The organism is Streptomyces sp. CNT372 (genome assembly GCF_000377145.1).
On sequence record NZ_KB897792.1, the window covers coordinates 57,672 to 115,342 of the forward strand.

Here is a 57,671-nt window from a genome sequence, read left to right on the forward strand (position 1 = left end):
AGACGCCGACCGTGCCCCGCCAGCACCACGGCACTCTCGACGACGCCCTCCCGCACCGCGCGGACCCCGCCCGGGACGCGGTCCCGGAGACCTCGGCCGACCGGGACCCGGCTCCGGAGCCCGCCGGCGACCACCTCGACGCCCCCGACCCCTACCGCGCGGCCGACGGCGCCGCCGTGGAGAGCCTGCTGCGCTGCTGGGTCCGGGAGACCGACCTGCCCCGCCCCGCCGGCGACACCCTGAGCATCCCCCTGACCGCCAGCGGGACCGTGCTCCTGGTGCCGGTGCGCTACTGGTCGCCGACCGGCTGGCACCGCTTCGGGCCGCCCGTCCTCGCCGGGGCGCCGGCCGGGTCCGGGCCCGCCGACGCCGTCACCGTCGCCGCCCTACTCCACCGGGAGGCGGGCGCGGCCGAGGGCGCCGAACTCGTCGGGCGGGTGGCCGACTCCGTCCGCCGCACCGCCGCGTTCGTCGCGGTGCGACGGGAACGGCCCGAAAGCCCGCACGGCACGGACCTGTTCCTCGCCGCCGAGCAGTCCCTCCTCCTCGGCCACCCCCTGCACCCGACGCCCAAGAGCCGGGAGGGCCTCTCCGAGAGCGAGGCGGAGCGCTACTCGCCCGAGACCCACGGCTCCTTCCCGCTCCACTGGATGGCCGCCGACCCCTCCGTTCTCGCCGCCGACTCCGCCTGGACCGAGCAGGGCCGCCCGCTGCCCGCCGCCCGGCTCGCCGCCCGGCTGGCCGGGGACGCTGTCGCGGGCCGGGCCCCCGAGGGCTGGGCCGTCCTGCCGCTGCACCCCTGGCAGGCACGCGAGCTGAGCCACCGCCCCGCCGTCGCCGCCCTTGTCGATGCCGGACTGGTGCGCGCCCTCGGCCCCGGGGGCGCGCCCTGGCACCCCACCTCCTCCGTACGGACCGTGTACCGGCCCGGCGCGCCCGCGATGCTCAAGCTCTCCCTCGGGCTGCGGATCACCAACTCCCGGCGGGAGAACCTGCGCAAGGAACTCCACCGGGGCGTCGAGGTCCACCGTCTGCTCCGCACCGGCCTCTCGGCCCGCTGGCGGGCCGCACACCCCGGCTTCGACATCGTCCGCGACCCGGCCTGGCTCGCCGTGGACACCCTGGACGGCGCACCGGTGACCGGGCTGGACGCCGTCCTGCGCCACAACCCCTTCGGCCCCGGTGACGACGCCGTGTGCGTCGCCGCCCTCACCTCGCCCCGGCCCTGGCCGGGCCACGACCGGATGCGCTCCCGTCTGGCCGACGTGATCGGGCAGCTCGCCGCCCGCACGGGCCGCCCGGCGCCCGCCGTCGCCGCCGAGTGGTTCCTGCGCTATCTGGACCAGGTGGTCCGCCCGGTGCTCTGGCTCGACGCGCACGCGGGCATCGCCCTGGAGGCCCACCAGCAGAACACGCTGGTCCTGCTGGACCGGGAGGGCTGGCCGGCCGGCGGGCGCTACCGCGACAACCAGGGCTACTACTTCCGGGAGTCCCGCCGCGAGGAGCTGAACCGGCGGCTGCCCGGAATCGGTGAGACGAGCGACACCTTCGTCCCCGACGCGGTCACCGACGAGCGCTTCGCCTACTACCTAGGCATCAACAACGTCCTCGGCCTGGTCGGCGCGTTCGGCGCGCAGGGGCTTGCGGACGAACGCGTGCTGCTCGCCGCGCTGCGGCGCTTCCTCGCCGCGGAGGCCGCCGCCGGGGGTTCACCGCTGCCCGGGCAGCTCCTGGCGGCGCCGGTGCTCCGCTCCAAGGCGAACCTGCTCACCCGGCTGCACGGCCTGGACGAACTCATCGGCCCGGTCGACACCCAGTCCGTCTACGTCACCGTCGCCAATCCGCTGCACGCGTGAGCGGCCGGCGGTCCGCACCGGGACCGCCGACCGCCGACGACCGGGACGACATCAGGAGGAGGGGCCGGTGGCCGCACCGCAGAGCACCGGGGCCGGGGCAAGGACCGGGGCCGGGACTCGCTTACGGGCCGGGGACGGGGCCGGTCCGCGCGCCGGGAGTGGTACCGGCCCGCCGTCCGGGCTTCTCGACGCGCCCGGCAGCTGGCGCCCCGCGCGCACGCCCTTCGGCGACCTGCGCCTGCGGCCCGTCGACGCCGGGCGCGACCTCGCGCTGATCACGGGCTGGATGAACGACCCGGCCGTCGCCGCGTTCTGGGAGCTGGCCGGGCCCGAGAGCGTCACCCTCGCCCATCTGCGGCCCCAACTCGACGGCGACGGGCGGAGCGTGCCCTGTCTCGCCCTCCTCGACGGCACCCCCGTGGGCTACCTCGAGCTCTACCGTGCCGATCTCGACCCGCTGGCCCGCCACTACCCGGCGCGCCCGCAGGACACCGGGGTCCATGTCCTCGTCGGGCGCGGCGCCGACCGGGGCCGGGGCCTCGGGACCGCCCTGCTGCGCGCCGTCGGGGACCTCGTGCTCGACCACCGCCCGCGCTGCGAGCGGGTCGTCGCCGAACCCGACGTGCGCAACGCGCCCTCCGTCGCCGCTTTCCGCAGGGCCGGCTTCCGCCTCCAGGAGGAGATCGACCTGCCCGGCAAGCGGGCCGCGCTGATGGTCCGCGACCGTGCCACCGGGAGCCGTCCGTGAAGCAGCCGCCGCCCTCCATACCCCGTGCGCCCCGCGCCGATTCACTCCGAGGAGTCCCCGTGCCGAACACCTCCGTGCCCGCCGCCCCCGCCCGCGGCGGCCCCCGCCCCGAAGCGCCCGGACTGCGCACGCCCCCGGGGCTGACCGGGCCGAACTGGGACCGGGCGGCGGGCCGGCTGCTCGCCAAGATGCTCGGTGAGTTCGCGTACGAGGAGATCGTCTCGCCCCGTCCGCTCCGGAGGACCGACCGGGGCCCGGGGGAGTTGGGTGCCGACCGGGGCCCCGGGGAGTCCGGTGCCGGCCCGGACCGGGCGCGCGTCGCCGCGTACGCCCTCGATCTCGGGGACGAGGGACGTCTCACCTTCAGGGCCCGGCGCGGCGCGTACGGGAGCTGGCGCGTCGAGGCCGGATCGACCGCCTGGGACGGGAAGCCGTTCGCCGACCCCCTCGCCTTCCTCGCCCGCGCACGGGACGCCCTCGGCCTCGACGGCGCCACCCTCGGCCACCTCCTGCGCGAGCTGTCGCTCACCCTGACAGCCGACACCGCCCTCGACCACACCGCCCGCACCGCCGCCGAACTGGCGGACCTCGGCTACGCCGAACTGGAGGGCCACCAGACCGGCCACCCCTGGCTGGTCCTCAACAAGGGCCGCATCGGATTCTCGGCCTCCGACACCGCCCGCTGGGCCCCCGAGTCCCGCCGAGCGACCGCCCTGCCCTGGCTCGCGGTCTCCACCCGGATCGCCGCCTACCGGGGCACCGGACCCGTCGGCACCCCGGCCGACCTCTACCGCCGTGAACTGGGCGACGGCACCCGCGCCCGCTTCGAGGCCGTCCTGCGCGACCAGGGCCTGGACCCCGCCCGGTATCTGCTGCTGCCCATTCACCCCTGGCAGTGGGACGAGACCGTCCTCCCGCTCTACGCCCCGGCCGTCGCGCGCCGTGAGATCGTGCCCCTGCCCAGCGACGGCGACCTGCGCCTGCCCCAGCAGTCCATCCGCACCTTCGTGAACACCGACCGGCCCGACCGGCACATGGTCAAGCTGCCGCTCTCGATCCTCAACACCCTCGTCTGGCGCGGCCTGCCCACCGAACGCACCCTCGCCGCCCCGGCCGTCACCGCCTGGGTGCAGGGCCTGCGCGACGCGGACCCCTTCCTGCGCGACGAGACCCGGGTGATCCTCCTCGGCGAGGTCGCCTCCGTCACCGTCGAACACCCCCTGTACGACCGGCTCGACGATGTGCCCTACCAGTACCGGGAACTCCTCGGCGCGATCTGGCGCGAACCTCTCCAGCCCCGGCTGGACCCCGGCGAGCGCGCCCGCACCCTCGCCGCCCTGCTGCACACCGACCCGGCCGGCCGCGCGTTCGCCGCCGAACTGGTCGAACGGTCCGGACTCGCCCCGGAGGTGTGGCTGCGCCGCCTGCTCACGGCCCTCCTCCCGCCCCTGCTGCACTTCCTGTACCGCTACGGCACGGTGTTCTCGCCGCACGGGGAGAACGCGATCGTCGTGTACGACGAGCACGACGTCCCCGTCCGCCTGGCGATCAAGGACTTCGTGGACGACGTCAACGTCAGCGCCCGGCCCGTCCCCGAACTCGACGCCATGCCCGAGGAGGTGCGGCGGGTACTGCTCACCGAGGAACCCGGCTTTCTGACCCAGTTCATCCACTCGGGGCTCTTCACCGGGGTGTTCCGCTACCTGGCGCCGCTCTTCGAGGACCAGCTCGGCGTCCCCGAGGACCGGTTCTTCGCTCTCGTACGCGCCGAGATCCTGGCCCACCAGGCGCGGTTCCCCGAGCTGAAGGAGCGCTACGAGCTGTTCGACCTGCTCACGGACCGTATCGAGCGGCTCTGTCTGAACCGCAACCGGCTGCACCTGGACGGCTACCGGGACCGCCCGCACCGGCCGCACGCGGCGAAGCACGGGTCCGTCGCCAACCCGCTGGCGACGGAAGGATGACGGGCCCGGGTGGGTCCGGCCGCCCGTCCCGTGAGCACGAGGTGACGGCGGTGTCGGTGGCGCCCCGTAGGCTGGGCGGGCTATGACGAAGCCACCCCTCTCCGAGCTCCTGCACGCCGCCGTCACCGCTGTCGGCGGGGTGGAAAGACCTGGCCAGGCCGCCATGGCCGAGGCCGTCGCGGAGGCCGTCGACGACGGCTCCCACCTGCTGGTGCAGGCCGGCACCGGCACCGGAAAGTCACTCGGCTATCTGGTGCCCGCGCTGGCCCAGGGCGAGCGGGTGGTGGTCGCCACGGCGACCCTGGCGCTCCAGCGCCAGCTCGTCGAGCGCGACCTCCCGCGCACGGTGGACGCACTGCATCCGCTGCTGCGGCGGCGGCCCGAGTTCGCCATGCTCAAGGGGCGCTCCAACTACCTCTGCCTGCACCGGCTGCACGAGGGGGCGCCGCAGGACGAGGAGGAGGGACTCTTCGACCAGTTCGAGGCCGCCGCGCCCACCAGCAAGCTCGGTGCGGACCTGCTGCGGCTGCGGGACTGGTCGGACGAGACCGAGACGGGCGACCGGGACGACCTCACCCCGGGCGTCTCGGACCGCGCCTGGGGCCAGGTCTCGGTCTCCTCGCGGGAGTGCCTGGGCGCGTCCAAGTGCGCCTACGGAGCGGAGTGCTTCGCCGAGATGGCCCGGGAGCGGGCCAAGCTCGCCGATGTCGTGGTCACCAACCACGCGCTGCTGGCGATCGACGCGATCGAGGGCGCGCCGGTCCTGCCCCAGCACGAGGTGCTGATCGTGGACGAAGCCCATGAACTCGTCTCCCGGGTGACGGGGGTCGCCACGGGCGAACTCACTCCCGGGCAGGTCGGCCGGGCGGTCCGGCGGGCCGCCAAGCTGGTCAACGAGAAGGCGGCGGACGCCCTGCAGACCGCCTCGGAGACCTTCGAGCGCGTGATGGAACTGGCTCTGCCGGGCCGGCTGGAGGAGATCCCGGAGGACCTGGGCTATGCGCTGATGGCGCTGCGGGACGCCTCCCGCACGGTGATCAGCGCCATCGGCGCCACCCGCGACTCGTCGGTCCAGGACGAGGACGCGGTGCGCAAGCAGGCGCTGGCCTCCGTGGAGAGCGTCCACGCGGTCGCCGAACGCATCACGCACGGCTCGGAGTTCGACGTCGTCTGGTACGAGCGGCACGACCGCTTCGGGGCCTCGCTGCGGGTCGCGCCGCTGTCCGTCTCGGGGCTTCTGCGCGAGAAGCTGTTCACCGAGCGGTCGGTGGTGCTGACCTCCGCCACCCTCAAGCTGGGGGGTGACTTCAACGGAGTGGGCGCCTCGCTCGGGCTGGCCCCGGAGGGCACCGGCGGGGAGGACCTCCCGCAGTGGAAGGGCCTCGACGTCGGCTCGCCGTTCGACTACCCGAAGCAGGGCATCCTCTACGTGGCCCGGCATCTGGCCACCCCCGGCCGTGAGGGCTCGCGCGGCGACATGATGGACGAGCTGGCCGAGCTGATGGAGGCGGCGGGCGGTCGCACCCTCGGCCTCTTCTCCTCGATGCGCGCGGCGAAGGCGGCGGCGGAGGAGCTGCGCGGCCGGACGGAGAAGCCGGTCCTGCTCCAGGGCGAGGAGACCCTGGGCGAGCTGATCAAGCGCTTCGCGGCCGACCCGGAGACCTGTCTGTTCGGCACGCTCTCCCTGTGGCAGGGCGTGGACGTCCCCGGCCCGAGCTGCCAGCTCGTGGTCATGGACCGGATCCCCTTCCCGCGCCCGGACGACCCGCTGATGAGCGCCCGCCAGAAGGCCGTGGAGGAGGCGGGCGGCAACGGCTTCATGGCCGTCGCGGCGACCCACGCCGCCCTCCTTATGGCCCAGGGCGCGGGCCGCCTGGTCCGCGCCACCGGCGACCGGGGCGTCGTCGCCGTTCTCGACCCACGCCTGGCGAACGCGCGCTACGGCAGCTACTTGCGGGCCTCCCTCCCGGACTTCTGGTACACGGTCGACCGCAACCAGGCCCGCCGCTCCCTGGCCGCGATCGACGCGGCGGCCAGGGCCGAGGGCCGCTGACTCAAGGGCGGCCTGGCGTCCAGCCCGGGCGTGGCCCCGGCGGGAGCGGGCCGGCCGGAGGCACGTGACTCGCCCGGGCCGCGTCCGGCTTCACGCTTGCTCGGGCGGGCTGCGCCCGGGCTGGTCGCGGGCAGGACCCCCGGGCGGGGCTGCCTACGGTGGTGGCTGCTCTCGACCCGGGGGTGCGGGGCGTCGGCCCGGATCGGGGCCGGGTTCGCTGCGTCTTGCGGGCCCGGACTGCCACGGTCGCTGCCCCGGGCGGGGCCCACCACGGGCGCGTAGCTCGCCCGCGTGGTCCGGGCGCGGCAGCGCCGCTCCCGCCGGAGGCCCTGGTGGGCCCGCGGCCCCGGTCGGGGCGGGCGAGCGCGGGCCCGGCGGGCCGGCGGGGGCGCGCCTACGCTGGGAGGACGTGTTCCCGCCCCGCCGTACCGCGGCGGACGGAGGTGTCGGTCGTGGACGAGACCCTTCAGGACGCGAACGGGGCGCGCACCGCACCCCGCGGGGTGATGGGCGCCGGGTACGGCCGGCACGCGGAGGCCCAGCGTGCCGGGGCGGACGCCGCCCTGGACCTGCTGGACCGCGCGGTCGCCGCCATGGCCCCACCCGCCGACCACCCCCGTCGCTTCCGCCTCGCGGACCTTGGCTGCGCCGACGGAGCGAACTCCCTCTCACCCATGCACCGCGCCGTCAGCGGCCTGCGCCGCGCCCACGAGGGCGCGGACATCCTCGTCACGCACACCGACATCCCCGGCAACGACTTCAACGCGCTGTTCGAGCGCCTCGCCGGCCCCGGTTCCTACATCGCGCTGCCCGGCGTGTATGCCGCCGCCCGGTGCGGGTCGTTCTACGACCGCCTCTTCCCGGCTTCGGAGATCGATCTCGCCTGGAGCAGCATCGCCGTCCACTGGCTCTCCCGGCTGCCCGGCCCCCTGACCGGCCACATCTACGGGCCGCGCGCCTCGGGCCCGGTCCGGGCCGAACTGGCGCGCCGCGCAAGGGAGGACTGGCACGCCTTCCTTAGCCACCGGGCCGTGGAACTCGCTCCCGGCGGACAGCTCGTGGTCGTCGGCGGTGCGGCTGCCGAGGACGGTTCCAGCGGTGCCGAGGGAATCATGGACATGGCCGCCGACGAGCTGGAGACCATGCTCCGCCGGGGGCTTCTGTCCCAGGACAGCTGGGCGGAGATGGCGATTCCGACGTGGAACCGCACCGAGAGCGAGTACCTGGACGCGTTCACCGCGCCCGGCGTCGGCGGCCTCCTGACGCTGGAGGAGTCCGACTTCCTCGCTCTCCCCGACGCCGCGCACGAGCGCTTTCTCCGGAACGGGGACCCCGAGGTGTACGGGCAGGAGGTCGCGGCTTCCTTCCTCGTCGCGTTCGGGCCGTCGCTGTTCGGCTCGGGTGCCCGGCACGTGGCCGAGCGGTTCGGGACGGGCCTTGCGGAGCGGGTGCGCCGTGACCCCCAGGCCGCGGAGACCCACTGGCGTATCCGGCTGATCCGCGCCGCGCGGACGGACGCCCCGTCCCCGAGGCCCGTCTGATCGGGGTGCTCGCCGCGACGCACAGCCGGACCCCGGGACCGGCGCAGTGGATCCCGGGGTCCGGTCGGTGCCGGCAGGTGGTGGGTGGTCACACGCGCCGCAGGACCGCCACCACCTTGCCGAGGATCGTGGCGTCGTCGCCCGGGATGGGCTGGTAGGCCGCGTTGTGCGGGAGGAGCCAGACGTGGCCGTTCTCGCGCTTGAAGCGCTTGACCGTGGCCTCGCCGTCGAGCATCGCGGCGACGATGTCGCCGTTCTCCGCGACGGGCTGACGGCGGACGGTGACCCAGTCTCCGTCACAGATCGCGGCCTCGATCATGGAGTCGCCGACGACCTTGAGGACGAAGAGCTCACCGTCGCCGACGAGCTGCCGGGGGAGGGGGAAGACGTCCTCGACCGACTCCTCCGCGAGGATCGGGCCACCGGCGGCGATCCGGCCGACGAGCGGTACGTAGGAGGCGGCGGGCTTGCCCGTGGTGTCGGTGGGCTGGCTGCTGGGCTGGTCCGAGCCGCGGACCTCGTATGCACGGGGCCGGTGCGGGTCCCGCCGCAGGAAGCCCTTGCGCTCCAGGGCCATGAGCTGATGGGCGACCGACGAGGTGCTGGACAGGCCGACCGCCTGGCCGATCTCGCGCATCGACGGCGGGTATCCCCGGCGCTGCACGGAGTCGCGGATCACCTCGATGACCCGCCGCTGCCGGTCCGTCAGCCCGGAGCTGTCGGCCCTGATGCCCGGAGGTCGGCCGGGCAGGGAGCGGGCGGGCTTGGGCCCCTCCGGGCTCGTGAGTGCGTCATTCATGGCATGCACCGGCTCGTATCGGTTCTGGGAGCGGTCCTGGGCAGTGATGGCGGCACTGTCAGCGGTGGTGGTCACGTCGGCCCCTCTCGAATGGTCTCCCTAGCTGGACAACGGTAGTTGGTTTCGAAAGGTTGCGCCAAACACACGTTCGAGTGAAAATTCGCGGTTTTCCTCGCTCGTCCACCCGGCCGGGTGTATGCGCGTGTGTTCGGCGGGCGGTGGACCACCCGGTGAGGGCCTCCACCGTAGCGCCGCCGCCGGGCGCGGCCCCGGGGGCGTGGTGCGCCGGGCCCCGTCGTGTCGCAGGCACCCCGCGTGTGCGCGCGCCCGGCGTCCGCCACGAGTGGGAGACTGCCCGGCGTCGCGCACCGCCCCGGCCGGCCGTCCCCCGTCCGCCGCGCGCCCGCGCCGGACGCAGCCGCCCGCGACACGCCCGCCCGACACGCAGAGGGCACCCCAGTGGGACTCAACCCCACATGTAGTGGTTGGATGTTCCGCGTCGCCCAGAAGTTGTGGTCCCCGGGTCACTTGGGGCGTGAGTATCGCCTATGCTTGGGGATGCTTCCGGGGCTCAGCGAGCCTTTTGGGGCTATCTCGTCGTGCTGTGTAAGGAGGGGTTGGGAGCCATGCACTGTCCCTTCTGCAGGCACCCCGACAGCCGGGTCGTCGACAGCCGGACCACCGACGACGGGACGTCCATCCGACGCCGCCGCCAGTGCCCCGACTGCTCCCGTCGTTTCACGACGGTGGAGACCGCGTCGCTGATGGTGATCAAGCGCAGCGGCGTCACGGAACCCTTCAGCCGTACCAAGGTCATCTCCGGCGTGCGCAAGGCGTGCCAGGGGCGGCCGGTCACCGAGGACGCCCTCGCCAAGCTCGGCCAGCGGGTCGAGGAGGCGGTGCGCGCCACCGGCAGCGCCGAGCTGACCACCCACGACGTGGGTCTGGCCATACTCGGCCCCCTGCAGGAACTCGACCTCGTCGCGTACCTGCGGTTCGCGTCCGTCTACCGCGCGTTCGACTCGCTGGAAGACTTCGAGGCCGCCATCGCGGAACTCCGCGAACAACGGCCTCCCGCGCAGGAGGGCGGAAGTACGGGCGCCGTCGGGCTGCCCGTGCCCGCCACCACCGCCGACTGACCGGCGGTACCCGCAGGAGGAGCCCGGTTCCGGGCGGCCTCCGGTCCGCCGTGGGCGGCAACGACCTGTTCCGGGCGCTGTGAGCGACGCCCGGGACGACAGAAACACATGTGCCCAGGGAAGACATGGGCACTCCAGGGCGTTTTCGCCCGTATATGGGAGGCGGCATGACCGAGACGACGAGCGGCCCGGCACGAGGGGCCCGCACCAAGGGTGCCAAGGCGAACAAGGGGCTGCGCATCGAGCGCGTGCACACCACCCCCGGCGTGCACCCGTACGACGAGGTCGCCTGGGAGCGCCGTGACGTCGTCATGACCAACTGGCGCGACGGCTCGGTCAACTTCGAGCAGCGCGGCGTCGAGTTCCCCGACTTCTGGTCGGTCAACGCGGTCAACATCGTCACCAGCAAGTACTTCCGCGGAGCCGTCGGCACCCCGCAGCGCGAGACCGGTCTCAAGCAGCTGATCGACCGGATCGTGAAGACCTACCGCAAGGGCGGCGAGGACCACGGCTACTTCGCCTCCCCGGCGGACGCCGAGATCTTCGAGCACGAGCTCGCCTACGCCCTCCTGCACCAGATCTTCAGCTTCAACTCCCCGGTGTGGTTCAACGTCGGCACGCCCCAGCCACAGCAGGTGTCCGCCTGCTTCATCCTCTCCGTCGACGACTCCATGGAGTCGATCCTCGACTGGTACAAGGAAGAGGGCATGATCTTCAAGGGCGGCTCCGGCGCCGGCCTGAACCTCTCCCGCATCCGTTCCTCCAAGGAACTGCTCTCCTCCGGCGGCAACGCCTCCGGCCCGGTCTCCTTCATGCGCGGCGCCGACGCCTCCGCGGGGACGATCAAGTCCGGTGGCGCCACCCGCCGCGCGGCCAAGATGGTCATCCTGGACGTCGACCACCCCGACATCGAGGCCTTCATCGAGACCAAGGTGAAGGAGGAGGAGAAGATCCGCGCCCTGCGCGACGCGGGCTTCGACATGGACCTGGGCGGCGACGACATCACGTCCGTCCAGTACCAGAACGCCAACAACTCCGTCCGTGTGAACGACGCGTTCATGAAGGCCGTCGAGTCGGGCGGGAAGTTCGGTCTGACCTCCCGGATGACGGGCGACGTGATCGAGGAGGTCGACGCCAAGGCCCTCTTCCGCAAGATGGCCGAGGCCGCCTGGGCCTGCGCCGACCCGGGCATCCAGTACGACGACACGATCAACCACTGGCACACCTGCCCCGAGTCCGGCCGCATCAACGGCTCGAACCCGTGCAGCGAGTACATGCACCTGGACAACACCTCGTGCAACCTGGCCTCGCTGAACCTGATGAAGTTCCTCAAGGACGACGGCGAGGGCAACCAGTCCTTCGAGGTCGAGCGCTTCGCCAAGGTCGTCGAACTGGTCATCACCGCGATGGACATCTCCATCTCCTTCGCGGACTTCCCCACCCGGAAGATCGGCGAGAACACCCGCGCCTTCCGCCAGCTCGGCATCGGCTACGCCAACCTCGGCGCCCTGCTGATGGCGACCGGCCACGCCTACGACTCCGACGGGGGCCGCGCGCTGGCCGGCGCGATCACCTCGCTGATGACCGGCACCTCCTACCGCCGCTCCGCCGAACTGGCCGCGGTCGTCGGCCCGTACGACGGCTACGCCAAGAACGCCACGCCGCACAAGCGGGTCATGAAGCAGCACGCCGACGCCAACGCCGCGGCCGTCCGCATGGACGACCTCGACACCCCGGTGTGGGCCGCGGCCACGGAGGCCTGGCAGGACGTGATCCGCCTCGGCGAGAAGAACGGCTTCCGCAACTCCCAGGCGTCCGTCATCGCCCCGACCGGCACCATCGGTCTCGCGATGTCCTGCGACACCACCGGCCTGGAGCCCGACCTCGCGCTGGTCAAGTTCAAGAAGCTGGTCGGCGGCGGCTCGATGCAGATCGTCAACGGCACCGTGCCGCAGGCCCTGCGCCGTCTCGGCTACCAGCCGGAGCAGATCGAGGCGATCGTCGCCCACATCGCCGACCACGGCAACGTGATCGACGCCCCGGGCCTGAAGACCGAGCACTACGAGGTCTTCGACTGCGCCATGGGCGAGCGCTCCATCTCCGCGATGGGCCACGTCCGCATGATGGCCGCCATCCAGCCGTGGATCTCGGGCGCCCTCTCCAAGACGGTCAACATGCCCGAGTCGGCCACCGTCGAAGAGGTCGAGGAGATCTACTTCGAGGCGTGGAAGATGGGCGTCAAGGCGCTCGCGATCTACCGCGACAACTGCAAGGTCGGCCAGCCCCTCTCCGCCAAGACCAAGGAGAAGGAGAAGGAGAAGGCCGAGATCACCGAGAAGGCCGAGGACACGATCCGCGCCGCGGTCGAGAAGGTCGTCGAGTACCGTCCGGTCCGCAAGCGCCTCCCCAAGGGCCGCCCGGGCATCACGACCTCCTTCACCGTCGGCGGCGCCGAGGGCTACATGACGGCCAACTCCTACCCGGACGACGGCCTGGGCGAGGTCTTCCTCAAGATGTCCAAGCAGGGCTCGACCCTCGCGGGCATGATGGACGCCTTCTCGATCGCCGTCTCCGTCGGCCTCCAGTACGGGGTTCCGCTGGAGACCTACGTCTCGAAGTTCACCAACATGCGCTTCGAGCCGGCCGGTATGACGGACGACCCGGACGTGCGGATGGCCCAGTCGATCGTCGACTACATCTTCCGCCGCCTGGCGCTCGACTTCCTGCCCTTCGAGACGCGCTCCGCGCTCGGCATCCACTCCGCCGAGGAGCGCCGCCGCCACCTGGAGACCGGCTCCTACGAGCCGGCCGACGACGAGGTCGACGTCGAGAGCCTGGCCCAGTCCGCGCCCGTCCAGCAGCGGGAGGCCCAGGCGGTCGCCACGCCGTCCGCCGCGGTCCCGGCCCCGCAGCAGGCCCACACCTCGGCCGAACTGGTCGAGATGCAGCTCGGTATCAGCGCCGACGCCCCGCTCTGCTTCTCCTGCGGCACCAAGATGCAGCGCGCCGGCTCCTGCTACATCTGCGAGGGCTGCGGCTCGACCAGCGGCTGCAGCTGACGCACCCCGACCCCGGGTGGCGCCCGGCCGTGAGTGAGGCCGGGTGACGGACGGCGGGAGGCGGGGAGGTCCCTGGGACCTCCCCGCCTCCGTGTATCCGGGCGGCGCTCCGTGTGTCGTCCGGTGCGACGGTGTCCGCGCGCGCCTGGAGGCGTTCAGCGGCCCATCAGACCGCTGAACGCCTCCAGGTCGGTGTCGAAGCCCCGCAGGCCGCCGTGGAAGACCCAGGCGCCCGCCTCGTCCCTGCGGAAGGAGCAGAGGACCGCTGCCGTGCTGTCCGCCACCTCGCCCAGGTCGTAGGAGGCCAGCTCGGTGTACCCCTCGGTCACCTTCACCCCGGTCCCGGCGACGTCGCCGAAGACCAGGCGCCCGTGCCGCTGCTGGGCGACCACGCCCACGATCACCCGGTCGTAGCGGTCGGCCAGCCGGTCGCACTCGACCGTCAGCACCTCGTCCGCCCCGAAGCCCTGCCCGGTTCCGCTCTGGCGCGCCAGGATGATCGTCCCGTCCGGCGACCTGCTGTCGAAATGGACCACGTAGGCGGGGTCGCTCGCGCCCTGCTCGTAGGCCGCCGCCACCAGGTCGAGGTCGTGGGGCGCCTCGCCCAGCGGGCTCGGGTCCCACTTCAGTGCCACTTCGGCCTTGTGCACGCCCTTGCTGAGGCTGCTCACCCGGTTTCCCCCTCCGTAACTGCGCGAATTCCTTTCAGGGTTGACCGTATCGGCTCCACGCGGCGCGTGGCGGGGTGATCGCGGACGGGACGGTGGGCGGGAGGTGCGCGGGCGGGGCGCGTGACCGGATCACGGCCGGGTGTGACCGGATCCGGTGCACGCACCGGCGCACCGGAGCACGCGCGGACGCAACCGGGCGGAGCGTGACCGGGGCCACGTTCCGCGCCGTACGATGGCGCGGTGCTGGTCAAGTGGATTCGCTGCACCGTGGTGGACCGTCGGGGGTTCGAGCGGGGGCAGCGGAAGTGGGCGGGATTGCCGGGGGAGCCGGGCTTCCGGGGGCAGGGCGGCGGCTGGAGCCGCCTGCGCCCGAACGTCGCGCATGTCGTCGCGTTCTGGGAGAGCCGTCCCTTCTACGACTCGTTCATGGCGCGCTCGCACGACCGGCTTGCCGCGGGCCAGGCCGGCACCTACAAGGATGCCCAGGTCACGCTGTTCGAGCACCGCTTCGACGTGCGGACCGGCTTCGAGCCCAGGTTCACGGACGCCGATGTGCTGCGTGTGGCGCACTGCCGGGTGAGGGCCGAGCGGGTCGAGCACTTCTCGCTGATGCAGGAGAAGGTCTGGAACCCGGCCATGGCGGGCTCCCCGGGGATGGTCCGCGGACTGTTCGGCGAGGCCCCGGGCAACGAGTTCCTGGTGCTCTCGATGTGGCAGTCCGCCGCCGAGCACGGCAAGTACCGGCAGGAGCGGATAGAACGCCTGCTGCTGCGCGCCCGGACCGAGGCGGACATAGCGGCCCTGGCGGGGGACGTGGTGGAGCTGGAGCCGTCCTGGACCGTCTGAGCCGGGCCGGCACCTGGACCGGAGCCCGGCCGGGACCTGGACCGTCTGAGCCGGGCCGGGACCTGGACCGGAGCCGGTCCGGCACTACCGGGACGGCATGCGGGTCCGCGTGCGCGGGCGGCCGTAGGGTCGTGTCATGGCACGACCGCGACGCATCGTCCTCGTCCGGCACGGGGAGTCGACCGGGAACGTCGACGACACCGTCTACGAGCGGGAACCCGATCACGCCCTCCGGCTGACCGACCGCGGGCTCGGCCAGGCCGAGGAGACCGGCGAACGGCTGCGCGCGCTCATGGGCCGGGAGCACGTCAGCGTCTACATCTCCCCCTACCGCCGCACCCACGACACCTTCCGCGCCTTCCGGCTCGACCCCGGCCTGGTGCGCGTTCGGGAGGAGCCGAGGCTGCGCGAGCAGGACTGGGGCAACTGGCAGGACCGCGACGACGTACGCGTCCAGAAGGCCAACCGCGACGCCTACGGGCACTTCTTCTACCGCTTCGCCCAGGGTGAGTCCGGGGCGGACGTCTACGACCGCGTCGGTGCCTTCCTGGAGAGCCTGCACCGCAGCTTCGCGGATCCGGACCACCCGGAGAACGTCCTGCTGGTGACGCACGGGCTGACCATGCGGCTGTTCTGCATGCGCTGGTTCCACTGGTCGGTGGCGGAGTTCGAGTCGCTCTCCAATCCGGGCAACGGGGAGATCCGGGTCCTGGAGCTGTGCGAGGACGGCCGCTACCGTCTTGACCGGCCGTTCGACCGGTGGCGGACCCCACAGCCGTACGGCGTCACCGGATAGAGTGGCGGGAAGATGACCGCAGAATCCTCTCGCGAGAGGCGCTTCGCACGCGCCCTGGACAGCCTGCGCGGACTGTCCGTGGGAGACGCCTTGGGCTCCCAGTTCTTCGTACCTTCCCACTACCCCCTGCTGAAGCGGCGCGAGCTGCCGCCGGCCGACTGGCAGTGGACCGACGACACCGAGATGGCCTGCTCGGTCCTGGCCGTCCTGGCCCGGCACGACCGGGTGGACCAGGACGCCCTGGCCCGCTCCTTCGCCGAGCACCACGACTTCGACCGCGGGTACGGCCCCGCCGTCAACCGCCTGCTGCGCCTGGTCCGGGAGGGCGGCGACTGGCGCGAGCTGTCCTCCGCCCTCTTCAAAGGCCAGGGTTCCTGGGGCAACGGCTCCGCGATGCGGATCGCGCCGCTGGGCGCCTGGTACGCGGACGACCCGGAGCAGGCCACCCACCAGGCCGAGATCTCCTCGTACCCCACCCACCAGCACCGCGAGGCGGTCGTCGGCGCGATGGCCGTGGCCGCCGCGGCCGCACTCGTCGCCGATCCCGCCGGCCCGCCGTCGCCGGAGGACCTGCTGGACGGCGTGGTCGCCCTGGTGCCCCGCAGCGCCGTCGGCGCGGGGCTGCGCCGGGCCCGGGACATGCTCGACTACGGCGACGCCGGGACCGTGGCCGCCGTCCTGGGCAGCGGACGCCGCACCAGCGCGCACGACACGGTGCCGTTCGCTCTCTGGTCGGCCGCGCGGTCGCTGGACGACTTCGAGCGGGCCTTCTGGACCACCGCCCAGGTCGGCGGGGACGTGGACACCACGTGCGCGATCGCCTGCGGTGTGGTCGCCGCGGGGCGGGCCGGACAGCCGCCCGAGGGCTGGCTGGAGCGCACCGAAGCCCTGCCGGAGTGGCTGCCGGACGCGCCCCTGGCGTGAGCCCGCCAAGTCGTGACCTGATCCGGGTGTCGCGCGGCGCGGGCGGCGGCGTACGCTTGCTGGCGCCATGCCGTACGAAGCACCCACCCACACAGTCGAGCGATCGATCCGGGCGACCACCGGAGCCAGGATCGTCGCTGGTGTCGACGAAGTGGGCCGGGGGGCGTGGGCGGGGCCGGTGACCGTCTGCGCGGCGATCACCGGACTGCGCCGGCCGCCCGACGGGCTCACCGACTCCAAGCTGATCACCCCGAGGCGCCGTACCGAGCTCGCGGGCCTGCTGGAGTCCTGGGTCACGGCTCACGCGCTCGGGCACGCGTCGCCCGAGGAGATAGACGAGCTGGGCATGACGGCGGCTCTCCGGCTCGCCGCCGTGCGGGCGTTGGACGGGCTGCCGGTACGTCCCGACGCCGTCATCCTCGACGGCAAGCACGACTATCTCGGCGTGCCGTGGCAGGTCCGCACGGTCATCAAGGGGGACCGGTCGTGCGTGGCCGTGGCCGCCGCCTCGGTGATCGCCAAGGTTCGCAGGGACGCCATGATGGCCGAACTGCACCAGGACTACGGAGACTTCGCCTTCGGGGAGAACGCCGGCTACCCCTCGCCCGTCCACAAGGCGGCACTCGCGGAACTCGGCCCCACCCCGCACCACCGGCTGAGCTGGGCCTACCTCGATGCGTTGCCCCGGTGGCGGCATCTGAAGAAGGTCCGGCAGACGCCGGAAACGGCCGCACCGGAAGGCGGAGGCCAGCTCGGCTTCGACTTCTGAACCGCGCCCGGCGCGCGGCGGTTCGCACTTTTGTGCCTACCCGCTGATGCCATGCGCACCGACATTTGATAGACATCCACCCATGCCTCTCATCCCCGAGGAGCCTCAGATTCACGAGAGTGCCCAGGGTCCCCGCGTCACTCCGGCCGCAGGCCGCACCGCGCCGACCCCTCGCCCCGTACCCGGTCCGCGTTCCGCGGCCTCGCCGCGTCCCGGACACCCGGGGCCCGGTCCGGCCCGGCCCGCTCCGTCCGGACAGCGCCCGGTCGCTGCCCGGAAGTCCCCGCCGCCCGCGCCCGCCGCGCAGGGCAACCGCCCCGGGCCGCAGATCCAGTTGATCCCCGCCCCGGTGAGCGGCGCGCTCGACGCCGCGGACGAGGCCGTCGACCTGCTGCTCGACACCGGTCGCGCGCCGGGCGACGTCCTGGTCCTGACCACCGGTGACCGGCACCCGTGGGCGGAGCACGAGCTCTCCTTCGGCGAGCTGTCCTACTGGGCGCAGCACGACGCGGGGGATGACGTGTTCCACGCCGCCGCCTCCGCCGTGGACCGCACGGCCACCCGGCCCGTGGTGGTCGTCGCGGTCAACGGCGGCTCCGACCAGGCCGCGGCGACCGCGCTGCCCGCCGCCATGGCCAAGGCGTCGGCGCTGTTGATCGTCTGCGGCGACCCGCAGACGATCAACACGGTCCTGGGCTCTCCGGCCGGCTGACCGCCCCGGCGCTCACACCGAGGGCCGGCGCCGGGCCCGGCCCACCGCGGGCCGGGTCAGCGGGCCGCGGTGCGCCGGAGGACGTCCGGCGCACCGCCCGCGGTGCGGAGCGGCATCGGGGCGCGGTCGAGCACGGTGTCGGTCAGACGCCCCGGCGTGGACGTGGAGTTGGGCTGCCGCCCGCCGCGCCCCTCGCCGAGGACCTGCCAGCCGCCGCGTGTCAGCGTGATGTACGCGCCGCAGCGCAGCCCGTGCAGCGTGCACGCGTCACGCAGCCCCCACATCCAGGCCCCGTCCTCCTCCGTCCAGCGTTCGTCGCCGTCGCGGCAGTACAGCAGTACCGCCGTCCGCGCCGGGGCGCGGCGGCGGAGGTCGTGCGGGATCACACGGCGCAGGTGGTCCAGCAGCGCGTTGCGGAAGTCCCAGCCGTCCACGGGGTCGGAGCGGCGGGAGAACGACGCGCTGGCGGCCAGCCGTTCCTCGTGGTCGAGCACGGCGACGACGGCCGTCGCCGGCACGGGGCGATGGCGCGCGTGCAGCCCACTGACCACCTCGCGCGGGTTGCGCAGCAGCGGGATTCCGGCTGCCGCCCACTCGGCGGGTTCGAGCATCCGGGCGAGGCGGCTGGCCGCGTTGGCCGACGCGGTGATCGTAGAGGCTGCGGACGAAGCGAATCCGAAGGTCACGGTCCTCCCTTCGCATACGCGCCCACAGAGCGGGCAGGGTCGGGTGAGGGCGCACCACGGCAGGGCCCATCAAGGCCGAATCGGGCCCGAGCGGGGAGCAGTTCAATTCTTCCTGTCGCGTGACCGTGCGGCAACGAGCAATTTGGCGCTACGGACGGGAATCAGCGGGTATGTGGCTCATATCCCTGCCCACTGGACGCCAGTTCACTCACGCGGAGCGACCGGAGGGCGCTCGGGAGGCCCGCGCGAGCCCCCTGGTGCCCCCACCCCGGGAACGGGCCCCCGCTCCCGCATCACCCCGGCCCGTGCCCGGCGATCACGACTGGATGGCGAGGACCAGCGGAAACACCCCCTTCGCACCCGCTCTGACCAGCAGACGTGAGGCGACGGCGAGCGTCCAGCCGGTGTCCGCGTAGTCGTCGACCAGCAGCACCGGCCCCTCGGCTCCTGCGAGCGCCTGCTGCAACCCGGCCGGCACCGTGAACGCCTCGTGCAGGGCCCGGACCCGCTGGGCGCTGTTCGTCCGGGAGACATGCGCGTCCGCCGACTCCGGAACGTAGTCGACCGATCCGAGCAGCGGCATACGGCCGACCTCCGCGATCCGTTCCCCGAGCGAGCCGACCAGCGCCGGCCGCGACCTGGACGCGATGGTGACGACACCGGCTGGGCGGGGCGGGGCGTCCGCCGCGCCCGACGCCCAACCGCCGGGCCCTCTGGCCCAGTCGGACAGGACCGTGACAACGGCGCCGAGCATGTCGTCCGGCACCGGGCCGTCCGGGGCCTGGGGGGCGACCATCGGACGGAGCCGGTTGCCCCAGCCGATGTCCGACAGGCGGCCGAGCGCCCTCCCGGGGAAGGACTGCTCGCCCTCCGGGATGCGGCCCTTGAGGTTGACGCCGACCGCCGCCAGACCCGTCGGCCACATCTTCCTCGGCTCCAGGTCCACTCCCGGGCGGCCCAGTTCACCCCGTGCCGCGTCCAGTGCCGCGGCGGACACCTTGTCGCTGAACCGGGCCCCGGCGCAGTTGTCGCAGCGGCCGCAGGGTGCGGCCTCCTCGTCGTCCAGCCGCAGGCGGAGGAACTCCATCCGGCAGGCCGTCGTGCTCGCGTAGTCCCGCATGGCCTGCTGCTCGGCCTCGCGCTGCCGGGCCACCCACGCGTACCGCTCGGAGTCGTACGTCCATGGCCGGCCGGTCGCCGTCCAGCCGCCCTTGACACGGTGCACCGCACCGTCGACGTCGAGGACCTTGAGCATCGTCTCCAGGCGGGTGCGGCGGAGTTCCACAAGAGGTTCCAGCGCCGGGAGCGACAACGGCCGGTCCGCCTGCGCCAGCACGTCCAGGGTGCGCCGGACCAGTTCCTCGGGAGGGAAGGCGACCGAGGCGAAGTACTTCCAGATCGCCTCGTCCTCCCTGCCCGGCAGCAGCAGCACCTCCGCGTGCTCCACCCCGCGGCCCGCACGGCCCACCTGCTGGTAGTAGGCGATGGGGGAGGAGGGGGAGCCGAGGTGGACCACGAAGCCCAGGTCGGGCTTGTCGAAGCCCATGCCGAGCGCCGAGGTCGCCACCAGTGCCTTCACACGGTTGGCGAGGAGATCGTCCTCCGCCTGCTGGCGGTCCGCGTTCTCCGTGCGGCCCGTGTAGGAGGACACGGTGTGACCGCACTGGCGCAGATAGGCGGTCACCTCCTCGGCCGCGGCGACCGTGAGGGTGTAGACGATCCCGGACCCGGGCAGCTCGCCGAGATGGTCGGCCAGCCAGGCGAGCCGGTGAGCCGCGTCGGGGAGTTGCAGCACGCCCAGGCTGAGACTCTCCCGGTCCAGGGGGCCACGCAGCACGAGAGCGTCGGTGCCCGCCCCCGTGCCGAGCTGCTCCGCGACATCGGCGGTGACGCGGGCGTTCGCCGTGGCCGTCGTGGCGAGCACCGGAACACCGGGAGGCAGGTCCGCCAGCATGGTGCGCAGCCTGCGGTAGTCCGGGCGGAAGTCGTGGCCCCAGTCGGAGATGCAGTGGGCCTCGTCGACGACCAGCAGCCCGGTGGCGGCCGCCAGACTGGGCAGGACCTGATCGCGGAAGTCGGGGTTGTTCAGGCGCTCGGGGGAGACGAGCAGCACGTCGACCTCGCCGTCCGCGACCTCCGCCTGGACCGTCTCCCACTCCTCCGTGTTGGCCGAGTTGATGGTCCGGGCGCGGATCCCGGCCCGCGCCGCCGCCTCGACCTGGTTGCGCATGAGCGCGAGGAGGGGCGAGACGATGACCGTCGGGCCGCTGCCCTGCGCCCGGAGCAGCGAGGTCGCGACGAAGTACACGGCCGACTTGCCCCAGCCCGTGCGCTGGACGACCAGAGCCCGGCGTCTGTCGGCCACGAGCGCCTCGATCGCGCGCCACTGGTCCTCCCGAAGCCGGGCGGTGCCCGTGGGGTCGGCCACGAGTCGGGCGAGGACGGAATCGGCGGCGGCTCGGAGCTCCGCACGGTCTGCGTTGGTCATGCCCCCATGCAACCCGATGGGACCGACAGAGCGCGAACGAGGCCGCCGGCCTGTGGACAACTTGTCCACAGGGGGTCGCGGGCCGGGAAAAGCCGCGAGACGGTCATGCCATGAACAAGCACTATTCATCCGGACCCCGGCTCACGGGAGACCGTCAGATCACCCTGCGCAGCCCGGCCGAACTGGTCGACGCGCTGCCCTACATGATGGGTTTCCACCCGAACGACTCGATCGTGCTCGTGACCCTCCACGGCAGTGAGGGCAGGTTCGGCGGCCGGCTCCGGGTCGGCATCCCCCGGTCGCCCGACGAGTGGGAGCCCGTGGCGGACCAGGTCGCCGAGTGCCTGATCCGCGGCAGCCGACGCCGGGGCGCGCACCCCGACGGCATGATCGTCTTCCTCTGCCGGGACCCGGCGCCGGGGGAGGGCGGAGCCCAGGTCGTGGAGCGGCTCCGACCGCTGGCCCAGTACCTGCGCGTCGCCTGCGGCGCCCTGGAGGTGCCGGTGTACGAGGCGCTGTGCGTCTCCGGCGGCCGCTTCTGGTCGTACTGCTGTCCCGACGCCCGCTGCTGCCCGGCCGACGGGACACCGCTCCCGCTGAACGGCACCTCGGTGATGGCGGCGGCCGCGGCCCGCGCGGGACTTCAGGTCCGCGGCACGCAGAAGGAGATGGAGGCCAGGCTGGTTCCGGCGTACACACCCCGGGCCATGGCGCAGGCCGTGGAGCTGGACGCCGTGGGGGCGGCGCTCGTCGCCCGGGCCGTCGAGGAAGGGGGACGCAGGCAACTGGCCGCCGAGACCCTGGCACTGGCCCGCGACGCGCTGGAGCGGTTCGCGGCCGCACCCGGCGGCGGCACGGGTCCAGGGACGGACGCCGAGGACGACCTGCTCCTCACGGACCGCGAGGCCGCCGAGCTGATCATCGGCCTCCAGGACCGCCGGACCCGGGACCGGGCGGCCCAGTGGATGGAAGGGCGGGACGCGGGGCCGGCGCTGCGCCTGTGGCGTGCCCTGGCCCGGCGCTGCGTGGCCGTGCACCAGGGATACGCGGCGGCTCCGCTCACCCTGGCGGGATGGGTTTCCTGGTCGATGGGGGACGAGCCCTCGGCGCGTGTGGCGCTCGGTCTCGCCCTGCAGGCCGATCCCGACTACGTCTTCGCGCAACTCCTCCACCAGGCGTGCAACGAGGGCCTGGACTTGGAGACGCTCCGGCGCTGTCTGCGCCACGACCAGGACTGGCCCGCCGCGCCGCCGGGGCCGGGGGAATCGACGGCGGCCGGGCCGGCCGCGCCTGCCCTGTCGGCCGAGCCTCCCCTGCCGGCCGATCAGGCCGACTCCCCGCCCGCTGTCCCTCGATCAGGTGATGGAAATCCTGGGCCCCGCGATGCGGAGCAGACGCGTACCGGCCGGCCCGGCGAGGCGACCCGACCGGAGGCGGAGGCGGGCCCGGCACCGGAGGAGACGGCCGACGCCCCCGTACTGCCGAAGCGGGGCGCCCGCCGTGCCCGCCGCCGTCTACGCCCGCCGGCCCGTACCCCCCGGGGCACGGGGGCGCCGTCCGCCTCGCGCCGCGCCACGGCGCCCGGCGGAGAGAGGAGCGGCGGTCGATGACGCGTTCAGGACGAGGCGCCGCGCCCCGTGCGCCGCCCCCGCGGTTACGGGCCGCACTGCGCACACCGGAGCCAGCCGGAAACCGTCGCCGCCCGTGCGGAAGGCTGTCTTTATCGTCAGGCAGACGACTATGATCGCCACATGTCTCCCTACGACCCGTCGGCCTTCCCTCCCTTCGCCGTCACCGTCGACCTGGTCGTGCTCACCGTGCGCCGTCACGCGCTCTGCGCGCTCGTCGTGCGCCGCGGGGAGCCGCCGTACCAGGGTCGTTGGGCACTGCCCGGCGGCTTTGTGCGGGACGACGAGGATCTCGGCGCCGCCGCGGCACGCGAGCTCGCCGAGGAGACCGGGCTCAGCGCGCACGACCCCGCGTCGCCCGCCTCCGGGAACGGTGCCCACCTGGAGCAACTCGCCACCTACGGGGCTCCGGACCGGGACCCGCGCATGCGGGTCGTCAGCGTCGCCCACCTGGTGCTGGCGCCCGACCTGCCGGCCCCCCGGGCCGGCGGCGACGCCAACCTCGCGCGCTGGGCGCCGGTCGACGAACTGCTGGGACCGGAGACAGAGGCCGCCCGGCAGGACGGCCCCCCGGCACCGCTCGCCTTCGACCACGCGCTGATCCTGTCGGACGGTGTCGAGCGCGCCCGGTCGAAGATCGAGTACTCGTCACTGGCGACGGCCTTCTGCCCTCCGGAGTTCACCGTCGGGGAACTCAGGAGGGTCTACGAAGCCGTGTGGGGGGTGGCGCTCGACCCGCGCAACTTCCACCGAAAGGTGACCGGTACGCCGGGATTCCTCGTCCCGGCGGGGGGCACCACCACGCGCCAGGGCGGTCGCCCCGCCCAGTTGTTCCGTGCCGGGGGTGCGACGCTGCTCAATCCGCCGATGCTGCGCCCGGAGGTCTGAGCGCCGGAGGGCTGAGGGTTTGGAGGTCCGGGGGCCGCACCGTGCCGCCGTCCGGGACATCCGGCTCGGCTCGGTGCCACCCGGGCGGGATTCGGTGCGCGGATTGCCCGAAATGTCGCGTTATCTTGCTGCGGTACCCGTGCTGCCGCTGAGCGGTCTCACCTTCCGTGAAAGAGGCGAGAGAAGCGATGCTTCAGGCCGTCGGACTCACCAGTGCCGCCCGCAAGGACGGCCGATCCGCCGTCGACGACGTCTCGTTCGAAGCCCTGCCCGGCCAGGTGACCGCCGTCCTCGGAGGGCCGGGGGCGGGGAAGACCAGCCTGGTGCGGCTCGTGGCCGGGCTCGACCGGGGCAGAGGGCTCACGTACTTCCGGGGGACACCCCTGCACCGCCTCGCCGAACCCGCGCGTGAGATCGGTCTGCTGCTGGGCGATGTGCAGGGCCACCCGGCCCGTACCGTGCGCGGCCATCTGCGGATGCTCGCCGCAGCGGTGGGAGTGCCGGCCTCCCGGGCCGACGAACTGATCGACGCGTTCGGTCTGGGCGGCCTGCGCGACGAGCAGCTGGGCGTGCTGTCCCGGTCCATGGACCGCCGACTCGGCCTGGCCGCTGCCCTGTTGGGGGAGCCGCAGACGCTCCTTCTCGACGAGCCGTGCCGCGGTCTCCCCGCGGCCGACGCCGGATGGGTCCTCGGCCGTCTGCGTGCGCACGCGGAGGCCGGCGGCACGGTCCTGTGCACCACGAGGGGCGCCAAGGAGGCCGCTCGCTTCGCCGATCACGTCGTCACCGTCGACCGCGGCCGTCTCGTCGCGGACCAGTCCGCCGCCGACTTCGCCCGCACCCGTCTGCGTCCGCGTGTGGTCGTCCGCACCCCGCACGCGGCCCGGCTCTCGGACGCGGTACGCCGCGAGGCGCGGGCCGCCCGCCGCTCGGTGGAGGTCGTGACGGAGGGCGGCAGTCTGCTCTCTGTCTACGGCAGCAACTGCGCGGAGATCGGTGAAGCCGCGTTCCGCCACGGCGTCCTGGTGCACCGCCTCGCCGACGAGGTCGGCGACGCACCGCTCCCGGCTGGGGGACCGGGTGAGTCCGAGGGGCTCCGGGAATCCGGTACGGACGCAGCCGTTGCCGGGCGCGCGCCGGGCAACCCTGCCGTGGCGGACGCTCACGCCCTCGTACCCCCGGTCGCGAGCCCGCCCGTTCCCGGCAGCGCGGCCTCCCGCTCACCGGGACGGCTTGAACGGACCGCCGCGGCGCGCGATCCGCTTCCCGCGCTGGACCACCGCCCCCGCAGCCCGCGGTGGCCGCTGCGCTACGAACTCCGCAGAATGTTCGGCGTCCGGACCGCCGTAGTGATCGCGGCCGCCACCCTGGTCTCCTCGGTGGCCCTCTGCCTGTTCCTCGCCCGCACGGCGGCCTCTTCGCAGACCGGTGTCCTCATCGCCTGGCCGGACTTCCTGCCGCTGCCGCCGGCCGCGTTCGCCGCCGGGCTGCTCGGCGCGCTTTCGGCCGGTGAGGAGTTCCGCCGCCCGGCGCTGGCTGCCGTGCGGGGCGCGTCACCCTGGCGCGCCCGGCTGCTGATCGCCAAGCTCGCGGTGACGTGCGCCGCCTCCCTGGTCCTGGCGGTGCTGTCGGTGGCCGTCGATGCGCAGGCGCTGCGCCTGCTCCACGGCACCGGTTCGGGACTCGTCCCGGACAACTGGATTCCCATGAGCCTCAGTTGGGCCGCGCTGTGCGTCGGCTGCGCCTGGGCGGGCTTGCTGGCCGCAGCCGTGTTCAGGGTCACGGCGGCCGGGGTGGCGGCTGTCCTCTCCGTGCCGGTGCTGATCGCGCCGCTCGTCGAATACGCCCTGCGGGGCCCGGCGGTTCGCTCGGTCACCGGGCTGCCGGACCGCCTCCGTGCGCTCACCGGCCTCGAACTGCCGGGGGAGGCAGGCCGCTGGCCCGAGGTGGCCCTCCAGTTGCTCGCCCAACCCGTGGGTGCGGCGCTGGCGTTGTCGCTGACCGTCCTCGTCTGCGCCTGCCTGATCACGATGATGCGCCGACGCGCTCTGTGGTGACCGAGCCGGACCGGGCAGGCCCGATCCGGATCGCGGAGGACCGATCCTGCTCTCCCTCGTCACCCTCGGTAAAATCTGCCCGATTCCTTACGATAAGGCGTCAATTGGGTAGCGGGTGCCGATCACCCTTTCGTGTGCTTTTCACCAAAGACCTCAAGGGGCCCGGAAACGGGGCCGACAAAGGATGCGTGAGTACCCTTGCGCGCACCATGATGACCGCCGCCCGCACCGCCGAGAGCGGCCTCGCCGGACCGGGCGAACTCGACCGATACCCCTACGCCGAATCAACGGGCGACCGGGTCGCCCCCTCCGCCTGGCAGGGCGGGGACGCGGAGTTGGGCCGCGCGGCCCGACGCACCGCCGGCAGCCGCGGCCGCGGACTGCATGGCCAACTCGTCCAGCAGCTCGGCCAGATGATCGTCTCCGGTGACCTCGGCGCCGACCGGCCGCTCGTTCCCGAGGAGATCGGCCAGCGCTTCGAGGTCTCGCGCACCGTCGTGCGGGAGTCGCTGCGCGTACTGGAGGCCAAGGGGCTGGTCAGTGCCCGCCCCAACGTCGGGACCCGGGTCCGGCCGGTCAGCGACTGGAATCTCCTCGACCCCGACATCATCGAATGGCGCGCCTTCGGCCCGCAGCGCGAGGATCAGCGCCGCGAGCTGAACGAACTGCGGTGGACCATCGAGCCCCTCGCCGCCCGCCTCGCCGCCGGGCACGCCCGTGAGGACGTGCAGCAGCGCATCGGCGACATGGTTGAGATCATGGGCCACGCTCTCGCTCAGGGTGACGCCCTCACCTATTCCCGGGCCGATGCCGAATTCCACTCGCTGCTGATCCAGCTCGCGGGCAACCGGATGCTGGAGCACCTCTCCGGCATCGTCTCGGCCGCGCTCCAGGTGTCCGGAGGCCCCGTCACCGGCTGTGACCGTCCCACCGAGGCGTCCGTGGCGCACCACGCCCGTATCGCCGACGCGATCGCGGGGGGCGACCAGCACGGCGCCGAGGCCGCGATGCGTCAGCTGCTCACCGTTCACCCGGACGTGGACCGGGTGGTTCCCGCGCCCCGCGAGCACTGACCGCCCGGAGACTGCCCGCCGGCCGCCGGCGCCTTTCGGGGGCCTCCGGGGTTCCGCAGGCCGACGGCAGACCGTCCGCAGAACAACTGTGGACCGGCCGAAGGGCGAGGGTGGACCGCCTGCGGACCACCCGGGGACCGGCCCGTGGGCCGCACGACGTGTCGTCCGGTGTACGCAGGGTGTGTCGCCGGATTCGGATCGGATCCGGCGACACACTCTGCGACGTATCAGCCATTCTTCATGTTTCATGGCTTTTGTTGTGTGACTCGGGCCACGCGGATTGGGCGTAACGCTCCTCGAAGCAGTGCGATGACCTAAGAGGTGACAGCCGAGGAGGGAATACAGCCGCCGTATCCGGCGCTGTGCTGAGCTCCACGGTCCAGCCCACGCCACCGGTGCATCCGCCGCCCGGTGGTCGTCGGCTCCGGTCCGGTCACGGACGGGGCCGGAAGCCGTTTCCATCGTTCCGAGAGGTTGTTCGTGTCGGCCAGCACATCCCGTACGCTCCCGCCGGAGATCGCCGAGTCCGAGTCTGTGATGGCGCTCATCGAGCGGGGAAAGGCTGATGGGCAGATCGCCGGCGATGACGTGCGTCGGGCCTTCGAGGCTGACCAGATTCCGCCAACCCAGTGGAAGAATGTTCTGCGCAGCCTCAATCAGATCCTCGAGGAAGAGGGTGTGACGCTGATGGTCAGTGCAGCGGAGTCGCCGAAGCGCGCCCGCAAGAGCGTCGCAGCGAAGAGCCCGGCCAAGCGCACCGCCACCAGGGCGGTCGCCGCCAAGACGACCCCGGCGAAGACCGTCGCCGCCACGGCGGCGACGGCCGCCGAGACGGTGGAGGCAGCCGCCGAGGAGCCCGCGGCCGCCGCCCCCGCGAAGAAGGCCGCCGCCAAGAAGACGACGGCGAAGAAGACCGCGGCCAAGAAGACGGTGGCCAAGAAGGCCGCCGCCAAGAAGACCGCGGGCAAGAAGGACGCGGACGAGCCGGCCGAGGGCGAGGAACTGCTCGACGAGGTCCAGCCCGGCGCCAAGGGCGACGAGGAGGAGACCGAGGGCGAGAGCAAGGGCTTTGTCCTCTCCGACGACGACGAGGACGACGCCCCCGCGCAGCAGGTCGCCGTCGCCGGTGCCACCGCCGACCCGGTCAAGGACTACCTGAAGCAGATCGGCAAGGTCCCGCTGCTCAACGCCGAGCAGGAGGTCGAGCTCGCCAAGCGCATCGAGGCCGGTCTCTTCGCCGAGGACAAGCTCGCCGGCGCCGACAAGCTCGCCCCCAAGCTCAAGCGCGAGCTGGAGATCATCGCCGAGGACGGCCGCCGGGCCAAGAACCACCTGCTGGAGGCCAACCTCCGCCTGGTGGTCTCGCTGGCCAAGCGCTACACCGGCCGCGGCATGCTCTTCCTGGACCTCATCCAGGAGGGCAACCTCGGTCTGATCCGCGCGGTCGAGAAGTTCGACTACACCAAGGGCTACAAGTTCTCCACGTACGCCACCTGGTGGATCCGGCAGGCCATCACCCGCGCCATGGCCGACCAGGCCCGCACCATCCGTATCCCGGTGCACATGGTCGAGGTCATCAACAAGCTCGCCCGCGTGCAGCGCCAGATGCTCCAGGACCTGGGCCGCGAGCCCACCCCGGAGGAGCTGGCCAAGGAACTCGACATGACCCCCGAGAAGGTCATCGAGGTCCAGAAGTACGGCCGTGAGCCCATCTCGCTGCACACGCCGCTCGGCGAGGACGGCGACAGCGAGTTCGGTGACCTCATCGAGGACTCCGAGGCGGTCGTCCCGGCCGACGCGGTCAGCTTCACCCTCCTCCAGGAGCAGCTCCACTCGGTGCTGGACACCCTGTCCGAGCGTGAGGCGGGCGTGGTTTCCATGCGCTTCGGCCTCACGGACGGCCAGCCGAAGACGCTGGACGAGATCGGCAAGGTCTACGGCGTGACGCGTGAGCGCATCCGCCAGATCGAGTCCAAGACGATGTCCAAGCTGCGCCACCCGTCGCGCTCCCAGGTCCTGCGCGACTACCTGGACTGAGTCGACCGGCAGCTCCGCTTCGCGCGGAGACGGCCCGACGCACCGGACGAGTGCCCGGAACCTCGCAGGTTCCGGGCACTCGCTCGTTCTCGGCCTCTGAGGGAGCGGCGCGGAGCGCGGGTGCGGGCCCGCCCGCCACACCCGACTCTGGGTGAACACGATTCACGCAGAGTCAGGAGTACGCATGCGTCGTCCTACTGCCCGCGGCCCGGCCGCGGTGTCGGCCCTGATCACCGTCGCGATCGCGTCATCACTGGCGCTGACCCCGTCCGCCGCCGCCGACAGTGTGGTGATCGGCGGCCACGAGGTGAACGTCGAAGACAGCCCGTGGGTCGTGGCCCTGTCCAGCCGTGACCGGTTCGGAGCAGCGCGCGCCGGCCAGTTCTGCGGCGGGGTGGTCGTCGCTCCGGCGAAGGTGATGACCGCGGCCCACTGCCTCAGCCCCGCCGTCCTCGGCAAGGACGTAGCGGCCGTCCCGGACCTGCGCGTCATCGCCGGACGGTCGGCGCTGAAGGGTGACGGCGGCGAGGAGGTCGGCGTCCGTTCCACATGGGTCTCTCCCGCGTACGACGCCGAGACGAGCGGCTCCGATCTGGCGCTGCTGACCCTGGACGAGGAACTGCCCGCCTCCCGGGTGATCCCCGTCGCGCGGGAGAACGATCCCGCCGAGGAGCCCGGCACCAAGGCCACGGTCTACGGCTGGGGCGACATCACGGGCCGCGGCGACTACGCCGCGACGCTCCGTGCCGCGCCCGTCACCGTGCTGCCGGACGCCACCTGCGCGCGGGCGTACCCCGGCGGCCGGGGTGGGCGGTACGACCCCGTCGCGATGCTCTGCGCGGGTGATCCGCACGGTGGCCACGACGCCTGCCAGGGGGACAGCGGCGGACCGCTGGTGGCCGGAGGGCGGCTGGTGGGGCTGGTCTCCTGGGGCAGCGGCTGCGGCCGCCCGGACGGCCCCGGCGTCTACACCCGGGTCTCTGCCGTAGCCCCGGCCCTGGACGGAGCCGACGACAGCGGGACGGTGGGGAGTGCGCCCCCGGCCCCCCGGCCCACGGCCGCGCAGGAGCCGTCCGACGGGCCGGGCGCGGCCTCCGTCCACGGCGGAGGCCACGGTGCCGGAGAAGGGCCGCCGGCGGCGGGGCAGGGCACGACGGGGGGCGGCACTGCCTCTCTCGGCCTCGGTGAGCGCACGGCGGACGGCGTGCGCGCGGCGCACCGGGATGGGACAGGAGACCGGCCCGGGAGCCGGTGAATCCTGGCCGCTCCCGGCTCACGAGGGCGGGGTTCAGGGAAGGTGACGGTACGAGAACGGGCGGCTGCTCCTGATTCCAGGGGCAGCCGCCCGTCGGCCGGTCCTGGACCGGCCCTTGGCTCGTCGGTTTCCGTGAGGCGTCAGCGGTCCTCGTCGCCCCCGGTCGTGGGAACGACCGTGAGTCGGTCCGTCTCGTCCTGTATCTCAGCGGCGATCTTCTTGAGTTCCGGCTCGAACTTGCGCCCGTGGTGGGCGCAGAAGAGCAGTTCGCCGCCGCTGATCAGCACGACGCGCAGGTAGGCCTGGGCGCCGCAGCGGTCGCAGCGGTCAGCGGCCGTCAGCGGGCTCGCGGGGGTCAGAACAGTAGTCACGTCGCCTCTTCTCTAGCTCGACGAGCTGTCGTACCAGGGTCAACATCCAACCAGCCCCAAAACGTTCCCGCTCGTGGCTTTTCCTCGAAAAGTTTTCCCGAGGTGGCTGTCTGCTGCCGGTTGGCGGCGAAGGAACCGTATTGCTTCGCTCTACGGATTTCGCGGTTGCATGTCTCGTTCGGTCCTCCCGGCTGGGTTGCCGGTTGTTGATGAGGACGTGCCCGGAGCCTAAATGGTTCATGCCTCGAAGGGAACGTGATGTGCACGTCACCCCATCGAGGGATCGAACACGCATGCGAGCGTGGACTAGCATGACGGATCATGTGGGTGGCGTTACATCGGCTCTACCAGGCCTCGGTACGCTCTGTGCGGCGACCGACGCCCGGGCCTTTACCCCACTTGGCCACATCTGAAATTCAGCGAGGAGCGAACCGCGTGACCGCCGAATCGTCCGTGCCGTCCACTGCGCTGCTGACAGCAGACCGTGACGGCTCCAACTACACCGCGCGGCATCTGCTCGTCCTGGAAGGCCTTGAGGCGGTCCGCAAGCGGCCGGGTATGTACATCGGGTCGACCGACAGCCGTGGCCTGATGCACTGCCTCTGGGAGATCATCGACAACTCGGTCGACGAGGCCCTCGGTGGCCACTGCGACCACATCGAGGTCATCCTCCACGAGGACGGCTCCGTCGAGGTCCGCGACAACGGGCGCGGCATCCCGGTGGACGTCGAGCCCAAGACCGGTCTCTCGGGCGTCGAGGTCGTCATGACCAAGCTGCACGCCGGCGGCAAGTTCGGCGGCGGCTCGTACGCCGCCTCCGGCGGTCTGCACGGCGTCGGCGCCTCCGTGGTCAACGCCCTCTCCGCCCGGCTCGACGTCGAGGTGGACCGCGGCTCGGCGACGCATATGATCAGCTTCCGCCGCGGAGTGCCCGGGATCTTCACCGAGTCCGGGCCGGACGCCCCCTTCGACCCGTCCGGCGGGCTGCTCAAGGGCAAGCGCGTCCCCAAGAACCGCACCGGTACCCGGGTGCGGTACTGGGCGGACCGCCAGATCTTCCTCAAGGACGCCAGGCTCTCCCTGGACACGCTGCACCAGCGGGCGCGCCAGACGGCCTTCCTCGTCCCCGGCCTGACCATCGTGGTCCGTGACGAGCGCGGGGCGGCCGGCGGGGACGGCGAGGGCAAGAGCGTCGAGACCTTCCGCTTCGACGGCGGCATCAGCGAGTTCTGCGAGTACCTCGCCCAGGACAAGGCCGTCTGCGACGTACTGCGCCTGACCGGCCAGGGCACCTTCAAGGAGACCGTGCCGGTCCTCGACGACCGCGGCCACATGACGCCGACCGAGGTCACCCGGGAACTCGGGGTCGACATCGCGCTGCGCTGGGGCACGGGCTACGACACCACGGTCAGGTCCTTCGTGAACATCATCGCCACCCCCAAGGGCGGCACCCATGTCACCGGATTCGAACGCTCCGTGACCAGGACGGTGAACGAGGTGCTCCGCTCCGCGAAGCTGCTGCGCGTCGCCGAGGACGACATCGTCAAGGACGACGCCCTGGAGGGCCTCACCGCCGTCGTGACCGTAAGGCTGGCGGAGCCCCAGTTCGAGGGCCAGACCAAGGAGGTCCTCGGCACCTCGGCCGCCAACCGCATCGTCGCCAATGTGGTCGCCAAGGAGCTCAAGGCCTTCCTGACCTCGACCAAGCGGGACGCCAAGGCCCAGGCCCGTGCCGTCCTGGAGAAGGCAGTGGCCGCCGCGCGTACCCGGATCGCCGCGCGCCAGCACAAGGAGGCGCAGCGGCGGAAGACCGCCCTGGAGTCCTCCTCCCTGCCGGCCAAGCTCGCGGACTGCCGCAGCGACGACGTGGACCGCAGCGAGCTGTTCATCGTCGAGGGCGACTCCGCCCTGGGCACCGCCAAGCTGGCGCGCAACAGCGAGTTCCAGGCGCTGCTGCCGATCCGCGGCAAGATCCTCAACGTCCAGAAGTCGTCCGTCTCCGACATGCTGAAGAACGCCGAGTGCGGGGCGATCATCCAGGTCATAGGAGCCGGTTCGGGCAGGACCTTCGACATCGACGCCGCCCGGTACGGCAAGGTCATCATGATGACTGACGCCGATGTCGACGGCTCGCACATCCGCACGCTGCTGCTGACCCTTTTCCAGCGCTACATGCGGCCGATGGTCGAGGCGGGCAGGGTCTTCGCCGCCGTGCCCCCGCTGCACCGGATCGAGCTGATCCAGCCCAAGAAGGGCCAGGACAAGTACGTCTACACGTACTCGGACAGCGAACTCCGGCAGACCCTGCTGGAGTTCCAGCGCAAGGGAATCCGCTTCAAGGACTCCATCCAGCGCTACAAGGGTCTGGGCGAGATGGACGCGGATCAGCTGGCCGAGACGACCATGGACCCGCGCCACCGCACGCTGCGCCGGATCAACATCGGTGACCTGGAGGCCTCCGAGCAGGTCTTCGACCTCCTGATGGGCAACGAGGTCGCGCCCCGCAAGGAGTTCATCACCACCTCGGCGGCCACCCTGGACCGTTCGCGCATCGACGCGTGACCCCCACTGGGGCGGGGGCGGGCGGGGAGTCCCGGCCGCCCCCGCCCCAGTCGTGTGCGGCTCGTGCGTGGTTCCCGGCCCGGGTCACCTGATGGGGTGAAGAGGGGTGGGAGAAGAGTCCGGGATGTTCCCGCTCTGTCCATCCTTGTTCCTGCGGACCGAAACGGTTCGCTGACAAGGAGAGTTGAGCGTGGAGAAACAGGAAGGGCGGGATGCCGCCGCGGTACGGATCGACGATCCCTGGTACGACGCCCTCGCGGGCGGCTGGGACGACCCCGACGCCGCGGACGACGAGGGGTGCGCCCGTTCGTCCGTCCCCGGGCAGCGGCCCGGCGCCGGGCAGCAACACGCGTCCGGCCCCAGCGCTGCCGAGATCTATCTGCAGGTGCAGCGCAGCCCGGCCTTCCAGGAAGTACGCGGCCGCTACCGGCGCTTCGTCGTACCGGCCACGCTCGGATTCCTCCTCTGGTACCTGGCCTATGTGGTGGCCGCCGTCTCCGCGCCCGGTCTGATGGCCACCCCGGTCACGGGCCCGCTGAACGTCGCGATGGTCGCCGGCCTCGCCCAGTTCCTCACCACCTTTGTGCTGACCTGGGCCTATGCCCGGCACGCGCGGCTCAAGCGGGACCGGGTCGCCCTCGATCTGCGATGGGACACACAGGAGATGACCCGCGGAGCGGAGCGTTGAACGGCGACCACCAGGCCCTTGCGCTCGTGCTGTTCAGCGCCTTCATCGCCGCCACGCTCGGCATCACGACCTGGGTGAGCCGTAACAGGCGTGGCTCGGCAGAGGAGTTCTACGCCGGAGGGCGGCTGTTCTCCCCGATGGAGAACGGATTCGCCATCGCCGGCGACTACATGTCGGCCGCATCCTTCCTCGGGATCTCGGGCCTCATCGCGCTCTTCGGGTACGACGGGATGCTCTACTCGGTCGGCTTCCTGGTGGCCTGGCTCGTGGTGCTCTTCCTGGTCGCCGAACTGGTCCGCAACTGCGGCCGGTTCACCCTGGCCGATGTGCTGGCCTCGCGGATGAGCGAGCGAAAAGTCCGGATCGCGTCGGGAACTTCCTCGGTGGTCGTGTCCGTTCTCTACCTGGTTGCGCAGATGGTGGGGGCCGGGTCCCTCGTCGCGCTTCTGCTGGGCGGGACGAGCGAGGCGGCGCGCTCGTGGACCGTTGTCGGCGTGGGTGCCCTGATGGTGATCTATGTGTCGATGGGAGGGATGCGAGCGACCACCTGGATCCAGATCGTGAAGGCCGTGCTGCTGATGGCCGGCGCGGTGACGATGACCGTGCTCGTGCTGCTGCGCTTCGGCGGGGACGTCGGCGGGCTGCTGTCCACCGCCGCCGAACGCAGCGGTCACGGCGAGGACTTCCTCGCACCGGGCCTGCGCTACGGCGGGGACTGGACGTCCCGGCTGGACTTCATCAGCCTCGGCGTGGCGCTGGTACTGGGCACGGCGGGACTGCCGCACATCCTGTCGCGCTTCTACACGGTGCCGACGGCCCGGGCTGCCCGGCGCTCGGTCGTCTGGTCCATCGGCCTGATCGGCAGCTTCTATCTCATGACGATCGTGCTCGGCTTCGGCGCCGCCGCCGTGGTCGGCACGGACCGGGTCCGCGAGTCCAACGCGGCGGGGAACACCGCCGTACCACTGCTGGCACTCGACCTCGGAGGCGGGGCGGGTTCCACGGGGGGCACGGTCCTGTTCGCGGTGGTCGCCGCCATCGCGTTCGCGACCATCCTCGCGGTCGTCGCCGGTATCACGCTGGCCTCGTCGGTCTCCGTCGCCCACGACCTGTACGCCTCCCTGCGCCGCCGCCCGGCGCAGGGCGGCGCACGGAAGGAGGGTGGCGGGGAGCGGCGGGAGTACAGCGAAGTCGCGGTCGCCCGGCTGGCCGCGGCCGGTATCGGCGCGGTGGCGATCGGTCTGGGCCTGCTCGCCCAGGACCTCAACGTGGCCTTCCTGGTGGGCCTGGCGTTCGCGGTCGCCGCCTCCGCGAACCTCCCGGTGCTGCTGTACTCGCTGTTCTGGCGGGGCTTCACCACCCGTGGGGCGGTGTGGTCGGTGTACGGAGGGCTGGTGCCGGCGGTGGCGCTGGTCGTGCTGTCGCCGGTCGTGTCGGGGAGCGAGCAGTCGCTCTTCCCGGGGCTGGACTTCCAGCTCTTCCCGCTGGAGAACCCCGGGCTGGTGTCGATCCCGCTCGGCTTCCTCGCGGGCTGGATCGGCACGGTCACCTCCTCCGAGCCGCCGGACGAAGCCCGGCACGCGGAGACGGAGGTCCGCGCACTGACGGGCGCGGGCGCGGTCTGACGCGGGCGGAGCCCGGCGGGGGCGGCGTGGCTCGCCCGTGCGGGTGGGCCCTGCCTGGGCTTGTCCTGGTGCGGCTCTGCTTGAGGGGGCGTTACCGGGGAGGGGCACCTTGGCGACGTAGGCCGCGTGGGTCTCCGTGACGCGGGTGTGGTCGTCAACGACGAGTACGCCGGTGGTCACGGCTGCGCCGGCTCCCTCGGGGTGGGCCCGGCGGGCGGCGCCCCGGTGGTGGGGGTGTCTGCCCCGGCCCCGGCCCCGGCCCCGGCCTCGGCGGTCGGTGGGCCTGCCGTGGGGGCGTCGGACGGCGTGTCCGTCGGGGTGTCCGAGAGGGCCTCCGGGAGGACGACGACGAACTCGGCTCCGCCGGTCACGGAGTCGTGGACCCGCGCGCTGCCGCCCTGGCGCTCGGCGAGGCGGCGGACCAGCGCCAGGCCCAGACCGCGCCTGCCGTGTGCCGGCAGCTCCTTCGTGGACCAGCCCTCCGTGAAGATCAGCTCCCGCCGGTCGGCCGGTACACCGGGCCCGCTGTCCGCGATACGCAGCAGGGCGGTGCGGCCGTCCGCCCGGAGGTCGACCTCGACCGAGGCGTCCGGGGTGCCCGCGGCGGCGTCGAGCGCGTTGTCGACCAGGTTCCCCACGACGGTGACCAGCCCCTGCGGGTCCACCAGCCGGTCCGGGAGCAGGGCGGACGGGGTCATGCGCAGCGAGACGCCCCGCTCGGCCGCGACCGTCGCCTTGCCCACCAGCAGCGCGGCGAGCAGTGGATCGTGCACCCGCTCGGTGACCTGCTCGGCGGTCGCCCGGTGCACGCCCACCACCTCGGTCACGTACTCCATCGCGTCCTCGTGCATCCCCAGTTCCAGGAGCCCCAGCAGGATGTGCATACGGTTGGCGTGTTCGTGGTCCTGGGCGCGCAGGGCGTCGATCAGCCCACGGGTGGAGTCCAGTTCGCGGCCGAGCCGCTCCAGCTCGGTCCGGTCCCTCAGGGTGACGACCGCCCCGCCGTCGTCCGTGGGCATCCGGTTGGCCACGAGCACCCGGCTCCCGCGGACGGTCAGCAGGTCCGTGCCGGTCACCCGGCCCGCCAGGACCTCGGTGGTCCGCCCCTCGCCGAGCGCCTCGTCCAGGGTCTGTCCGGTGACGTCCGGGCCCACGGACAGCAGGCGCTGGGCCTCGTCGTTCAGCAGCCTGATCCGTCGGGTGCCGTCGAGGGCGACGAATCCCTCCCGGATGCCGTGCAGCATGGCCTCGCGCTCCGCCAGCAGCGCGGAGATGTCGGAGAAGGCCAGGTCGTGGGTCTGCCGCTGGAGTCTGCGGGAGATCAGACAGGCGGCGAGCGCGCCCACTGCCAGCGCGCCGCCCGCGTAGGCGAGGAGTCCCGGGATCGCCGCGAGGAGTCGCGCCCGGACGCTGTCGTACTCGATGCCGACCGAGACGGCGCCCACGATGCGGCCCTCGTCGTCCCGGAGCGGCACCTTGCCGCGGGCGGACCGGCCGAGGGTGCCGTCGTCGATCTCCCGCACCTCCCGTCCGGCGAGGGCGTCGCTGGGATCGGTGGAGACGATCCGCCCGATCTCGGTCACCGAGGTGTGCGACCAGCGCACCCCGCTGGTGTCCATGACGACGACGTACTCCGCGCCGGTCGCGGCCCGGATGCGTTCGGCCGCGCGCTGTACGGCGCCGTCGGCGTCCGGCCGGGAGGCGGTCAGTTCACCGGCCAGCTCCGGGGAGGCCGTGGTCTGCGCGATCGCGAGGGCGCGGCGCATGGCCTGGTCGTCGAGCTGGTCGCTGAGCGGGGCCAGGAACAGCCCGGTGACCAGCGCCGTGACACCGGTGGCGACGGCGAGCTGCATCAGCAGGACCTGGGCGAAGACCCGCTGCGGCCAGCCGATCCGGCGGCGCCGGGTGGGAGCGGTCGGTGCGGGACACATGCGGTGAACCGTAGACGGGACCGCCCGCTCTCCGGAACTGCCTCCGCCCCGCCCGGCCGCCGGTCACGCGAACTACCCGCCGGGACACCCAGGCTCCGACCGCGCCGAGCGAGCCGGCCCTCACCGCGCCCGCCCCGGTCGGGTGCGGCTCACCTGGACGGCGTCCACGGACACCACCGGTGTGACCGGCTACGACGTCGCCGACTACCGCACCATCGACCCCGCCTTCGGCACTCTCGGCGAGGCCGAGGAACTGATCGCCGAGGCCCGTGAACTCGGCATCCGCACCACCGTCGGCATCGTCCCCAACCATGTCTCCGACCGGCAAGCCTGGTTCCGCGCGGCCCTCGCCGCCGGGTCCGGCAGCCCGGAGCGCGAGCTGTTCCACTTCCGGCCCGGCCGCGGCGAGCACGGCGAACTCCCGCCCAACGACTGGCCGTCCCGCGCCCGGCCGGACGGCTGCCGTGCGCGGTCAACCTCGGGGCCGTGCCCGTGGGCCTGCCGGAGCACCGGGCCCTGCTGCCGGCCGGCGGGCCGCTGGACGCGGACGGGCGGCTGCCCCTCGACACGGCAGTGTGGCTGAGGGCCTGACGGCCGGGCCGGCGTGCGCCCCGGGCGCCCGTGGCGCACGCCTATCCTGGTCCCGGTCCGCACGATGTCCGTCCACGAGGTGCGCAAGTGAGCGAGAGCACGTCCCCGAGCCCGAGCGGCCAGATCCCCGTCGTCGTCCTGGCGGGCTTCCTCGGTTCGGGCAAGACGACCCTGCTCAACCACCTCCTCCGGCGCAACCGGGGCAACCGCATCGGGGTCGTCGTCAACGACTTCGGGGCCATCGAGATCGACGCCATGACGGTCGCCGGGCAGGTCGGCTCCACCATCTCCTTCGGCAACGGCTGCCTGTGCTGTGCCGTCGACGCGAGCGAGCTGGACGACTACCTGGAGAAGCTGACCGGCCCCGACGCGCGGATCGACGTCGTCGTCATCGAGGCGTCCGGGCTCGCCGAGCCCCAGGAACTCGTCCGCATGATCCTCGCCAGTGAGAACCCGCGCGCCGTCTACGGGGGCCTCGTCGAGGTGGTCGACGCCGCCGAGTTCGACGCCACCCGCGCCCGGCACCCCGAGATCGACCGGCACCTGGCCATCGCCGACCTCGTCGTCCTCAACAAGACCGACCGCGTCGGTGAGGAGGCGGTCCGGCGGCTGCGGGAGACCCTCGACGGGCTGAGCGCGGGCACGCCCGTCGTGGAGACGCGCCACGGGCGGATCGACCCCGGGCTCCTCCTCGACCCGGCCCTGCGCCCGGACCACGACCCCGCCGTCCGCCAGCTCTCCTTCGAGGACCTGTACGCGGACGCCTACGACGCCGAGCACCACGGCGGGTGCGCGGAGGCCGGCCACGAGCATCTGCACACGGCCTACGAGAGCGTCTCGGCGGCCTTCGACGAACCCCTGCACCCGCGCCGGCTGATGGACTTCCTGGACACCCGCCCGCCCGGCCTCTACCGGATCAAGGGCTTCGTGGACCTCGGTGAGGCCGATCCCCGCAACCGGTACACCGTGCACGCGGTCGGCCGCTTCCTGCGCTTCTACCCCGAGCCCTGGCCGGACGGCGACGCGCCCCGGCGCACCGAGCTCGTCCTCATCGGCTCGGGGATCGACGCGGAGGCCCTGCGCAAGGAACTCACCGCCTGCGTCCGGACCGGGCGCCCCGAGGACGTCCCGGACGAGCGCAGCATGTGGGGCCTGCTGCGCTACGTCCAGGGCGACCCCGACGACACGGAGCCCGCGCCCGGCACCGAAGGCTGACCGGCCGGGTGCCGACCGGCCGGGGCGCCCGGGCCCGGACGGCGAGGGGCTAACCGGCCGGAGGCGCCTCGGTGACCGGCCCCGCCAGCACCGCGACCGGCGAGCTCAGGGGCGTGCCCGAACCGTCACGGCGCGGATCGGGGTCCGGCAGCTCCGCCGGGCTGCCGTTCTTCTGCGCGGCCCGGACCGGCACCGCGCCCGCCCACGCCAGCACCAGCACGTCCTCGCCCTTCAGGAACCGCTGGCAGCGCACCCCGCCCGTCGCCCGCCCCTTGCGCGGATACTGGTCGAAGGGCGTCAGCTTCGCCGTCGTCGGCCCGTCCACCAGGGTGCCGCGCGATCCCGCGACCGTGAACACCACCGCCTGAGCCGATGGATCGACCGCCGTGAACGACAGCACCTCGGCGCCCTCCGCGAGCTTGATGCCCGCCATACCGCCGGCCGCCCGGCCCTGCGGCCGCACCTGCGCGGCCGGATAGCGCAGCAACTGCGCGTCGGAGGTGATGAAGACCAGATCCTCCTCGCCGGTGCGCAGCTCCGTGCCGCCGACGATCCGGTCCCCCTCCCGCAGGGACATGACCTCCAACTCGTCCTTGTTCGACGGGTAGTCCGGGACGACCCGCTTCACCACCCCCTGGAGGGTGCCGAGGGCGAGACCGGGGGAGGACTCGTCGAGGGCGGTGAGGCAGACCACCGTCTCGTCCGCCTCCAGGGAGAGGAACTCGGTGACCGGCGCCCCACCCGTGAGGTTGGGGCCCGTCGCGGTGTCCGGGAGCTGCGGCAGATCGATCACCGACAGCCGCAGCAGCCGCCCGGCCGAGGTCACCGCGCCCACCTCGCCCCGCTGGGTGCCGAGGGCGGCGGAGACGACGACGTCGTGCTTGGCGCGCCGGCCCGGATCCGCCGGGAGCGGCTCGGCGGTCGCGGTGCGGGCCAGCAGACCGGTGGAGGACAGCAGTACCCGGCACGGGTCGTCCGCGACCTGGAGGGAGGCGGCCGGCGCCGGGGTGCCCGCCGACTCCAGCAGGACCGTGCGGCGGGGGGTGCCGAACTTCTTGGCCACCGCGCCCAGTTCGGAGGAGACCAGCTTGCGCAGCTCCGCGTCCGACTCCAGGATTCCGGTCAGCTCGTCGATCTCGCCGTTGAGCCGGTCCCGCTCGCTCTCCAGCTCGATCCGGTCGAACTTGGTCAGCCGGCGCAGCGGAGTGTCCAGGATGTACTGCGTCTGCACATCGCTCAGCGAGAAGCGCTCGATCAGGCGCTCCTTGGCCTGCGCGCTGTTCTCGCTGGAGCGGATCAGGCGGATGACCTCGTCGATGTCGAGCAGCGCGACGAGCAGGCCCTCGACCAGGTGCAGCCGGTCGCGGCGCTTGGTGCGCCGGAACTCGCTGCGCCGCCGGACGACCTCGAAGCGGTGGTCGAGGTAGACCTCCAGCAGCTCCTTGAGCCCGAGGGTCAGGGGCTGGCCGTCGACCAGGGCGACGTTGTTGATGCCGAAGGACTCCTCCATCGGCGTCAGCTTGTAGAGCTGCTCCAGCACGGCCTCGGGGATGAAGCCGTTCTTGATCTCGATGACCAGCCGCAGGCCGTGCTCGCGGTCGGTCAGGTCCTTGACGTCCGCGATGCCCTGGAGCTTCTTCGCGCCGACCAGGTCCTTGATCTTGGCGATGACCTTCTCCGGGCCGACCGCGAAGGGGAGTTCGGTGACGACCAGGCCCTTGCGGCGGGCGGAGACCGTCTCCACCGAGACCGTGGCGCGGATCTTGAAGGTGCCGCGGCCCGTCTCGTACGCGTCCTTGATGCCGGCCAGGCCGACGATCCGGCCGCCGGTCGGCAGGTCGGGGCCCGGGACATGGCGCATCAGGGTGTCGAGGTCGGCGTTGGGGTGCCGGATCAGATGCCTCGCGGCCGCGATCACCTCGCCCAGGTTGTGCGGGGGCATGTTGGTGGCCATGCCGACCGCGATCCCGGAGGCGCCGTTGACCAGCAGGTTCGGGTAGGCCGCGGGGAGGGCGGCCGGCTCCTGCTCCTGCCCGTCGTAGTTGGAATGGAAGTCGACCGTGTCCTCGTCGATCGACTCCGTCATCAGACCCGTCGCGTCGGCCATCCGGCACTCGGTGTACCGCATGGCGGCCGGCGGGTCGTCGTTGCCCAGGGAGCCGAAGTTGCCGTGGCCGTCGACCAGGGGGAGGCGCATGGAGAAGGGCTGCGCCATCCGCACCAGGGCGTCGTAGATCGAGGCGTCGCCGTGCGGGTGCAGCTTGCCCATGACCTCGCCGACGACGCGGGCGCACTTCACATAGCCGCGGTCGGGGCGCAGGCCCATCTCGTTCATCTGGTAGACGATGCGGCGGTGCACCGGCTTCATACCGTCACGGGCGTCGGGCAGGGCGCGGGAGTAGATCACCGAGTACGCGTACTCGAGGAAGGAGCCCTGCATTTCGTCCACGACGTCGATGTCGAGGATCTTCTCCTCGAACTCCTCCGGCGGTGGGGTCTTCGTGCTGCGGCGGGCCATCGCGGCTGCTGCTCCTTCACGTACCAGTCTGAATCCGACGCGCACCATTGTGGACCGTCCCACCGACAACGCCCCGGCGACCCGGAAGAGGGACGCGGTGCGCGGACGGGAACTTCGCCAGGGCTCGGTGCGCTTGCATAGGGTGGCAGGACTCTTTCACATCGCGATCGAAGGGACGTACATGCCCATGGGTCACACGGCCACAGGCGAGGCCGGCTCCGGCGGCCTGACAGCGACCGAGCACCGGCTGGCCAACGGTCTGCGCGTGGTGCTCTCCGAGGACCACCTGACCCCGGTCGCCGCGGTGTGCCTCTGGTACGACGTGGGCTCCCGCCACGAGGTCGAGGGCCGCACGGGCCTCGCGCACCTCTTCGAGCACCTGATGTTCCAGGGCTCCGGGCAGGTGAAGGGGAACGGCCACTTCGAGCTGGTCCAGGGCGCCGGCGGCTCCCTCAACGGCACCACCAGCTTCGAGCGCACCAACTACTTCGAGACCATGCCGACCCACCAGCTCGAACTGGCCCTCTGGCTGGAGGCGGACCGCATGGGCTCCCTGCTGGCCGCCCTCGACGAGGAGTCGATGGAGAACCAGCGCGACGTGGTGAAGAACGAACGCCGCCAGCGCTACGACAACGTGCCCTACGGCACGGCCTTCGAGAAGCTGACCGCCCTCGCCTACCCGGAGGGCCACCCGTACCACCACACGCCGATCGGGTCGATGGCCGACCTGGACGCCGCGACCCTGGAGGACGCCCGCGCGTTCTTCCGCACCTACTACGCGCCGAACAACGCGGTCCTCTCCGTGGTCGGCGACATCGACCCCGAGCAGACCCTCGCCTGGATCGAGAAGTACTTCGGCTCCATCCCCTCCCACGACGGCAAGCAGCCGCCGCGCGACGGCACCCTGCCGGACACCATCGGCCGCCAGCTGCGCGAGGAGGTCGTCGAGGAGGTGCCCGCCCGCGCCCTGATGGCCGCCTACCGCCTCCCGCACGACGGCACCCGCGAGTGCGACGCCGCCGACCTGGCCCTCACCGTCCTCGGCGGCGGCGAGTCCTCCCGGCTGCACAACCGCCTGGTCCGCCGCGACCAGACCGCCGTCGCCGCCGGCTTCGGGCTGCTGCGCCTGGCCGGCGCCCCCTCCCTCGGCTGGCTGGACGTGAAGACGTCCGGCGGTGTCGAGGTCCCCCGCATCGAGGCCGCCGTCGACGAGGAGCTGGCCCGCTTCGCGGCCGAGGGCCCGACGCCGGAGGAGATGGAGCGCGCGCAGGCCCAGCTGGAGCGCGAATGGCTGGACCGGCTCGGCACGGTGGCCGGCCGGGCCGACGAACTGTGCCGCTTCGCCGTGCTGTTCGGCGACCCGCAGCTCGCGCTCACGGCTGTGCAGCGCGTCCTCGACGTCACCGCCGAGGAGGTCCAGGCCGTCGCCAAGGCCCGGCTGCACCCCGACAACCGCGCCGTCCTCGTCTACGAGCCGCTGGCCGCCGACGAGACCGACGAGAGCGCCGACGCCGGCAACGCCGGTGCCGAGACCGCAGAGAACAACGCCACCGAGGGGGCGGACCAGTGAGCGACGCTGCCGTGACCATGGAGTTCCACCCGCAGCCCACGGCCGGCGAGGCCCGCCCCTGGGCCTTCCCCGCGCCCGAGCGCGGCACCCTGGCCAACGGGCTGACCGTGCTGCGCTGCGACCGCCCCGGCCAGCAGGTCGTCGCGGTCGAGATCCTGCTCGACGCCCCGCTCGACGCCGAGCCCGCGGAGCTGGACGGCGTGGCCACCATCATGGCCCGCGCCCTGTCCGAGGGCACCGACAAGCACAGCGCCGAGGAGTTCGCCGCCGAGCTGGAGCGCTGCGGCGCCACCCTCGACTCGATGGCCGACCACCCGGGCGTACGGGTCTCCCTGGAGGTGCCCGCCTCCCGGCTGGCCAAGGGCCTCGGCCTGCTCGCCGACGCCCTGCGCGCCCCGGCCTTCGACGAGGGCGAGGTGGGCCGGCTGGTCCGCAACCGCCTGGACGAGATCCCGCACGAGATGGCCAACCCGGCCCGCCGCGCCGCCAAGCAGCTCTCCGCCGAGCTGTTCCCGGCCGCGCTGCGTGTCTCCCGCCCCCGCCAGGGCACCGAGGAGACGGTCTCCCGGATCGACGCCGCCGCCGTGCGGGCGTTCTACAGCGCGCACGTCCGCCCCTCGACCGCCACCTGTGTGATCGTCGGCGACCTCACGGGCGTCGACGTGGACGCGGTGCTCGACGAGACCCTGGGCGCCTGGACGGGCGACAAGGCCGTCCCGCACCGGGTCCCCGCGGTCACCGCCGACGACACCGGCCGCGTGGTGATCGTGGACCGTCCCGGCGCGGTGCAGACCCAGCTGCTCATCGGCCGGATCGGCCCGGACCGCCACGACAGCGTCTGGCCGGCCCAGGTGCTCGGCACCTACTGCCTCGGCGGCACCCTGACGTCGCGTCTGGACCGCGTCCTGCGTGAGGAGAAGGGGTACACCTACGGCGTCCGGGCCTTCGGCCAGGTGCTGTTGTCCGCCGCGGACGGCTCGGGCGCGTCGATGCTGGCCATCAGCGGTTCCGTGGACACGCCCAACACCGGCCCCGCCCTGGACGACCTGTGGAAGGTGCTGCGCACCCTCGCGGCCGAGGGGCTCACGGACGCCGAGCGGGACGTGGCCGTGCAGAACCTCGTCGGCGTCGCCCCGCTGAAGTTCGAGACGGCGGCCTCCGTCGCCGCCACCCTCGCGGACCAGGTGGAGCAGTCCCTTCCGGACGACTACCAGGCCCAGTTGTACGCCCGGCTGGCCGCCACCGGCACGGTCGAGGCGACGGCCGCCGCGGTCAACGCCTTCCCGGTGGACCGCCTGGTCACCGTGCTGGTGGGCGACGCGGCGCAGATCGCGGAGCCCGTGAAGGCCCTCGGTATCGGCGAGGTGACCGTCGTCACCGGCTGAGCCGGCGGCCCGCAGCCCGCGGCCCGGCTCCGGAGCGGGGACACAAGCCGCACAACCGGATGAAAGGGGACCCCGACACTGTCCGTAGTGTCGGGGTTTCTCCGTTCTTCATGAGGTTTTTCCTTCATGTGGTGCTGGGTGCCGCTATGGGGTGTGGCATGCGCTACAAATCAGGCTGTCCGTTTGGTGATTGAGTGATCGGCTGCCTAGCGTCTTTCCGGCTGTTCGCCGAGAAGCCCGCCGCGTCCGCGGCACGGACAGTCATCGCCGAGTCCCCGTCCGGCGCGAGCCTGGGGAGCCGGGGACCCACGTCCCTGGGGTGAATCGGAAGCCTTCGTCCGCGGAGGCGACCGTAGGAGACCTTCCTGCTCCGAACCCGTCAGCTAACCCGGTAGGCGAGAAGGAAGGAAAGGAACCAGCCTCTCCATGGCGTTCACCCGTGCCACCGGGAAGCACCGTGCCCCGAGCCGTCTGACGCGCAGGACCGCGAGCCTCGCCGGCGTCGCGACCATCGCCACCACCGGCGTCATCGGCACCCTCGCCTCCCCGGCGCTCGCCGCCGAGGCCGAGGCCGCCTCCGTCGAGGACACCGGCCTCACCCAGGTCGTCTCCGTCGGCACCCTCGCCGACGAGATAGCCGACCAGGCCGCCGCCCAGCAGCAGGCCGCCGAGGAGGCCGAGGCCAAGGCCCGCGCCGAGGCGGAGGCCAAGCGCAGGGCCGAGGCCCGCGCCAAGGAGGCCCGGGAGGCCAAGGAGCGCGCCGCCCGCGAGGCCGAGCGCAAGCGCCTGAACTCCTTCCGGCTGCCGATCGCCGGCTCGTACGTCACCACCGGCTACCAGACCGGCGGCAGCCTCTGGTCCTCCGGCAGCCACTCCGGCGTCGACTTCCGCGCCCCCATGGGCAGCTCCGTCGTCGCGGTCGGCTCCGGCACGGTCGTCGAGGCCGGCTGGGGCGGCGCGTACGGCAACAACGTCGTGCTGAGGATGAACGACGGCACCTACACCCAGTACGGGCACCTCTCCTCGGTCTCCGTCTCCGTGGGCCAGCAGGTCGTGCCCGGCCAGCAGCTCGGCCTCTCCGGCTCCACCGGCAACTCCACCGGCCCGCACCTCCACTTCGAGGCCCGCACCACGGCCGAGTACGGCTCCGACATGAACCCGGTCGCCTACCTCCGCGCCCGCGGTGTGAACGTCTGAGGCGCCGCGCACGAGCGACTGCTTCCGCCCGCAGGCCCCCGGCACCGAGCCGGGGGCCTGGGGCGCTCCTGCCGCCCTCCGCCGGCTTCGCGCCGTACGCATTCCACCGGTTCCGGCCAAAAGTCCTGAAGATTATGCCGTGGATTCCCGCGGTCCTTCGGAAAAGCCCGGCGGCTGGAATAGAGTCTCGGCACACGAGTCAATCGGTGCAGCTTTTCGTGCGATCCACGGAGGTCCGGCCATGCGCATTCCCGCGCACTCTGTATGCACGGCGATCCGGGACGACATCGTCTCCGGGGTCTTCGCGCGGGGCAGCCGCCTGACCGAGGAGCAGCTCGCCCGCCGCTACGGGGTCTCCCGGGTCCCGGTGCGCGAGGCGCTGCGCACGCTGGAGTCCGAGGGCTTCGTCGTCACCCGCCGGCACGCCGGTGCGCATGTCGCGGAGCCCACCGAGCAGGAGGCGGCCGACCTGCTGGAGATCCGGCTGCTGCTGGAGCCGCTCGCCGCGGCGCGGGCGGCGCAGCGGCGCACCGAGGCGCATCTGAAGGTGCTGCGCGGCCTGGTGCGGCTGGGCCAGGACCGGGCGCGCCGGGGGCAGGGCGAGGATCTGCGGTCGCTGGGGGGCTGGTTCCACGAGACGCTGGCGCAGGCCTGCGGCAGCCCGGGGCTGACCGCGCTGCTGACCCAGCTGCGTCACAAGATCGCCTGGATGTACTCCGTGGAGCAGCCCGCCGCTCCGGTGGAGGCCTGGGCCGAGCACGGCGCGATCGTGGACGCGGTCGCCCGCGGCGACGTGGAACGGGCGCGGGCGCTGACTTCCCTGCACGCGGAGCGGGCCGCGGGGGCGCACCGGCTGCGGCGGACGGAGCGTGTGAGGACTTCGCAACATCCCGTAAACACCGGCAGCGTCCGGCATTAACAAAAGGGCCGTATACAAGCCGTATACAAAGGGTGGGCATTCTTTGCCCGCTCCCTTTTTCGCGCCCTTTCTGCTTTCCGTGGAATTCCCGGTGCCCGGACACGGAAAAGCCGCGGCCCCCGCCAAGGGTGCCGCGGCTTCCGGGTTTGTACGGGCCGGTGGCTGCCGGGTCAGACCGTCTCGGGCAGCTCGTCCAGGCCCTCGGCGACCAGCTTGGCCAGACGGTCGAGCGCGGCCTCGGCGTCGGGGGCGTCCGAGGCGAGGACGATCTCCTCGCCGCCCTGGGCGCCCAGGCCCAGCACGGCCAGCATCGAGGCGGCGTTGACCGGGCTGCCGTCGGCCTTGGCGATCGTCACGGGGACGCCGGAGGCCGTGGCGGCCCGGACGAAGATGGAAGCGGGGCGGGCGTGGAGGCCCTCGGCCCAGCCGACATTGACGCGACGCTCAGCCATGGTGTTGCCCTTCGAGTGCTACGGGTTGTCTAGACCAGTGTGGCATATGGTGCGGCGTGCTCCCGCCGGGGCGCGGAGCCCCGGCAGCAGGGCCGAACGGCGTTCCCAGCCTGCCTGTCCACAACCCGGCACGCGACCGGTGGCACCGCCGTACGCTTGCCCCATGCAGACCGAGCCGGAGCACGCCTACCCGGACCACTGGGAGGCCGACGTCGTCCTGCGCGACGGCGGGACGGCCCGGATCCGCCCCATCACCACCGAGGACGCGGACCGCCTCGTCAGCTTCTACGAGCAGGTCTCCGACGAGTCGAAGTACTACCGCTTCTTCGCGCCCTACCCCCGGCTCTCGGACAAGGACGTCCACCGCTTCACCCATCACGACTACGTGAACCGGGTGGGCCTCGCGATGACCGTGGGCGACGAGTTCATCGCGACCGTCCGCTACGACCGGATCGACGAGCAGGGCCGGCCGGCCGAGGCGCCGGCGGACGAGGCGGAGGTCGCCTTCCTCGTCCAGGACGCCCACCAGGGCCGGGGCGTCGCCTCGGCCCTTCTCGAACACATCGCGGCGGTCGCCCGCGAGCGTGGCATCCGCCGGTTCGCGGCGGAGGTGCTGCCCGCCAACAGCAAGATGATCAAGGTATTCCGGGACGGCGGATACACCCAGCGGCGCAGCTTCGAGGACGGGGCCGTCCGGCTGACCCTGGAGCTGGAGCCCACCGCGAAGTCCCTCGCGGTGCAGCGCGGCCGCGAGCAGCGCGCCGAGGCGCGCTCGGTGCAGCGGCTGCTCACTCCGGGGTCGGTCGCGGTCGTCGGCGTCAGCCGCCGGGAGGGCGGGGTGGGCCGCACGGTCCTGCGCAACCTGCTGGGCGCGGGCTTCACCGGCCGCGTCCACGCGGTGAACCGGGCCTTCCCCGAGGACCTGGTCACCATCGACGGCGTGCCCGCGGTGCGCTCCCTCGGCGAGATCGACGGGCCCGTGGACCTCGCCGTCGTCGCCGTGCCCGCCGAGCGGGTGCCGGAGGCGGTCGCGGACTGCGGCGAGCACGGCGCGCAGGGGCTCGTCGTCCTCAGCGCGGGATACGCGGAGAGCGGGCCGGAGGGGCGGGAGCGGCAGCGCGAACTGGTCCGGCTGGCCCGCTCGTACGGTATGCGGCTCATCGGGCCGAACGCGTTCGGCATCATCAACACCGCGGACGCCGTCCGGCTCAACGCCTCCCTGGCCCCGGAGTCGCCCGCGGCCGGGCGCATCGGCCTGTTCACCCAGTCCGGCGCGATCGGCATCGCGCTGCTGGCCGGGCTGCACCGGCGGGGCGCGGGCCTGTCCTCGTTCATCTCCTCCGGCAACCGCGCGGACGTCTCCGGGAACGACTTCCTCCAGTACTGGTACGAGGACGCGGGCACGGACGTGGTCCTCCTCTATCTGGAGTCCATCGGCAACCCCCGCAAGTTCACCCGGCTCGCGCGGCGCACGGCGGCGGTGAAGCCGGTCGTGGTGGTGAAGGGCGCGCGGCACAGCGGCAGCGCGCCGGCCGGGCACGCCGTCCCGACCACCCGCATCCCGGACGCGACGGTCGGCGCGCTGCTGAGCCAGGCGGGGGTCATCCGGGTCGACACGGTGACGGAACTGGTCGACGCGGGCCTGATGCTGGCGGGCCAGCCGCTGCCGGCGGGCCCCCGGGTCGCGATCCTCGGCAACTCCGAGTCCCTGGGGCTCCTCGCCTACGACGCCTGCCTCACGGAAGGACTCCGTCCGCTGCCACCGGTGGACCTCACCACGGCGGCGACCCCGGCGGACTTCCGCGCGGCGCTGACCCGGGCGCTGGACGACGGCGGTTGCGACGCGGTGATCGTCACCGCGATCCCCTGGGTCGGCGAGAACGGAGCCACCGCCTCCGGCGACGGCGAGGACCTCGCGGCGGCCCTCACCGACGCCTCCGCCACCAGCCCGGCGAAGCCGGTCGCGGTCGTCCACGTCGAAATGGGCGCCCTGGCGGACGCGCTCGCGGCGGCGTCGTCCACATCCCCGTCCCGGCGCGGGGGCGGGGGGACGGCGGGGGCGCCGCGGTCGGTCGCCGCCGCGTCCGGTGACCGGAACGCCGAGGTGTCCGCCTCCCTACCCGCCGGGCCCGGGCCCGGCGCGGGCACGCCGTCGGCTTCCGCCGGAGGCCCGGAGCGGGCACCGGATCCGGGAGCCGGGCCCAGCACTCCGCCCGGCGCGGGCGCGGCCTCCGACCGGGGCCCGGCGACGGGGCCGGGTGCTGCGGCACCGCCGCCCGGCGCGGGCGCCTCGGCGAACCACCCCGGCGATGCGGCACCGGGGCCCGGCGTGGGTGTGGCCCGCGGCGCGGAGGCGGGGCGGTCCCCGGCTCGGGCGACCGAGGTCGGCCCCGCAGTGCCGCCGCACGGCGCGGGCGTGTGGGCGTCCCGGGATGACTCGGCCTCCCGCGAGGGGGCGGAGCCCGCTGGGGATCGGACCGCCGCGCCGATGGGCGGGCCCCAGGGTGTGCACGGCGCTGGCGCGACCCCGCCGCCCGGCGCGGAGCCTGTGAACGGGCCCGGTGGCGCGGGCGCGTCTCCCTCCCGTGGCGGCCGGGGCTCCGGCGAGGCTCCGGGCCGCCCGGCGGGGCCGGAGACCAGCCCGGCGGGGCCGGGCCCGGCCCCTGGCGCGGGCGCGCCTCCCGCCGCCGGGGCGGACCGCGGTGGAGCGGTGTCTCCTGCCGCCGGGCCGGGCGCCGCCGGATCGGCCGAAGCCCGCCCGGCAGGCTCCCCGGCACCCCCCGGCGCGGGCGCGCCCCCCGCCGGGGCGGGCCGCGAGCAGGGGGCCGCCGCCGACAACCCCCGCGGCCCCCGCGCCTGGTTCGGGCTGCGGCGGAACGGGCGCATCCGGGCCGCGGAAGCGGCAGGCCCGGGGAGCGGTGCGCCGCGCCCCGGCAGCGGCCGGGGCGAGCCGACGGCCCCCGGCCGCGACGCTCCCGCACCGGCCGGTGCTCCCGCGCGCCCAGCCCCGCCCCCGCCGCCCGGGAGCGGCGGTGCCGAGGCCGTCGAGGCCGCGCCCGTCGTGGCGCCCGCGCCGGGTGCGCGCCGGATTCCCGCGTATCCGGCCGCCGAGCGGGCCGTCCGCGCGCTCGCGGAGGCGGCGCGGTACGCCCAGTGGCGGCGGGAGGCCGCCGACCCCGGCCGGGTCCCCGAGCAGGAGGAGATCGACGAGAGCGGCGCCGCCGCGCGGATCGAGGAGCTGCTCGGGCGCGAGCCGGACACCCGCGGCTTCGCCCTCGCCCCCGCCGACGCCCGCGCGCTCCTCGCCCACTACGGCATCGGCGTCCACCCCGCGCTGCCCGCCTCCGACCCCGACTCCGCCGCGGACGCGGCCGTCCGCCTCGGCTACCCCGTCGCCCTGAAGACCACCGCGCCCCATCTGCGGCACCGCGCCGACCTCGGCGGCGTCCGCCTCGACCTCGCGGACGAGACCCAGCTGCGCCAGGCGTACCGGGAGCTCACCGGCACCCTCGGCAAGGCGACCGAACTGCAGCCCGTCGTCCAGGCGATGGTCCCGCGCGGGGTGGACACCGTGGTGCGGGCCGTGATCGACCCCGCCGTCGGCGCCGTGCTCTCCTTCGGGCTGGCCGGCGCCCCGTCCGAGCTGCTCGGCGACACCGCGCACCGCCTCGTCCCCGTTACCGACCGGGACGCCGGCGAGCTGATCCGGGACATCCGGACCGCGCCCCTCCTGTTCGGCTGGCGGGGCTCCGCCCCCGTCGACACCGCCGCCCTGGAGGACCTGCTGCTGCGGGTCTCCCGGCTGGTCGACGACCACCCCGAGATCGTGTCCGTCGCCCTGGAGCCGGTCGTCGTCGCCCAGCACGGCGTGTCCGTGCTGGACGCGTCCGTCCGCCTCGCCCCGCCGCCCGCCCGCACCGACCTCGGCCCCCGCCGCCTCCCCAGCTACTGAAGCCACTGAGCGAACCGGACTCCTCAGGCCCCTTAGGATGGACGGCATGGCGAAGACCGGCACGACGACCCAGGGCCTGCGCGCGGCGATCGAGCGCAGCGGCTACTACCCGGCCCTCGTGGCCGAGGCGGTGGAGGCCGCCGTCGGCGGTGAGGCGATCTCCTCGTACCTGGTGCACCAGGAGACGACCTTCGACGCCAACGAGGTCCGCCGCCATGTCACCGTCCTGGTCCTGACGGCCAACCGCTTCATCGTCAGCCACACCGACGAGCAGGCCGCCGACTCCAGTTCCCCCACCCCCTACGCGACCACGTCGACCGAGTCGGTCAAGCTCGACCGGATCTCGTCCGTCGTCGTCAGCCGCGTGGTCGCCAACCCCGAGTCCTACGTGCCCGGCACCCTGCCCCGCGAGGTCGTGCTCACCATCGGCTGGGGCGCGGTCTCCCGGATCGACCTGGAGCCCGCCGCCTGCGGCGACCCGAACTGCGACGCCGACCACGGCTACACCGGGAACTCCACCGCCGACGACCTGAGCCTGCGCGTCAGCGAGGCGGGCGACGGCCCGGACACCGTCCGCCAGACCCTTGCCTTCGCCCAGGCGCTCTCCGAAGCCACCGCGGCCACCCGCTGATGGCGCAGCCCGCGCACAGCGCCGTCTGGTCCGAGGACCCGGAACCGCTGGCCACCGCCTCGGCTCCGCTGCCCGAGTACGGCCGCGGCTCGCTCGCCGATCTGCTGCCGACCCTGGTGGCCGGGCAGCAGGTACCCGGCTTCGAGGCCCGGATCGAGGAGCTGGCGCCGGCCGACCGCAACTGCGTCTTCCTGATCGACGGGCTCGGCTGGGAGCAGATCCGTTCCCACCCCGACGAGGCCCCCTTCCTGACCTCCCTCCTCGGCAGCTCACGGGGCGGCACCGGTCGCCCCCTCACCGCCGGGTTCCCGGCGACGACCGCGACCTCCCTCGCCTCCGTCGGCACCGGCCGCCCCCCGGGCGAGCACGGTCTGCCCGGCTACACCGTCCGCGATCCCGCCACCGGCGAGCTGATGAACCAGCTCCGCTGGCGGCCGTGGACCCCGCCCGCCGTCTGGCAGCCGTACCCCACGGTCTTCCGGCTCGCCGACGCCGCCGGTGTGCACACCGCCCAGGTCTCCTCGCCGGACTTCGAGCAGACCCCGCTGACCCAGGTCGCCCTCAGCGGCGGTACGTTCCACGGCCGTCTTTCGGGTGAGGAGCGGATGGACCTGGCGGCGGAGCAACTGGCCGCGGGGGACCGCTCGCTCGTCTACACCTACTACAGCGAGGTCGACGGCAAGGGTCACCGTTTCGGGGTGGACTCCGACGCCTGGCGTGGCCAGCTGATGTACGCCGACCGTCTCGCCCAGCGCCTGGCCGAGCAGTTGCCCCCGCGCAGCGCCCTCTACGTCACCGCCGACCACGGCATGGTCGACATCCCGTTCGACGAGGAGTCCCGGATCGACTTCGACGAGGACTGGGAGCTGCGCGCGGGCGTGGCCCTGCTCGGCGGCGAGGGGCGGGCCCGCCATGTGTACGCGGTGCCCGGCGCCGCCTCCGACGTCCTCGCCGTCTGGCGCGAGGTGCTGGGCGACCGCTTCTGGGTGGCCGGCCGCGAGGAGGCCGTCGCCGCGGGCTGGTTCGGGCCCCGGATCGACGAGCGGGTCCTCGGCCGCATCGGCGACGTGGTCGCCGCTGCCTGCGCGGACGTGGTGATCACCGCCTCCGTCAACGAGCCCAACGAGTCCGCCATGGTCGGGATGCACGGCTCGATGACGCCCGCCGAGCAGCTCGTCCCGCTCCTCGAAGTACGCTCCTGACCCCGGGCCCCCGCCGCCCGCATCCCCCACCCGGACCCGAAAGGCCGTCGACTTCCCATGCCCGAGCTGGTGTTCTTCTCCGGAACGATGGACTGCGGGAAGTCGACCCTCGCGCTGCAGATCGAGCACAACCGCTCCGCCCGCGGCCTCCAGGGCATGATCTTCACCCGGGACGACCGGGCGGGAGAGGGGAAGCTCTCGTCGCGCCTGGGGTTGGTGACCGACGCCGTGGAGGCGGCCGAGGGCTTCGACTTCTACGCCTATCTGGTCGCCCATCTCTCCCGTGGCGGCCGCTGCGACTATGTGATCGCGGACGAGGCGCAGTTCCTGGCTCCCGAGCAGATCGACCAGCTCGCCCGGGTGGTCGACGACCTCGACCTGGACGTCTTCGCCTTCGGCATCACCACGGACTTCCGCTCCAAGCTGTTCCCCGGCTCGCAGCGGCTGGTCGAACTCGCCGACCGCGTCGAGGTCCTCCAGGTGGAGGCCCTGTGCTGGTGCGGAGCCCGGGCCACGCACAACGCGCGGACCGTCGGCGGCGAGATGGTCGTCGAGGGCGCGCAGGTGGTCGTCGGGGACGTCAACCAGTCCGCCGACGAGATCGGTTACGAGGTGCTGTGCCGCAGGCACCACCGGCGGCGGATGACGGCGGCGACGTCCCGCGCCGCCGCCCTCTCCCCGGACGTGCTGCCCGTCGAGACCTCCTGAGCCGACGCGTCCCCGGGGTGGGCGCCCCGACCGGCGCGTCGTCCCCGAGTCGGCGCCCCGGCCGGCCCCGTTCAGACGGGGCACCGTTCAGACCGGGACCCGTTCAGACCGATACCCGTTCAGACCGATACCCGTTCGGGCCGGACCCCGCTCCGACCGGACCCCGTTCAGACCGGGATCGCGTTGTCTTCCCGGCGTACCACGGTGAACACCGCGCCCTCCGGGTCCGCCACCACCGCCTCGCGGCCCGCCGGTCCGGGGCCGGGCGGCCGGACCACCCGGCCGCCGAGCTCCTCCACGGCCCGGGCCGCCGCGTCGGTGTCCCGGACCTCGAACCAGGTCATCCAGTGCGGGCCCCGCTCCCGCGACAGCTCCCGGCCCGCGCCGCGCACGGAGCCCACCGGGCGGCCGGCCACCAGCAGCGTCAGCAGGTCCTCGCCGGGTGCTCCGGCCGGACGCGTCTCGATCCCGAGCACCGCCTGGTAGAACTTGGCCACCGTGGAGGTCTCCCGGGTGACCAGCTCGTTCCACACCGGGGTCCCGTGCGCTCCGTGGACCGCCGTGCCCCGGTGCCCGGCCGCCTGCCAGATCCCGAGGACCGCGCCGGACGGGTCCGAGCCGATGACCATACGGCCCGCGTCGCCCGCGTCGAGCGGCCCGACGCCCACCGTGCCGCCGCAGCTGCGGACCGCCTCGGCGGTCGCGTCCGCGTCGTCGGTGGCCAGATAGGGCGTCCAGGCGACCGGCAGGTCCCGGTCGGCGGGCAGCCGCCCGATGCCCGCCACCTCCCGGCCGTCGATCAGCGCCCGTACGTACGGGCCCAGTTGTTGCGGGCCGGGCGCGAACTCCCAGCCGAACAGGGCTCCGTAGAACTCCTGTGTGGCGTCAATGCCGTGCACCATCAGGCTGACCCAGCAGGGTGTGCCGGGTGTGTGCCGAGTCGCCTCGGTCATCGTCAGTGTCTCCTCGGACCATCGTGGTGGCCGTGCAAGGGGAGGGGCGCGCCCGTTGTGCGGAGGACCGTGCGCCCCGGAGCCGCCCCTCGTGTGTCCTGCGGCTCGCGGGGGAGGGGACGGCCCCGGCCGATGGTGTCACCACCCACCGGGGATCGCGCCGGGGCCGCGCCGGTATGGCGGGTTCCCGTCCGATGTTGCCCGTGTCGGGCAGTTCCATGCCCGGGGGAGACCCGGGAAAGACCCAGGCGTATTGCCCAGTGAGGTCGGCGGCACGGTCCGGTGCGCGAGGATGGGCGTATGACACCCATCATCTCCGCGGCCGACCTGGCGGCCGAACTGTCCGGCCCCCGCCCGCCGGTCCTTCTGGACGTCCGCTACCGGTTGGGCGGCCCGCACGGCCGCCCCGACTACGAGGCCGGGCACATCCCGGGCGCCGTGTTCGTGGATCTCGACGCCGAACTGGCGGGCCCGCCCGGGGAGGGCGGCCGTCATCCGCTGCCCGGCACGGCGGAGTTCGGCGCGGCGATGCGCCGGGCCGGGGTCTCGGCGGGCACCCCGGTGGTCGCCTACGACGCGGACAAGGGCTGGGGCGCGGCCCGGGCGTGGTGGTTGCTGCGCTGGGCCGGGCACCCGGACGTCCGGGTGCTCGACGGTGGACTCGCCGCGTGGACGGGCCCGTTGGAGACCGGGGTCGAGGCCCCCGCCGAGGGCGACTTCACACCGGAGCCGGGGGCGATGCCGGTCCTGGACGCCGGTGCCGCCGCGGCCCTGGCCCGCGAGGGTCTGCTGCTCGACGCGCGCGCGAGGGAGCGGTACCGGGGCGAGGTCGAGCCGATCGACCCGGTGGCGGGCCACGTCCCGGGCGCGGTCAGCGCGCCGACCTCGGAGAACCTGGACGCCGACGGCCGCTTCCTGCCCGCCGGCCGGCTGGCCGAGCGGTTCACCGCGCTGGGCGCGGGCGACGACACCAAGACCGTGGGCGTCTACTGCGGTTCGGGGGTGTCGGCCGCGCAGCAGGCGGTCGCGCTGGAACTGGCCGGCTTCGTCCCGGCCCTGTACGCGGGGTCCTGGTCGCACTGGTCCCGTGACCCGGCCCGCCCGGTCGCCACCGGCCCGGACCCGGAGTGACCCGCCGGGGGGCGCGGAACCCGCGCCCCCCGGTCAGGGCCCTGGTGGGGCTGTCGCCGAGGGGCGGTCCGGGGGACTACTCCTGCTTCTTGCGCCGCGTCCCGAAGACGATCTCGTCCCAGCTCGGCACCGCCGCGCGGCGGCCCGGACGGACACCGTCCGCCTCCGCCTGGCGGTCCGTGGTACCGGTCAGCCGGTCACGGTGACCCGCCACCGAACGGGGCATCAGCACGTCCGCGTACGCCGAGCCGGCTCCCGCCGAAGCGGCCGGGGCGACCTGCTCCTCCTCGGCCTCCGGCTCCTCGGCCGGCTCGATCGCCGCCGTGGCGGTCTCCGCCGGGCGATCGGGCACGACCATGTCCCCGCGGAAGCTGGGCACGGCCTCCAACAGGCTGGTCAGCGAGTCGCGTTCGCCGCTCTCCGCCGGCTCGGCCGAGGGCGCGGGGCGCTCGGCGGTCCGGTCCGGGGTGCGGTCGAGCGGCCGGTCCCGGGGCAGCCGCGCGATCCGCGGTACGAACGGGAAGCTGGGCTCCTGGGTGATCGTGTCGTCGGTCTCGCCGATCAGGGAGCGGGCCTCGTCGTCGACGGCCTGGACGAGCCGCCGCGGCGGGTCGTACGTCCAGCTCGCCGAGTGCGGTTCACCGGCCACCCGGTAGACGAGCAGCACCTCCCAGGTGCCGTCGTCACGGCGCCAGGAGTCCCACTGGACGGTGTCCTTCTCCGCGCCGCGCAGCAGCAGTCGCTCCTGGACGGCCTCGCCGAGCTGCGGTCCGCTGTTCTCGCCCGGCCGGCGCACAGGGGTCTTGCGGGCGCGCTCCGCCATGAACGCGCGCTCGGCCAGCACCGGTCCCTCGAAGCGGCGCACCCGCTCCACGGGGATTCCGGCGAGCTGGGCGACCTCCTCGGCCGAGGCGCCTGCCCTTATCCGGGCCTGGATGTCACGGGGGCGGAGGTGGCTCTCCACCTCGATCTCGATCTGCCCGAGGCGCGCACGGTCGTTGCGCACGGCGGCGCGCAGCCGCTCATCGATCGGAAGCGTGTATTCCGTACTGTCCGCAGCCTTGAGCACCAGTCGTGTGCCGTCGTTGGAGACGGCCACGACACGCAGTTCGGGCATGGGGACCTCCCGGGTGGTGCCTGCCGACGTCACCTGCGTCGCTGCTTCCGCTAGTCGAGTGTGGCCTGCCCGGGTGCAGCCTGCCACAACCTTGCCGAGTTGCACCGGCGTGTCGGGCACGGGCCCGTGATCGCCGTTGTGGGACGGTGGTCGATTGGCCACTCTGAGTGATTGCCCCTCACTCTCGGTGATCGACTTCCGTGCCGTGCCGCGGCGCCGCCGGATCGAGCGCCGGTGTCGGCCCCCTACCTGGTGCCCGATCCCCACAAAAGCGATCGTGCCCAGGGTTCGCCACAGTACTCCATTCGGGCCACCGGGGTGGACTGCCGCGCCGTCCAACTTCCCTGGGGCGGCACGGGAGTCCCGGTGCGGGCACGGTCGCACGGGTGTCGTGCTTCACAGAATCCCCCGAAACGGAACTATCGGCTTCGCCCGGCGGTCCCTCAAAGGAGTAGTGCGGACAGATGGGACGGCAGAGGCGGGAGATGCGAGAGAAGCCGGACAGCGGGGCGAAGCAGCGGCAGGCGACCGACGCGGAGGAGGGGGAAGCGCAGGAGAAGACCGCCCGGCGGATCGAGCTGAGCGTGCCTCAGGTCGCGAGCAGCGTCCTCGCGACCGTCGCGGCGGCGGTTCTCGCGTCCCAACTGGGCGTCTACGGAACGATCCTGGGCGCGGGCGTGGTCAGCGTGGTGGCGACCTGCGGCGGCCCGGTCCTCCAGCACCTCTTCAGCAGAACGGGCGAACAGCTCCGCGGGGCGGCGGTCCCGGGGCGGGCCGCCCGGGGCACCGCGCCCCCGGCACCGGCGGGTGGCGCCGTCGCCGGTGACGGCCCGCCGGCGGACGGCGAGTTCGGCGCGCCGAGCACCTACGGCACGCGGAGGCGCGGCTGGAAACGACCGCTGGCCGCCGCGGCCGTCGTCTTCGGCGTCGCGATGGCCGCCGTCACGGTCTACGAGGTGGCCGC

The 57,671-nt window shown here is 73.2% G+C and carries 41 protein-coding genes, 2 pseudogenes and 1 riboswitch (2 of these 44 cut by a window edge); of the genes and pseudogenes, 33 read left to right on the forward strand and 10 right to left on the reverse strand.

Features of this window, described 5'->3' with window-relative positions:
- The 5 genes from C593_RS0126585 to C593_RS31115 form a co-directional block, all read left to right on the forward strand.
- A protein-coding gene (locus C593_RS0126585; RefSeq protein WP_018850370.1) for an IucA/IucC family siderophore biosynthesis protein crosses the window boundary here: on the forward strand, positions 1 to 1,856 show its 3' portion. It extends 79 nt beyond the left edge of the window; 1,856 of the gene's 1,935 nt are visible here — the last part of the coding sequence; the start codon falls outside the window, past its left edge; it ends in the stop codon at positions 1,854 to 1,856.
- A 67-nt stretch (positions 1,857 to 1,923) separates the two neighbouring features.
- Positions 1,924 to 2,604, forward strand: coding sequence for a GNAT family N-acetyltransferase (locus tag C593_RS30575; protein WP_018850371.1), 681 nt, complete (start codon positions 1,924 to 1,926; stop codon positions 2,602 to 2,604).
- Between the two features lie 59 nt (positions 2,605 to 2,663).
- A complete protein-coding gene (locus tag C593_RS0126595) occupies positions 2,664 to 4,568 on the forward strand; it encodes an IucA/IucC family protein (RefSeq protein ID WP_018850372.1) in 1,905 nt (634 codons plus the stop codon).
- An 82-nt stretch (positions 4,569 to 4,650) separates the two neighbouring features.
- On the forward strand, positions 4,651 to 6,621 hold the full coding sequence (locus C593_RS0126600) for an ATP-dependent DNA helicase (RefSeq protein ID WP_018850373.1): 1,971 nt from the start codon (positions 4,651 to 4,653) through the stop codon (positions 6,619 to 6,621).
- 452 nt (positions 6,622 to 7,073) lie between these two features.
- Complete coding sequence (locus C593_RS31115; protein ID WP_018850374.1) at positions 7,074 to 8,162, forward strand: class I SAM-dependent methyltransferase; 1,089 nt, start codon at positions 7,074 to 7,076, stop codon at positions 8,160 to 8,162.
- Positions 8,163 to 8,250: 88 nt separating this feature from the next.
- Here C593_RS31115 and lexA read toward each other — a convergent pair whose 3' ends face one another.
- Entirely contained in the window at positions 8,251 to 9,036 is a 786-nt protein-coding gene (gene lexA, locus C593_RS0126610) for a transcriptional repressor LexA (protein WP_018850375.1), read from the reverse strand.
- Between the two features lie 551 nt (positions 9,037 to 9,587).
- On the opposite strand from lexA, the gene nrdR reads away from it, so the two are divergent.
- Complete coding sequence (gene nrdR / locus C593_RS0126615; protein WP_018850376.1) at positions 9,588 to 10,100, forward strand: transcriptional regulator NrdR; 513 nt, start codon at positions 9,588 to 9,590, stop codon at positions 10,098 to 10,100.
- 167 nt (positions 10,101 to 10,267) lie between these two features.
- Positions 10,268 to 13,159, forward strand: coding sequence for a vitamin B12-dependent ribonucleotide reductase (locus C593_RS0126620; protein ID WP_020610400.1), 2,892 nt, complete (start codon positions 10,268 to 10,270; stop codon positions 13,157 to 13,159).
- Positions 13,160 to 13,314: 155 nt separating this feature from the next.
- Here C593_RS0126620 and C593_RS0126625 read toward each other — a convergent pair whose 3' ends face one another.
- Positions 13,315 to 13,830, reverse strand: coding sequence for a TerD family protein (locus tag C593_RS0126625; RefSeq protein ID WP_018850378.1), 516 nt, complete (start codon positions 13,828 to 13,830; stop codon positions 13,315 to 13,317).
- 240 nt (positions 13,831 to 14,070) lie between these two features.
- Here C593_RS0126625 and C593_RS0126630 point away from each other — a divergent pair, with 240 nt between their 5' ends.
- The 5 genes from C593_RS0126630 (at position 14,071) to C593_RS32090 (ending at position 17,877) form a co-directional block, all read left to right on the forward strand.
- Complete coding sequence (locus tag C593_RS0126630; protein WP_026278104.1) at positions 14,071 to 14,676, forward strand: YdbC family protein; 606 nt, start codon at positions 14,071 to 14,073, stop codon at positions 14,674 to 14,676.
- Between the two features lie 136 nt (positions 14,677 to 14,812).
- A complete protein-coding gene (locus tag C593_RS0126635; RefSeq protein ID WP_018850380.1) occupies positions 14,813 to 15,472 on the forward strand; it encodes a histidine phosphatase family protein in 660 nt (219 codons plus the stop codon).
- A 12-nt stretch (positions 15,473 to 15,484) separates the two neighbouring features.
- The gene (locus C593_RS0126640) at positions 15,485 to 16,396 is read left to right on the forward strand and encodes an ADP-ribosylglycohydrolase family protein (protein WP_026278105.1); all 912 of its coding nucleotides are present in this window, start codon (positions 15,485 to 15,487) and stop codon (positions 16,394 to 16,396) included.
- Positions 16,397 to 16,463: 67 nt separating this feature from the next.
- Complete coding sequence (locus C593_RS0126645; protein WP_026278106.1) at positions 16,464 to 17,165, forward strand: ribonuclease HII; 702 nt, start codon at positions 16,464 to 16,466, stop codon at positions 17,163 to 17,165.
- A gap of 82 nt (positions 17,166 to 17,247) precedes the next feature.
- Positions 17,248 to 17,877 carry a hypothetical protein gene (locus tag C593_RS32090; protein WP_026278107.1) on the forward strand — a complete coding sequence of 210 codons (630 nt, stop codon included), beginning with the start codon at positions 17,248 to 17,250 and terminating at the stop codon, positions 17,875 to 17,877.
- Positions 17,878 to 17,933: 56 nt separating this feature from the next.
- Here C593_RS32090 and C593_RS0126655 read toward each other — a convergent pair whose 3' ends face one another.
- Together C593_RS0126655 and C593_RS0126660 are read right to left on the reverse strand one after the other, a co-directional pair.
- On the reverse strand, positions 17,934 to 18,563 hold the full coding sequence (locus C593_RS0126655) for a hypothetical protein (RefSeq protein ID WP_018850384.1): 630 nt from the start codon (positions 18,561 to 18,563) through the stop codon (positions 17,934 to 17,936).
- Between the two features lie 316 nt (positions 18,564 to 18,879).
- Positions 18,880 to 21,051 carry a RecQ family ATP-dependent DNA helicase gene (locus tag C593_RS0126660; RefSeq protein ID WP_018850385.1) on the reverse strand — a complete coding sequence of 724 codons (2,172 nt, stop codon included), beginning with the start codon at positions 21,049 to 21,051 and terminating at the stop codon, positions 18,880 to 18,882.
- A 110-nt stretch (positions 21,052 to 21,161) separates the two neighbouring features.
- Between C593_RS0126660 and C593_RS30590 the strand changes: the two genes are divergently transcribed.
- The 6 genes and pseudogenes from C593_RS30590 to C593_RS30595 all read left to right on the forward strand — a co-directional run.
- On the forward strand, positions 21,162 to 22,661 hold the full coding sequence (locus tag C593_RS30590) for a DUF4192 family protein (RefSeq protein ID WP_018850386.1): 1,500 nt from the start codon (positions 21,162 to 21,164) through the stop codon (positions 22,659 to 22,661).
- Positions 22,662 to 22,802: 141 nt separating this feature from the next.
- A complete protein-coding gene (locus C593_RS0126670; RefSeq protein WP_018850387.1) occupies positions 22,803 to 23,567 on the forward strand; it encodes an NUDIX domain-containing protein in 765 nt (254 codons plus the stop codon).
- A 188-nt stretch (positions 23,568 to 23,755) separates the two neighbouring features.
- Positions 23,756 to 25,624 (forward strand): ABC transporter ATP-binding protein, encoded by a 1,869-nt coding sequence (locus C593_RS0126675; protein ID WP_018850388.1) that lies wholly within the window; start codon positions 23,756 to 23,758, stop codon positions 25,622 to 25,624.
- Between the two features lie 134 nt (positions 25,625 to 25,758).
- On the forward strand, positions 25,759 to 26,697 hold the full coding sequence (locus C593_RS0126680) for a FadR/GntR family transcriptional regulator (protein WP_486591192.1): 939 nt from the start codon (positions 25,759 to 25,761) through the stop codon (positions 26,695 to 26,697).
- Positions 26,698 to 27,177: 480 nt separating this feature from the next.
- Positions 27,178 to 28,734 carry an RNA polymerase sigma factor gene (locus C593_RS0126685; protein WP_026278108.1) on the forward strand — a complete coding sequence of 519 codons (1,557 nt, stop codon included), beginning with the start codon at positions 27,178 to 27,180 and terminating at the stop codon, positions 28,732 to 28,734.
- Between the two features lie 184 nt (positions 28,735 to 28,918).
- Positions 28,919 to 29,722: pseudogene (locus C593_RS30595) on the forward strand (S1 family peptidase); the annotation flags it as partial.
- A 407-nt stretch (positions 29,723 to 30,129) separates the two neighbouring features.
- Here C593_RS30595 and C593_RS0126695 read toward each other — a convergent pair.
- Positions 30,130 to 30,360 (reverse strand): DUF7455 domain-containing protein, encoded by a 231-nt coding sequence (locus C593_RS0126695; RefSeq protein ID WP_018850392.1) that lies wholly within the window; start codon positions 30,358 to 30,360, stop codon positions 30,130 to 30,132.
- 435 nt (positions 30,361 to 30,795) lie between these two features.
- Here C593_RS0126695 and C593_RS0126700 point away from each other — a divergent pair, with 435 nt between their 5' ends.
- From C593_RS0126700 to C593_RS0126710, 3 genes are all read left to right on the forward strand, one after another.
- On the forward strand, positions 30,796 to 32,922 hold the full coding sequence (locus tag C593_RS0126700) for a DNA topoisomerase IV subunit B (protein WP_018850393.1): 2,127 nt from the start codon (positions 30,796 to 30,798) through the stop codon (positions 32,920 to 32,922).
- A 190-nt stretch (positions 32,923 to 33,112) separates the two neighbouring features.
- Positions 33,113 to 33,610: a DUF485 domain-containing protein gene (locus C593_RS0126705; RefSeq protein ID WP_018850394.1), complete on the forward strand. Its 498-nt coding sequence runs from the start codon at positions 33,113 to 33,115 to the stop codon at positions 33,608 to 33,610.
- Positions 33,607 to 35,235, forward strand: a complete 1,629-nt coding sequence (locus C593_RS0126710) for a sodium/solute symporter (RefSeq protein WP_018850395.1) — start codon at positions 33,607 to 33,609, stop codon at positions 35,233 to 35,235. Before C593_RS0126705 ends, C593_RS0126710 begins: the two co-directional genes overlap by 4 nt.
- Positions 35,236 to 35,411: 176 nt before the next feature.
- Here C593_RS0126710 and C593_RS0126715 read toward each other — a convergent pair whose 3' ends face one another.
- Positions 35,412 to 37,166 (reverse strand): sensor histidine kinase, encoded by a 1,755-nt coding sequence (locus C593_RS0126715; protein WP_018850396.1) that lies wholly within the window; start codon positions 37,164 to 37,166, stop codon positions 35,412 to 35,414.
- A gap of 187 nt (positions 37,167 to 37,353) precedes the next feature.
- Between C593_RS0126715 and C593_RS33990 the strand changes: the two are divergent.
- Both C593_RS33990 and C593_RS0126725 read left to right on the forward strand, forming a co-directional pair.
- Positions 37,354 to 37,611 (forward strand): annotated as a pseudogene (locus tag C593_RS33990) (alpha-amylase family glycosyl hydrolase); the annotation flags it as partial.
- Between the two features lie 233 nt (positions 37,612 to 37,844).
- Positions 37,845 to 38,972, forward strand: coding sequence for a CobW family GTP-binding protein (locus C593_RS0126725; RefSeq protein ID WP_018850398.1), 1,128 nt, complete (start codon positions 37,845 to 37,847; stop codon positions 38,970 to 38,972).
- Between the two features lie 49 nt (positions 38,973 to 39,021).
- Here the strand turns inward: C593_RS0126725 and C593_RS0126730 are convergent, their stop codons facing one another.
- Positions 39,022 to 41,490: a DNA topoisomerase IV subunit A gene (locus C593_RS0126730; protein ID WP_018850399.1), complete on the reverse strand. Its 2,469-nt coding sequence runs from the start codon at positions 41,488 to 41,490 to the stop codon at positions 39,022 to 39,024.
- A gap of 181 nt (positions 41,491 to 41,671) precedes the next feature.
- Between C593_RS0126730 and C593_RS0126735 the strand changes: the two genes are divergently transcribed.
- From C593_RS0126735 to C593_RS0126750, 4 genes are all read left to right on the forward strand, one after another.
- Positions 41,672 to 43,060, forward strand: a complete 1,389-nt coding sequence (locus tag C593_RS0126735; protein ID WP_078521926.1) for a M16 family metallopeptidase — start codon at positions 41,672 to 41,674, stop codon at positions 43,058 to 43,060.
- A 17-nt stretch (positions 43,061 to 43,077) separates the two neighbouring features.
- Entirely contained in the window at positions 43,078 to 44,445 is a 1,368-nt protein-coding gene (locus tag C593_RS0126740; protein WP_037747266.1) for a M16 family metallopeptidase, read from the forward strand.
- A gap of 255 nt (positions 44,446 to 44,700) precedes the next feature.
- A riboswitch (cyclic di-AMP (ydaO/yuaA leader) is annotated at positions 44,701 to 44,857 on the forward strand.
- Positions 44,858 to 44,871: 14 nt separating this feature from the next.
- Entirely contained in the window at positions 44,872 to 45,642 is a 771-nt protein-coding gene (locus tag C593_RS0126745) for a M23 family metallopeptidase (RefSeq protein WP_018850402.1), read from the forward strand.
- 241 nt (positions 45,643 to 45,883) lie between these two features.
- Positions 45,884 to 46,561, forward strand: a complete 678-nt coding sequence (locus C593_RS0126750) for a GntR family transcriptional regulator (protein WP_018850403.1) — start codon at positions 45,884 to 45,886, stop codon at positions 46,559 to 46,561.
- A gap of 170 nt (positions 46,562 to 46,731) precedes the next feature.
- Here the strand turns inward: C593_RS0126750 and C593_RS0126755 are convergent, their stop codons facing one another.
- Positions 46,732 to 47,013: an HPr family phosphocarrier protein gene (locus C593_RS0126755; RefSeq protein WP_018850404.1), complete on the reverse strand. Its 282-nt coding sequence runs from the start codon at positions 47,011 to 47,013 to the stop codon at positions 46,732 to 46,734.
- Positions 47,014 to 47,176: 163 nt separating this feature from the next.
- Here C593_RS0126755 and C593_RS0126760 point away from each other — a divergent pair, with 163 nt between their 5' ends.
- From C593_RS0126760 to C593_RS0126775, 4 genes are read left to right on the forward strand one after another with little or no spacing between them, the layout of a single operon-like run.
- Complete coding sequence (locus C593_RS0126760; RefSeq protein ID WP_018850405.1) at positions 47,177 to 50,965, forward strand: GNAT family N-acetyltransferase; 3,789 nt, start codon at positions 47,177 to 47,179, stop codon at positions 50,963 to 50,965.
- Positions 50,966 to 51,011: 46 nt separating this feature from the next.
- Positions 51,012 to 51,596: a DUF5998 family protein gene (locus C593_RS0126765; protein WP_026278110.1), complete on the forward strand. Its 585-nt coding sequence runs from the start codon at positions 51,012 to 51,014 to the stop codon at positions 51,594 to 51,596.
- Positions 51,596 to 52,798 (forward strand): alkaline phosphatase family protein, encoded by a 1,203-nt coding sequence (locus C593_RS0126770; protein WP_018850407.1) that lies wholly within the window; start codon positions 51,596 to 51,598, stop codon positions 52,796 to 52,798. The genes C593_RS0126765 and C593_RS0126770 overlap by 1 nt, the downstream gene beginning before the upstream one ends.
- Before the next feature lie 57 nt (positions 52,799 to 52,855).
- The gene (locus C593_RS0126775; protein ID WP_018850408.1) at positions 52,856 to 53,506 is read left to right on the forward strand and encodes a thymidine kinase; all 651 of its coding nucleotides are present in this window, start codon (positions 52,856 to 52,858) and stop codon (positions 53,504 to 53,506) included.
- A gap of 167 nt (positions 53,507 to 53,673) precedes the next feature.
- Here C593_RS0126775 and C593_RS0126780 read toward each other — a convergent pair whose 3' ends face one another.
- On the reverse strand, positions 53,674 to 54,459 hold the full coding sequence (locus tag C593_RS0126780; RefSeq protein WP_018850409.1) for a VOC family protein: 786 nt from the start codon (positions 54,457 to 54,459) through the stop codon (positions 53,674 to 53,676).
- Between the two features lie 300 nt (positions 54,460 to 54,759).
- Between C593_RS0126780 and C593_RS0126785 the strand changes: the two genes are divergently transcribed.
- A complete protein-coding gene (locus C593_RS0126785) occupies positions 54,760 to 55,590 on the forward strand; it encodes a sulfurtransferase (RefSeq protein ID WP_018850410.1) in 831 nt (276 codons plus the stop codon).
- Positions 55,591 to 55,666: 76 nt separating this feature from the next.
- On the opposite strand, the gene sepH is transcribed toward C593_RS0126785, so the two are convergent.
- Positions 55,667 to 56,740, reverse strand: coding sequence for a septation protein SepH (sepH, locus tag C593_RS0126790; RefSeq protein ID WP_020610402.1), 1,074 nt, complete (start codon positions 56,738 to 56,740; stop codon positions 55,667 to 55,669).
- A 431-nt stretch (positions 56,741 to 57,171) separates the two neighbouring features.
- Here sepH and C593_RS33135 point away from each other — a divergent pair, with 431 nt between their 5' ends.
- Positions 57,172 to 57,671, forward strand: the 5' portion of a protein-coding gene (locus C593_RS33135; protein WP_026278111.1) for a hypothetical protein. Its footprint extends 406 nt past the window's final position; 500 of the gene's 906 nt are visible here — the first part of the coding sequence; the start codon lies at positions 57,172 to 57,174; the stop codon falls past the right edge of the window.

What these genes read in the sequence shown, in the direction of transcription:
- C593_RS0126715 (WP_018850396.1), bottom strand. Translation starts at nt 37,166, where the DNA reads ATGTGTCCCGCACCGACCGCTCCCACCCGGCGCCGCCGGATCGGCTGG.
- C593_RS0126760 (WP_018850405.1), top strand. Translation starts at nt 47,177, where the DNA reads ATGCAGACCGAGCCGGAGCACGCCTACCCGGACCACTGGGAGGCCGAC.
- C593_RS0126745 (WP_018850402.1), top strand. Translation starts at nt 44,872, where the DNA reads ATGGCGTTCACCCGTGCCACCGGGAAGCACCGTGCCCCGAGCCGTCTG.
- C593_RS32090 (WP_026278107.1), top strand. Translation starts at nt 17,248, where the DNA reads ATGCCTCTCATCCCCGAGGAGCCTCAGATTCACGAGAGTGCCCAGGGT.
- C593_RS0126780 (WP_018850409.1), bottom strand. Translation starts at nt 54,459, where the DNA reads ATGACCGAGGCGACTCGGCACACACCCGGCACACCCTGCTGGGTCAGC.
- C593_RS0126740 (WP_037747266.1), top strand. Translation starts at nt 43,078, where the DNA reads ATGGAGTTCCACCCGCAGCCCACGGCCGGCGAGGCCCGCCCCTGGGCC.
- C593_RS0126635 (WP_018850380.1), top strand. Translation starts at nt 14,813, where the DNA reads ATGGCACGACCGCGACGCATCGTCCTCGTCCGGCACGGGGAGTCGACC.
- C593_RS0126660 (WP_018850385.1), bottom strand. Translation starts at nt 21,051, where the DNA reads ATGACCAACGCAGACCGTGCGGAGCTCCGAGCCGCCGCCGATTCCGTC.
- C593_RS0126785 (WP_018850410.1), top strand. Translation starts at nt 54,760, where the DNA reads ATGACACCCATCATCTCCGCGGCCGACCTGGCGGCCGAACTGTCCGGC.
- C593_RS0126620 (WP_020610400.1), top strand. Translation starts at nt 10,268, where the DNA reads ATGACCGAGACGACGAGCGGCCCGGCACGAGGGGCCCGCACCAAGGGT.
- C593_RS0126735 (WP_078521926.1), top strand. Translation starts at nt 41,672, where the DNA reads ATGCCCATGGGTCACACGGCCACAGGCGAGGCCGGCTCCGGCGGCCTG.
- C593_RS0126770 (WP_018850407.1), top strand. Translation starts at nt 51,596, where the DNA reads ATGGCGCAGCCCGCGCACAGCGCCGTCTGGTCCGAGGACCCGGAACCG.
- C593_RS0126775 (WP_018850408.1), top strand. Translation starts at nt 52,856, where the DNA reads ATGCCCGAGCTGGTGTTCTTCTCCGGAACGATGGACTGCGGGAAGTCG.
- C593_RS0126675 (WP_018850388.1), top strand. Translation starts at nt 23,756, where the DNA reads ATGCTTCAGGCCGTCGGACTCACCAGTGCCGCCCGCAAGGACGGCCGA.
- C593_RS0126755 (WP_018850404.1), bottom strand. Translation starts at nt 47,013, where the DNA reads ATGGCTGAGCGTCGCGTCAATGTCGGCTGGGCCGAGGGCCTCCACGCC.
- C593_RS0126670 (WP_018850387.1), top strand. Translation starts at nt 22,803, where the DNA reads ATGTCTCCCTACGACCCGTCGGCCTTCCCTCCCTTCGCCGTCACCGTC.
- C593_RS30590 (WP_018850386.1), top strand. Translation starts at nt 21,162, where the DNA reads ATGAACAAGCACTATTCATCCGGACCCCGGCTCACGGGAGACCGTCAG.
- C593_RS0126765 (WP_026278110.1), top strand. Translation starts at nt 51,012, where the DNA reads ATGGCGAAGACCGGCACGACGACCCAGGGCCTGCGCGCGGCGATCGAG.
- nrdR (WP_018850376.1), top strand. Translation starts at nt 9,588, where the DNA reads ATGCACTGTCCCTTCTGCAGGCACCCCGACAGCCGGGTCGTCGACAGC.
- C593_RS0126640 (WP_026278105.1), top strand. Translation starts at nt 15,485, where the DNA reads ATGACCGCAGAATCCTCTCGCGAGAGGCGCTTCGCACGCGCCCTGGAC.
- C593_RS0126600 (WP_018850373.1), top strand. Translation starts at nt 4,651, where the DNA reads ATGACGAAGCCACCCCTCTCCGAGCTCCTGCACGCCGCCGTCACCGCT.
- C593_RS0126750 (WP_018850403.1), top strand. Translation starts at nt 45,884, where the DNA reads ATGCGCATTCCCGCGCACTCTGTATGCACGGCGATCCGGGACGACATC.
- C593_RS0126730 (WP_018850399.1), bottom strand. Translation starts at nt 41,490, where the DNA reads ATGGCCCGCCGCAGCACGAAGACCCCACCGCCGGAGGAGTTCGAGGAG.
- C593_RS0126645 (WP_026278106.1), top strand. Translation starts at nt 16,464, where the DNA reads ATGCCGTACGAAGCACCCACCCACACAGTCGAGCGATCGATCCGGGCG.